The 42,628-nt window shown below is 67.5% G+C and carries 39 protein-coding genes and 3 pseudogenes; 26 read left to right on the forward strand and 16 right to left on the reverse strand.

All coding sequences use genetic code 11. From position 1 onward, the window contains the following. Window positions 1–99 precede the first annotated feature (99 nt). The gene (locus G3I40_RS14460) at window positions 100–1,791 is read right to left on the reverse strand and encodes a SulP family inorganic anion transporter (RefSeq protein WP_164302575.1); all 1,692 of its coding nucleotides are present in this window, start codon (window positions 1,789–1,791) and stop codon (window positions 100–102) included. Continuing rightward, window positions 1,788–2,465, reverse strand: a complete 678-nt coding sequence (locus G3I40_RS14465; RefSeq protein WP_164302576.1) for a GAP family protein — start codon at window positions 2,463–2,465, stop codon at window positions 1,788–1,790. Before G3I40_RS14465 ends, G3I40_RS14460 begins: the two co-directional genes overlap by 4 nt. Window positions 2,466–2,664: 199 nt before the next feature. Between G3I40_RS14465 and G3I40_RS14470 the strand changes: the two genes are divergently transcribed. Next, window positions 2,665–4,026, forward strand: a complete 1,362-nt coding sequence (locus tag G3I40_RS14470) for a DUF1254 domain-containing protein (protein WP_164302577.1) — start codon at window positions 2,665–2,667, stop codon at window positions 4,024–4,026. 107 nt (window positions 4,027–4,133) lie between these two features. On the opposite strand, the gene G3I40_RS14475 is transcribed toward G3I40_RS14470, so the two are convergent. Further along, on the reverse strand, window positions 4,134–5,513 hold the full coding sequence (locus G3I40_RS14475) for a DUF1254 domain-containing protein (RefSeq protein ID WP_203644062.1): 1,380 nt from the start codon (window positions 5,511–5,513) through the stop codon (window positions 4,134–4,136). A 1,070-nt stretch (window positions 5,514–6,583) separates the two neighbouring features. On the opposite strand from G3I40_RS14475, the gene G3I40_RS14480 reads away from it, so the two are divergent. Together G3I40_RS14480 and G3I40_RS14485 are read left to right on the forward strand one after the other, a co-directional pair. After that, entirely contained in the window at window positions 6,584–7,735 is a 1,152-nt protein-coding gene (locus G3I40_RS14480; RefSeq protein ID WP_164302579.1) for a hypothetical protein, read from the forward strand. A 32-nt stretch (window positions 7,736–7,767) separates the two neighbouring features. Next, the gene (locus G3I40_RS14485) at window positions 7,768–8,502 is read left to right on the forward strand and encodes a restriction endonuclease (protein WP_343244929.1); all 735 of its coding nucleotides are present in this window, start codon (window positions 7,768–7,770) and stop codon (window positions 8,500–8,502) included. Window positions 8,503–8,561: 59 nt separating this feature from the next. Here the strand turns inward: G3I40_RS14485 and G3I40_RS14490 are convergent, their stop codons facing one another. Beyond that, window positions 8,562–9,416 (reverse strand): tyrosine-type recombinase/integrase, encoded by an 855-nt coding sequence (locus tag G3I40_RS14490; RefSeq protein WP_164302581.1) that lies wholly within the window; start codon window positions 9,414–9,416, stop codon window positions 8,562–8,564. A gap of 17 nt (window positions 9,417–9,433) precedes the next feature. Between G3I40_RS14490 and G3I40_RS47135 the strand changes: the two are divergent. After that, a pseudogene (locus tag G3I40_RS47135) lies at window positions 9,434–9,643 on the forward strand (mobilization protein); the annotation flags it as partial. A gap of 145 nt (window positions 9,644–9,788) precedes the next feature. On the opposite strand, the gene G3I40_RS14500 reads toward G3I40_RS47135, so the two are convergent. From G3I40_RS14500 to G3I40_RS14515, 4 genes are all read right to left on the reverse strand, one after another. Continuing rightward, window positions 9,789–10,337, reverse strand: a complete 549-nt coding sequence (locus G3I40_RS14500; protein ID WP_164302582.1) for a hypothetical protein — start codon at window positions 10,335–10,337, stop codon at window positions 9,789–9,791. A gap of 29 nt (window positions 10,338–10,366) precedes the next feature. Further along, entirely contained in the window at window positions 10,367–11,065 is a 699-nt protein-coding gene (locus G3I40_RS14505) for a class I SAM-dependent methyltransferase (RefSeq protein WP_164302583.1), read from the reverse strand. Continuing rightward, window positions 11,066–11,986: a phosphotransferase gene (locus G3I40_RS14510; protein WP_164302584.1), complete on the reverse strand. Its 921-nt coding sequence runs from the start codon at window positions 11,984–11,986 to the stop codon at window positions 11,066–11,068. Window positions 11,987–12,080: 94 nt separating this feature from the next. Next, complete coding sequence (locus tag G3I40_RS14515; protein ID WP_164302585.1) at window positions 12,081–12,836, reverse strand: hypothetical protein; 756 nt, start codon at window positions 12,834–12,836, stop codon at window positions 12,081–12,083. Window positions 12,837–13,071: 235 nt separating this feature from the next. On the opposite strand from G3I40_RS14515, the gene G3I40_RS14520 reads away from it, so the two are divergent. The 6 genes and pseudogenes from G3I40_RS14520 to G3I40_RS14545 all read left to right on the forward strand — a co-directional run bounded on the left by G3I40_RS14520 (window position 13,072) and on the right by G3I40_RS14545 (window position 20,612). After that, window positions 13,072–14,433 carry a tetratricopeptide repeat protein gene (locus tag G3I40_RS14520; protein ID WP_164302586.1) on the forward strand — a complete coding sequence of 454 codons (1,362 nt, stop codon included), beginning with the start codon at window positions 13,072–13,074 and terminating at the stop codon, window positions 14,431–14,433. Between the two features lies 1 nt (window position 14,434). Next, a pseudogene (locus G3I40_RS14525) lies at window positions 14,435–14,968 on the forward strand (NUDIX domain-containing protein). 159 nt (window positions 14,969–15,127) lie between these two features. After that, window positions 15,128–16,354: a hypothetical protein gene (locus G3I40_RS14530; RefSeq protein WP_164302587.1), complete on the forward strand. Its 1,227-nt coding sequence runs from the start codon at window positions 15,128–15,130 to the stop codon at window positions 16,352–16,354. Between the two features lie 393 nt (window positions 16,355–16,747). Then, window positions 16,748–17,704 carry a reverse transcriptase family protein gene (locus G3I40_RS14535; RefSeq protein ID WP_343244930.1) on the forward strand — a complete coding sequence of 319 codons (957 nt, stop codon included), beginning with the start codon at window positions 16,748–16,750 and terminating at the stop codon, window positions 17,702–17,704. A gap of 557 nt (window positions 17,705–18,261) precedes the next feature. Continuing rightward, on the forward strand, window positions 18,262–18,639 hold the full coding sequence (locus G3I40_RS14540) for a hypothetical protein (protein WP_239091735.1): 378 nt from the start codon (window positions 18,262–18,264) through the stop codon (window positions 18,637–18,639). Continuing rightward, window positions 18,636–20,612, forward strand: coding sequence for a hypothetical protein (locus G3I40_RS14545; RefSeq protein ID WP_164302589.1), 1,977 nt, complete (start codon window positions 18,636–18,638; stop codon window positions 20,610–20,612). The genes G3I40_RS14540 and G3I40_RS14545 overlap by 4 nt, the downstream gene beginning before the upstream one ends. 448 nt (window positions 20,613–21,060) lie before the next feature. On the opposite strand, the gene G3I40_RS14550 is transcribed toward G3I40_RS14545, so the two are convergent. After that, window positions 21,061–22,416 carry a HEPN domain-containing protein gene (locus tag G3I40_RS14550; protein WP_164302590.1) on the reverse strand — a complete coding sequence of 452 codons (1,356 nt, stop codon included), beginning with the start codon at window positions 22,414–22,416 and terminating at the stop codon, window positions 21,061–21,063. Window positions 22,417–22,716: 300 nt separating this feature from the next. On the opposite strand from G3I40_RS14550, the gene G3I40_RS14555 reads away from it, so the two are divergent. Together G3I40_RS14555 and G3I40_RS14560 are read left to right on the forward strand one after the other, a co-directional pair. Continuing rightward, a complete protein-coding gene (locus tag G3I40_RS14555; RefSeq protein ID WP_164302591.1) occupies window positions 22,717–23,952 on the forward strand; it encodes a helix-turn-helix transcriptional regulator in 1,236 nt (411 codons plus the stop codon). A 17-nt stretch (window positions 23,953–23,969) separates the two neighbouring features. Beyond that, window positions 23,970–24,512, forward strand: a complete 543-nt coding sequence (locus G3I40_RS14560; protein WP_164302592.1) for a flavoprotein — start codon at window positions 23,970–23,972, stop codon at window positions 24,510–24,512. A 216-nt stretch (window positions 24,513–24,728) separates the two neighbouring features. Here the strand turns inward: G3I40_RS14560 and G3I40_RS14565 are convergent, their stop codons facing one another. Then, window positions 24,729–25,124 (reverse strand): winged helix-turn-helix domain-containing protein, encoded by a 396-nt coding sequence (locus G3I40_RS14565; protein ID WP_164302593.1) that lies wholly within the window; start codon window positions 25,122–25,124, stop codon window positions 24,729–24,731. Between the two features lie 478 nt (window positions 25,125–25,602). Here G3I40_RS14565 and G3I40_RS14570 point away from each other — a divergent pair, with 478 nt between their 5' ends. From G3I40_RS14570 to G3I40_RS14625, 12 genes are all read left to right on the forward strand, one after another. Beyond that, window positions 25,603–25,866 carry a DUF6284 family protein gene (locus G3I40_RS14570; RefSeq protein WP_164302594.1) on the forward strand — a complete coding sequence of 88 codons (264 nt, stop codon included), beginning with the start codon at window positions 25,603–25,605 and terminating at the stop codon, window positions 25,864–25,866. After that, complete coding sequence (locus G3I40_RS14575) at window positions 25,863–26,390, forward strand: hypothetical protein (protein ID WP_164302595.1); 528 nt, start codon at window positions 25,863–25,865, stop codon at window positions 26,388–26,390. Before G3I40_RS14570 ends, G3I40_RS14575 begins: the two co-directional genes overlap by 4 nt. Further along, entirely contained in the window at window positions 26,387–27,397 is a 1,011-nt protein-coding gene (locus G3I40_RS14580; RefSeq protein ID WP_164302596.1) for a DUF2637 domain-containing protein, read from the forward strand. Before G3I40_RS14575 ends, G3I40_RS14580 begins: the two co-directional genes overlap by 4 nt. Then, a complete protein-coding gene (locus G3I40_RS14585) occupies window positions 27,397–27,741 on the forward strand; it encodes an RRQRL motif-containing zinc-binding protein (protein WP_164302597.1) in 345 nt (114 codons plus the stop codon). Before G3I40_RS14580 ends, G3I40_RS14585 begins: the two co-directional genes overlap by 1 nt. Continuing rightward, window positions 27,741–28,103, forward strand: coding sequence for a DUF6251 family protein (locus G3I40_RS14590; protein WP_164302598.1), 363 nt, complete (start codon window positions 27,741–27,743; stop codon window positions 28,101–28,103). Before G3I40_RS14585 ends, G3I40_RS14590 begins: the two co-directional genes overlap by 1 nt. A 299-nt stretch (window positions 28,104–28,402) precedes the next feature. After that, window positions 28,403–30,250 carry an FtsK/SpoIIIE domain-containing protein gene (locus G3I40_RS14595; RefSeq protein ID WP_164302599.1) on the forward strand — a complete coding sequence of 616 codons (1,848 nt, stop codon included), beginning with the start codon at window positions 28,403–28,405 and terminating at the stop codon, window positions 30,248–30,250. A gap of 25 nt (window positions 30,251–30,275) precedes the next feature. After that, window positions 30,276–30,779, forward strand: a complete 504-nt coding sequence (locus G3I40_RS14600) for a hypothetical protein (RefSeq protein WP_164302600.1) — start codon at window positions 30,276–30,278, stop codon at window positions 30,777–30,779. 84 nt (window positions 30,780–30,863) lie between these two features. Next, entirely contained in the window at window positions 30,864–31,589 is a 726-nt protein-coding gene (locus G3I40_RS14605; RefSeq protein ID WP_164302601.1) for a DNA cytosine methyltransferase, read from the forward strand. Continuing rightward, window positions 31,586–32,419 carry a bifunctional DNA primase/polymerase gene (locus tag G3I40_RS14610; RefSeq protein WP_164302602.1) on the forward strand — a complete coding sequence of 278 codons (834 nt, stop codon included), beginning with the start codon at window positions 31,586–31,588 and terminating at the stop codon, window positions 32,417–32,419. The genes G3I40_RS14605 and G3I40_RS14610 overlap by 4 nt, the downstream gene beginning before the upstream one ends. Window positions 32,420–32,421: 2 nt before the next feature. Beyond that, on the forward strand, window positions 32,422–33,897 hold the full coding sequence (locus tag G3I40_RS14615; RefSeq protein WP_164302603.1) for an ATP-binding protein: 1,476 nt from the start codon (window positions 32,422–32,424) through the stop codon (window positions 33,895–33,897). A gap of 473 nt (window positions 33,898–34,370) precedes the next feature. Beyond that, on the forward strand, window positions 34,371–34,616 hold the full coding sequence (locus G3I40_RS14620; protein ID WP_164302604.1) for a helix-turn-helix domain-containing protein: 246 nt from the start codon (window positions 34,371–34,373) through the stop codon (window positions 34,614–34,616). 75 nt (window positions 34,617–34,691) lie between these two features. After that, the gene (locus G3I40_RS14625) at window positions 34,692–35,963 is read left to right on the forward strand and encodes a site-specific integrase (RefSeq protein WP_164302605.1); all 1,272 of its coding nucleotides are present in this window, start codon (window positions 34,692–34,694) and stop codon (window positions 35,961–35,963) included. 111 nt (window positions 35,964–36,074) lie between these two features. Here the strand turns inward: G3I40_RS14625 and glnA are convergent, their stop codons facing one another. Next, entirely contained in the window at window positions 36,075–37,484 is a 1,410-nt protein-coding gene (gene glnA / locus G3I40_RS14630) for a type I glutamate--ammonia ligase (protein ID WP_164302606.1), read from the reverse strand. 190 nt (window positions 37,485–37,674) lie between these two features. Between glnA and G3I40_RS14635 the strand changes: the two genes are divergently transcribed. Beyond that, window positions 37,675–38,142, forward strand: coding sequence for an RDD family protein (locus tag G3I40_RS14635; RefSeq protein ID WP_164302607.1), 468 nt, complete (start codon window positions 37,675–37,677; stop codon window positions 38,140–38,142). A 290-nt stretch (window positions 38,143–38,432) separates the two neighbouring features. Here the strand turns inward: G3I40_RS14635 and G3I40_RS14640 are convergent, their stop codons facing one another. From G3I40_RS14640 to G3I40_RS14660, 5 genes are all read right to left on the reverse strand, one after another. Further along, window positions 38,433–39,134 (reverse strand): DUF4191 domain-containing protein, encoded by a 702-nt coding sequence (locus G3I40_RS14640; RefSeq protein WP_164302608.1) that lies wholly within the window; start codon window positions 39,132–39,134, stop codon window positions 38,433–38,435. A gap of 60 nt (window positions 39,135–39,194) precedes the next feature. Next, the gene (locus tag G3I40_RS14645; RefSeq protein ID WP_164302609.1) at window positions 39,195–39,392 is read right to left on the reverse strand and encodes a hypothetical protein; all 198 of its coding nucleotides are present in this window, start codon (window positions 39,390–39,392) and stop codon (window positions 39,195–39,197) included. 258 nt (window positions 39,393–39,650) lie between these two features. After that, window positions 39,651–40,616, reverse strand: a complete 966-nt coding sequence (gene lipA / locus G3I40_RS14650; protein ID WP_164302610.1) for a lipoyl synthase — start codon at window positions 40,614–40,616, stop codon at window positions 39,651–39,653. Between the two features lie 114 nt (window positions 40,617–40,730). Next, window positions 40,731–41,534 (reverse strand): lipoyl(octanoyl) transferase LipB, encoded by an 804-nt coding sequence (lipB, locus tag G3I40_RS14655; protein ID WP_164302611.1) that lies wholly within the window; start codon window positions 41,532–41,534, stop codon window positions 40,731–40,733. Window positions 41,535–41,609: 75 nt separating this feature from the next. Further along, window positions 41,610–41,951, reverse strand: coding sequence for a 5-carboxymethyl-2-hydroxymuconate delta isomerase (locus G3I40_RS14660; protein ID WP_164302612.1), 342 nt, complete (start codon window positions 41,949–41,951; stop codon window positions 41,610–41,612). A 223-nt stretch (window positions 41,952–42,174) separates the two neighbouring features. On the opposite strand from G3I40_RS14660, the pseudogene G3I40_RS14665 reads away from it, so the two are divergent. Then, a pseudogene (locus G3I40_RS14665) lies at window positions 42,175–42,628 on the forward strand (regulator); the annotation flags it as partial.

A 42,628-nucleotide genomic window follows, 5' to 3' on the forward strand; every position in this document is an offset into this window, starting at 1 on the left:
CCGAGGCCGCTTCCGGGCCCGCCGCCACCGCGACCGCACGACGCACAAGCGGCCCCTCTGAAGGTGACGGGCAGACCCCACGACCGGCCCGCCCCGCCCTCATCCTCCTGCGGGCCGCTGCGAAGACCCGTCCCGGGTCCAGCGCCGGGCGCGGGCCACGGCCTCGCGCTGGGCGCCGAAGAGATCGGGGGTCGGCGGGAGGACGGCGTCCTCGCCCAGCTCCGCGGCCAGGCCGGTGCGGTGGAGGACGGCGAGGAAGCGGGGCTCGACGCCCGCGAGGTAGAGGCGGCCGCCGTGGGCGCGCAGGTCACGGGCATAGCGGCGGAGCAGTTTGAGGACGGCGGAGGACGGGACGTCGGGGACGCCGCGCAGCCCGAGGACCACGGCCGCGCCCCGTGCGTGTGTCGTGTCCGGCCACTGCTCGTCGATCCTCGGCGCCTCGGCGAACAGCGAGGAACCGCCGTAGTAGAGGACGGTGACGGTGCCGGGCGCGATCCGTGCGGGCACCTCGCCGACCTGCCAGCGCCCGTCGTCGGTCTCGGTGAGCGCGTGCAGGTCGCCCTGGCGTGCCGCCTGCACGCAGTACAGGAGCAGCGAGAGCACCGCTCCGATCACGATGGCCTGCTGGAGCGGGAGCTGGGTGGTGGCGACGAAGGTGACGACCATCGCGGCGGCGGACAGCGGGGACGTGCGCAGGACGAGCAGGACGTCCGGGACGCGGCCCACGACCAGCTCGCAGCCGATCACGATGATCAGGCCGCCGATCACCGGCATCGGGATGCGCTCCGCGAGCGAACCGAGGGTGAGCACCAGCAACGCCAGCCACAGCCCGGCGAAGATCCCGGTCCAGCGGGTGCGCGCCCCGGCGCCGACCGCGACGCCGGTCCGCGACATCGAGCCGCCGGTGGGCAGCGCGCCGAACAGGCCACCGCCGATGTTGCCGAGGCCCTGCGCCACGAAGTCGCCGTTCACCGAGGACTTGGAGCCGTCGGGGTTGGGCACGGTCGGCCCGATGGACGCGGCCTGCGCGAGACCGACCAGGGCGACGGCGAACGCGCCGGGCAGCAGCGCCCCCACCGACGACAGGTCCGGCGCGGTGAAGGAGGGCAGCGCCGCCGGGATCTGTCCGATGTCACGGGCCAGCTCCACGTCCGTGCCGCACACGGCGACGCCCACGCTCACCACGAGCAGCGCCACCAGGATCGCCACCGGTTCGAGGCGCTTGACCCGCCGCACCAGGAACCAGACGACGACCGTGACGAGCGCGGTGAGCGTGGCCGCGAGCCGCCAGTCCGTGACATGCCCGAGCCAGTCGCCGAGCTGGACGAGCTTGTTGTGCCCGTCCGGCTCGTAGCCGGTGGCGTCCTTCAGTGATCCGGTGATGATCTGCAGGGCGATCCCGGTGGAGAAACCGGTCATCACGGCGTTCGACACGAACGACATGACGACGCCGAGCCGCAGCACGCCGAGGACCAGCATCACGGCCCCGGCGAGGACGGCGAGCGCGGCGACGTTGCCCGCGTCGGTCGCGTCGAGGCCCGCTTCCTCGATGACGCTCTGCGAGGTCAGCGCGATCGCGGAGGTGAGGGTGGTGACCATCAGGACGGTGCGCGAGAAGACCGAGCCGAGCACGGTCGGCACGACGCCCGCGTAGATGCCGGCGACCGGGTTGAAGCCGCCGATCGCCGCGTACGCCATGCCCTCCGGGATGGAGAACAGGCCGGTGACCAGCCCGGACGAGACGTCGGACGGCGTGGGCTTGCCCAGCCGGGGCAGCCGCGGCCGTCTCATGCCGTCAGTCCGCTGATCGCGTCCCCCACGTACTTGGCCCCGAGCACCACCAGGACGACGGTCATGATGGCCGCGTTGTGCTCGGCCATCCAGGCCTTCCAACTCCCCAGCACCCGCTCGGACTTGCTGCCCCCGAAGACGTACACGAGGAGCGGCAGCAGCACGCACAGCGAGCCGATGACGACGAACAGGACGCCCGCGACGGCCTTGCCGCCCGCGCTCGCCGAACTGCTCGCGATGGAGGCCGCACCGCCGACGGCGAGCACCAGGTTCTTCGGATTGGCCCCGGACAGCAGCGCGGCGAGCCCGGCCGACTTGCCCGGCGTGAACGTGTCGATCGCCCGCATCCAGCCCGGCGGCCGGTGCTCCTCACCCTCCTTCGGGCGCCCCCGCCACTGCTTGACGCCCATCAGCAGGAACAGCACGCCGAGGGCCAGCTTGAGCCAGAACGTCCAGGTCGCGGGCGCCCCGCCGTCATCGGCACCGGCCCCGGAACCGGCGAGGACCACCACCGCGGTGATCAGCCCGAGCGTGAGCATCCAGCCGAGCGTGAACGCGGTGCCGTTCACCTTGCCGCGCGGGGTCGCCAGCATCAGCACGACCGCGATGAGGGGGAGCGGGCTGATGGCGATGCCGGCCGCCGATGCCAGCATCTGTCCGATGGCGTCGCCCATCGCTGCCTCCGTTCGGCCCGCGTGCCCGCCCCGGCGACGGTAGGCCCGAGCCTCTCCGGGCCGCCGGGGCGCCGCAACGGAGGTGCGGCCGTACGGGTGACGGTGCGCGGTTGCGACGCCCCGCGAAACCGCGGACCGTTGAGGGGTATTACGCACCTCATGTCACCGTACGAACGGTATTCACCGGATCGGATCCCGCATGGACGCACAGACGCTGAAGCAGCAGATCGCCGAGGCCCACCAGAAGTCCCAGGGCGACGAGGGCTACTGGCTCGGCATGACCGCCTTCCGCTACGGCTTCCCGCTCCTGGAGATGCACCGCAGCCTGTGGGAGTGGCACGTCGACACCTCCGCGCCGACCCACCTCGGCGCCATCAACGAGATCCACCACACCCCGCGCCGCGCGGAGCCGAAGGACACCTACTTCGTCACGCCGATCGTCGACGCCCCCTACTCGCGCACCTTCGTCGACCTGTCCGCCGGCGCCGTGATCCTCTCCGTGCCGCCGGTGACCGACCGCTACTTCACCGTCCAGCTCCTGGACATGTACACCAACAGCTTCGGCTACGTCGGCACGCGCCTGGGCGACACCGTCGGCGGCGACTACCTGCTCACCGGCCCCGGCTGGCGCGGCACCGTCCCCGAGGGCATCACCCGCGTCCTCACCGCGCCCACGCCGACACTCTGCCTCCTGGCCCGCGTCACGATCCTCGACGACGACGTCGCCGCGGCCGTCGCCCTGCAGAAGCAGATCGCGCTGCGCCCCGCCGACCCGGCGACCCCTAAGCCGGACCCGACGACGAACCCGCCCGCGCTCAACTGGCGCGAGAAGGACGGGGACCCGCTCGACTTCTACCGCGCACTCGCCGACTGCCTGAGCGCCAGCCCGCCCCCGGCGGCCGACGCCGGAGTCCTCGGCCTGCTGGCCCGCATCGGCGTCGCCCCCCACCGCCCCTTCGACCCCGAGGCCCTGCACCCGGCCGCGCTCGACGGCCTCAGGCGCGCCATCGCGGACGGCCTGCACGACCTGTACGCGGACATGCCGTTCGCCGGCCCGTCGCGCAACGGCTGGGTGATGGTCGACGTCGACACCATCGGAGACTGGGGAACCGACTACTTCTCCCGCCTGGAGATCGCCCAGATCGGCCTGCTCGCCAACAGTGCGAAGGAGGCGTACTACATCGGTGCCATCCTCGACGGCGACGGCAATCCGCTCTCCGGCGAGCACCGCTACGAGATCCGCTTCGGACCGGACGACTTCCCGCCTGTCGACGCCTTCTGGTCGGTCACCATGTACCTCAACCCGCAGGGCTTCCTCGTCGAGAACCCGATCGGCCGCTACCACCTCGGCAGCCTCACCAAGGACCTCGTGTACGGCGCCGACGGCTCCCTCACGCTCTACCTCCAGCGCGAGAACCCGGGCCCCGGCAAGGAGGCCAACTGGCTCCCGACGACGGAGGCCGGCGTCCTGTTCCGCCTGATCCTGCGCCAGTACCTGCCCACCGCCGACATCCTCACGGGCCGGTACGCGCCGCCCGCGGTGGTGCGGGTCGACGGCTGAGACGCCACGACGCAGGAAGACCTGAGACGCAACGACGCAAGAAGAGGGGCCCCGGCGATGCGCCGGGCGCCCCTCTTCCTGCGTCGGTGTCGGTACGTCTCGACGTCTCAGCCGTCGACCCGCTCGAAGTCACTCGGCTTCCACGACCCGTCGAAGGCCGCTTCCTGGGGCCCGTAGATCCGGAAGTACGCGAACCAGCCGCGTCCCGGCACGGTCTGGATCCAGCGCCCCTCGGCGCCCGCGGGCTCGCTCGGCCCGAAGTACAGGTCGACGCTGTCGCCGCCCCCGCTCTCCAGCCCCTCGAACAGCGACCGCAGCGCCGCCTGCCCCTGGTCGGCGACGACCTCCGAGCGGGTCTGCGCGTCGTACGCGGTCACCGACCAGAACAGCCCGGCCGGAACCGGCAGCGGCACGGTGAGCTTGTACGTACGACCGCCGTCGAGGTAGTCGCCCCGCGCGTCCCGAAGCCCGAGCCAGTACAGCGACCCCTGCCCCACGACCCGCCGGAACATCGCGGGGGAGGCGACGATCGCCTGCGCGAACCAGCGGTCCTTGGCCTCGACGTCCAGCGACCCCTCCCGCTCGAACGTGCCGTTCTCCGGGCGCAGGCCCGCCCACTCCCAGGTCCGGTCCGGCCACACCGTCCGGTCCGGCCGGTCCGAGGCGAACGCGGACACCAGCATCTCGTCCCGCCCGGTGCGCGCGGCCTCGGCCAGCACCCCGGCCAGCCGCTCGTCGGGGTCGAAGGGGCGCCCCGCCTCGATCCCCAGCTCGGCCAACAGCCCCAGCATGGGCCGCAGTTCCTCGATCGCGGGCTCGGAGTCGATGACGGAGTGCAGCACCCGCCAGTACTCCAGGTTGTCCTCCCACGCCAGGCACGTGCAGTCGATGGCGTGGTCGCTGTAGTCGGTGAAGGTGTACGCGGGCGGGTCGTCGCTCTTCGCCCACGGATAGAAGCGCACCGACGACAAGAGCGCGTTCGCCTTCTCCACGTCACCGCCGAGCGGCAGCACGCGCAGCGCGCAGAACGCGGTCCAGGTGTCGCTGCGCGCCACGACGTACCCGCTCCCGGGCACCTCGCCGTCGTACCCGGGCGGCAGCAGCAGGTGCTTGCCGCCCTTCTCCGCGTACGCGCCCGGCAGCCCCACGTCCACGATCCACCGGTGGTGATGGTCGTCCACGAGCCCGATCAGCGGGCCCGGCGGCAGCTCGATCACCATCGGCCCGCTCTTGCGCAGGTCGAGGATGCCGCCCGAGTACGGGGTGTCGGAGTTGAGGGTGAAGCCCAGGTGGTGCGGTCGCGCGATGAACAGCAGCGCCGTCTCGTTGTCGACGGCGCCCGCGTCCCGGGTGCCCTTGAAGATGCCCTCCAGGGACACCGTCGGATAGAAGAAGCGGTACGCCTCCACGGCCCGCCGCAGATCCCGCGCGTCGCGCGCCCGCGCGGCGCCCTCAGCCTCCGGGTACCCGTCCACGAACTCCACCACGATGACCCCTCTCCCGGCCGCCGGGGGCCCGACGCCTTCCCACCGAGATCGGACCCGCACACTCGTGGCCACCCTTCCGGGCCGGGCTCCCACCGGCCATCGCGGGGGACCGGACGGGTGACGTCCCGACCCACCCGTATCGCCGGGTTGAGCAACAGTTCCTCGTCGGCGACTGAGGCAGCTGAGAGGGCGGAGGGCGCCGCGCCTGCATCCGACGGTGGCACTGCATTGCGGCCTGATCCAACGACCGCGGGCCGTGCCCTTCCCATCGAGGAGGAGGACACGGCCCACGGCTGAGCGCGACGGCCCGGAGCGCTGGAGAGAGGCTCTGGCTTTGATGTCGAAGTAGAGGTAGAGAAACGCTCTGACCTGCGTAGATCGGCTTGCGATGGCGTGTGGGGGCACACCGGGTGCACGCTGCTGATCGGCGGCGTGTTCAGGGCGGGCGATCGTCCCCGTCCCGGCGCAGGGCTAATTGCCGAGTACGTGTCGCACGGTCAACCCTTGATGCCGGCCTCGCGCTTCAGACGATTCACCACATACACGCCGAAAAGGCCGCTACAGATGGCGTCGTTCTGGCCCGTAGCGCTGGGTCGGCCGGGTACCGGCGGAGTGGCTGTCGGAGGTCCGGTTTGACCGGGCGGATCCGCAGGAGGCCACAGCTGTGGTCGTCCGGCACGCCGGCGGGGCGGTCACTGCGTTCATGTCGCCTCGTGGGAGGGGCCGGCAGTTGCGCGAAGGGTTCACTGCGGGGTTATCCGGCAGCAGTGGCGACAGGGTGTGACGCATTCGATCTGGATCAGCTATTGATCGGTCAGTTCAGGTTTCCTGATTGAGAGGCGGATATCGCCTGTCAGCGGTGCGAAGTAACGTGCGCGCATGGCAGGAGCCTCTGCCGAATCCCCCGACAGCGCTATGAACAGAACGGCCACACCAGGATGACTCCGGACCTCTTCAGCGCGACCAGCCAACCGGCCACCGCCTCGAGCGTGCCCACTCTCGAGGCGCAGCGGAGCAGGTGGAGGCAGCAGGCGTCATCCGTACCGAACCTCCAGTGCGGGAAGGATGAGATGTTCCCGCTCACCCTTGAGCTCGTTCGCCGGATCGGCGCTGGCGAGGCCACGGATCTCGACGCGCGGCCGCAGCTGTCGAGTGTCGAGTCGTCGAGGTCCTGGCGGCAGTACTCGTACGCGCTGCGTCCGATGGGGTTGGTCCAGAATCGAAAAGGGGTTCTACAACTGGCCCCCGAGGGCTCTGAACTGCTCGCGGACGAGTCGCGCTCACGTCTCGCCTCGTCCATGGCCGAGCGGATCCGGCTATTCGCCGAGGTGCTCGAGCTCCTCGTGCGCGAGCCGCTGACGGTCGAAGAGGTCAATGCCGAGTTGATTGAGTCGTACAACCTCGACTGGGCGAGCGTCAACAACACGCGTCTCCGCATGACCTGGCTCGAAGTCCTGGGGCTGACCGAATGGCTGGGAGAGCGGAAGCAGAGCGCGACCGCTGATGGACGGTCGCTCTACGCCACCTGGGAAGTCGTGACGCCTCCGGCCCTGGCCGTGCACGACTCGGATGAAGCGGTCGACATTCCCGAAGCGCCGGAGGAGATTGCCGCACTCCTCGCGCACCTGGCCGCGAACGAGGGCGCCCAGGAGACCAGGAACACCTACAACATCTGGGTTCCGAGCCCGAAAGAGGACCCCAACAAGATCGAGAACTTGCGGACGTGCATCGCGGCCGCAGAGGACCAGATGGAGAAGGGCGCACTGCTGGGCTTCATTGCCGACCGGTTCGGCCTGAAGCGCAGCAGCGTCGACAGCATGCTGCCGTTCATTCGCGCCGCAGGGCTGCTTCTGGAGGTCCGCCGCGGGGTGTTCACGGCAACGCCGGCTGCCAAGGCGTGGCTGCGGTCGGGATCGGACATCGACTTCATCCGGATCCTTCACGCGAACATGAAGTTCGTCGGCGAGCTGATCCGTGCGGCGAAGGACAATGTTCCGAGGAACGACGTGTACGGGCAAGGCATCACGTACGGCTTGAACAAGGACAAGGTGCGGTGGCTCACGGCCTTCATGGTGGAATCTGGCCTGCTCATCGAGACGTCTTGGTCGTCGGTCCAGGCTACGGCGACCGGGCTGGGTCTCATCGAGACCCGGGCCTGGCGCAAAGCACGTCGTGTGCGCCGGGCGAACCGGACAAGCTCTCGCTCATCGCGGAATCACTGACGCGCAGCTCTGTCGACCCGGGCGCCGATGGCTTGGCACCCGGTGCGGCGTTCGAGGTGTACATCGAGAGCGCGTTCAGGCACATGGGCTTCCGTGCCCAGCGCATCAGTGGTTCCGGTGACACCGACATCCTCGTGCAGTGGTATGACGGCAACGGGTCGTTGCGGACCGCGATCGTGGACGGAAAGTCGACGGCATCCGGTCGGGTCACGCACAACAATGTGAGCGACGTGGCAATCGACACGCACAAGGAGAAGCGTTCTGCGGAGTACGTCGCCATTATCGGCCCAGCCTTCGGCGGCGACACGATCAAGAACATGGCCAAGCGGAAGCAATGGGCGCTCATCACCGCCGACGAGTTGGGCCAGGTCGTCAGCTCCGTCGAGGCCCTCGGCCTGCGGCCGGCGGATGTCGGGATGTTGTTCGAGGCGCCGGACGGGCTGTCCAGGCTTGCCGGGCTCATCGACACGCGGCAGCGTGAGCTCGACATCCTGTCCCTCGTCATCTCCCGACTCAAGACCGAGTCGGAGACGGAGGAGGCCGTTTCGGCACGCGATGTCTCGCTGATCGAGCGCGGGTCGCCGTTGGCGCCGAACATCGACGAACTGCTCGACACGTTCAGGCTGTTTGACCGCCTCGACCTGGACATCGTACGGAGCATCGAGGACGTGCAGGATCCGCGCTATGCGACCTACCGGATCGGTGACGCGCGATCGGCGGCGAAGCGCCTTCGCGCCATCGCGACTTCGATCGAGAGGGGCCTCTAGCCTCGAACTTTCGTGACGGCCCACCAGTTGACCTGATGAGCCGTCCCGAAAGGCCGACCTTAAGCGGCAGGCTGGTAGCGTCGGCCGATCGCATTGCGGGCCTTCTCGACGGCCCCGGTCACACGATGGACGTACCGGCGGAGCGTGAACGCAGGATCCTCATGGCCGAGGAGATCGGCGAGGGTGTAGACGTCGACGCCTTCGTTGATTGCTTCGGAGGCGAAGAGATGCCGCAGGGCGTGCATCATCTTGTCGCGGCACCCCTCCCACTTGCGGCCCTTGCCAACGGGCTTGTCGTTGAGGGCCGTTATCGCGCCCATCGCCTCCAGGGCGCCCTTCCAGAGGTAGTTGAAGTAGTTCTTGTTCAGCGGCTTGCGCTCGCGCGTGGTGAAGACCAGGCGTACGGTCACCGGCTCACCGTCCTTGGTCATCCATGGCGGGGTGACCTCGACCGGCGGGTGCTTGCGCATGTGCTCGCTGAGCAGCAAGGCCAGCGGATCGCCGAACGGTACGAAGCGGTCCTTGGGGTCGTCGTCTGTGCCGCCCTTCGGCGGGGCGAAGACCAGGGTTCCGCGGTCGTGAGTGATCTGGCGGCGGATATGGACGACCTTGTCCTTCTGCAGCCAGTTGACGTCCTCGGGGCTGAAGCCGAAGATCTCGCCCTGCCGCATGCCCAGCCCCCGGCCGCAGCCGACCGTGGCCTGATAGCGCTCGGGCAGGTGCGGCCGCAGAGCATCTGTCTGCTCCCACGACAGGGGCACGTCCTTCGCTGCCTTCTTTGATCGCCGAGGCTTCACGCGCCTTACCGACCCCGTCTCGCAGGGGTTTTTGGCGATCAGGTCGTCGTCCACGGCCATGGCCAGGATGGACGACAGGTGCGTGAAGACCAACCCGACCGTCGTCTCGTCCAGCACCTGCAGCCGTCGCTTGATCCAGGCGCATCCTGACCGACTCCGCCTGGCCGGCCTTGGCCACTACCCTCGCCCGCGCGGAATCCGCCGGTCACAACACCCAGCGCCTCCTTGCCGAGGTGGCCGCCAGTCGCGAGCTCGACTCCGCCGAGCGCCCTGCCGAGGTCCTCAACTGGCGTATCACTGCGGAGCCGAACAGGCGCGCGCAGGCGGCACGCAGGCTGAACACGATGCACCTCGCATCTGCAGCGCAGCAGGAGCAGATCCCAGCGGTGAGGCGTGGGACCGTCGCAGAACAGGGCCGCCGACGCTGACGACGGAAATGTCGACTCTGGACATCGGCGGACTCCACCGCCCTATTTGGGCTGGTGGGCCCTAAGCGGCCCGTTTCGCCAAATGCGGGTCCGCTGCCCAGCCCCGCACTGCCGCCAGATGCTCGGGCAGCAGGCCGACGTACGGGTCGGGCTGAACCAGCAGGATGGGGAACCCGCGAGCGGCGCGAGCGGCCGCCCAGGCGTGGTCGAGATCGGTGAAGTCGTCGTCGATCCAGGCAGCCGGTGCGTCGCCGAGCCACGCGTCCACGTAGTCACGCTTCCAGAGGTAGCCGTTGGGGTGGCTGGTGGTGATGTTCGGTCGGGGCAGATCGACGTAAGGGAAGGTGGGCAGCCCGAGCAGAGGACCGATCAGCGTGATGGCGTCGTGGCGCCAGCTGGTGCACCACATCGGGGCGAACAGCCTCGTGCGGATGAGGTCGGTGAGCATCGGCCCGTGCGCCGGGTTCAGCCACACCGGAACGGGAGTGTCTGGCGGGCGACCGGAAGGTACGACGTCGTAGCGGATGTGATGGGGCGGAGTGGCTCCGTCCGAGTGCGGAAACGGTATGAGGACACCGTCGATGTCGATCAAGAGGTAGGGCGGGCGCATCGGTTCCTCCGGCTCAGGCGAGGGGCGGGTCAGAGCTTGCGCGCGGTGATCAAGAGGGTGGTCGGCCACGGGCCGTGGCGAGGATCGTGGAAGTCCTGTGCTGAGGTGAGCCAGAGGCCGGCGCGGGCGAGGTGCTGTTCCCATCGCTGAGCATCGAACTCCCACCGCACCATGGGGAGCCGGGTGCGGTCGGGGAGAGTGACGTGGTCGCGGCGAGGCCGATCGTCAATGGCGGGGCGTCGACCGCCGCGCTGGGGATGAGGGACGGTGAAGGCGAGGGTGCGGCCCGGTTTGAGGCGGTCGGCGACGGCAGGCAGGAGGAGGTTCGGTGGGACGAGGCCGACTGCGCCGAAGACCGAATAGATCGCGTCGAAGTGCTCGTTGGTCGCCTGGAGGTAATGAAGGGCGTGACCGGCGGCGAAGGTGAGGCCAGAGAGGCGGCCGTAGTGGGTGCGGGCTCGGCGGATCTGGATGCCGACGAGGTCGACGCCGGTGACGCGGGCGCCGCGGCGGGTGGCGAGGTGGGCGGCGTTGTGGCCGGGGCCGCAGCCGAGTTCGAGGATGCGACGGTGGCCGAGGTCGGTGCCGAGGATCTCCGCGCCGGGGCCGAGACCCGGGCGGGTGGTCCACTCCATCCGGGCGGGGACGGGGAGAGGTTCGGCGGGCGCGGTTGCGGTGCGTTGCAGGGCGTGGGCGTGCCAGGGAGAGGGCGCTGGTGCCGTGGGCATCTATACCTCCAGCAGGCGGAGGACGTCAGTGAGATGGCGGCGTACGACCTTGATGTACGCCGGGTCGGCGGCGGGGTCGTTGATCCAACGGATCGACTGCTCCATGAACCACTCCACGCTCCAGATGCGTTGCCACCCCAACGCCCATTGCTCAGCAGGGAGTTCACCGCGTCGAGCGAGAGCGTCGGGCGAGCCACCCGCAGCCACGTACTGCTCGATGAAGACACCCAATCGGACGGGATCGGGGTTCTCGACGGTGCCGTGCCAACTGGCCAGGTCGAGCAGGCCGGGCCCGGTGAAGGCGCGGGCGAAGTCGAGCAGGCGCCAGGTGTTCCCGTTGCCGATGTGGAGGCTGGTGGGGTGAAACTCGGAGTGCACCCAGCCGAACGGGGCGAGAGTGGCGCCGGTCGCGCGGTGCGGTGCGGCTCGGGCGAGGAGGTCGAGGGCCTGCTCGATGTCATCGGTGTCCTCGGCTGCCCATCGGTCGGCTTTCCGCAGGGCGTGGAGCTGGTCGAGGGCGCGGGCCGGAAGGGTACGGAGCCGCTCTTCGTCGATGAGAGAGAGCGCCGGTGCGGTGCGGGCGCCGTGCACGACGACCGCTGCCGCGGCACCGTCGAGGTCGTCGGCCTCGCGAGTCACGGGGCCGAGGTCTTCGAGGAGCATGCCGAGCCGGCCGTCGCGTACGGCGGAGGCGTACACCTTGGGCACGGGGATGCCGAGGGTGTGGGCGAGGCGCAGGGCCTGGTCCTCGCTGTCGAACGGGCGCTTGGCGTACTTGAAGATCGCGGTGGTGCGGTCGGGGAAGGTGACGCGTTCGACGCCGGACATAGACCACACCCGCACTGCTTCGCGAGTGGGGAGAGGCCGTCCTGTGGCGGTGCACAGGTTGTGGAGGAGTTCGGCGGTGAGGGACTCGTCCATGGGGAGTGCTCCTGGATTTCCTGTACGGGGATGAAGGCGTCCGGGGCGGGAGGAGTGCTGCGGTGGCATCCCGCCCCGGAGCCTCGTCGAAGGGCTACGCGGCCGGGTTACCGGTCACGCGGTGGGAGTAGACCTGCTCGATCCACCCAGCCTTGAACTGGGCAAGGTCGTCAAGGAAGTTGGCCATCGACGCACCGTAGGGCGCGACGACGCCGCCGGTTTGGTCCGGCACGGACTGGCAGCCGTGGACCAGGCGCCCGCCGAGCGCGGCGTGGGCCTTGATGGACTCGATGCGGCGGTGCTCGTTGAACCAGCCGCCGTGGTAGACCTCGTCGAGCAGACCGCCCATCTCGACGTCCAGGTCGAAGACGACGGAGGTGGCGGCGGGGAAGAACCAGCACGGGCCGACGTTGGAGATGTGTCCGTCCAGCTCGACCTTGTTCAGGGCCATGAGCGTGGCTGCCTCGCGCAGCATCCGCAAGTGCTCGGCGGTGATCTGCGGCAGACCGAGCGAGGCAAGGTGCTCCTCACGGAACAGGTAGGCGTACACCTCGTACGCCGTGGCCAGGACGTGTGCGGCGTCCGAGGTTGAGCGCGCGTGCTCCTTGATGAAGTCGAGCGCGAGCTGCTCGACCGCACTCTCGGTCGTTTCGTCCACGCCCAGCAGCTGCTCTTTGACCAGCTCCCAGTCGGCGACGAGCCAGGTGTTGGACTCGAAGCGGAAGAAGTACTCGGCCGGGTCGATGGTGATGCGCCAGCCGTCGACCTGGACGCCGGGCAGGCGGCTCCAGCGCTCGTCGAACGCCTCGGGCAGCACGACCGTGATGGCCGCGGTATCTATGGTGGTCACGGTGTCTCCGTCTCTCATCGGTTGGGTTCGGGCACAGGAATGCCCGAACCCGAAGCGGTCGTACGGAACTTGAGGCCGCCCGGACCAGGAAGGGGGAGCCTGGATCACGGTCGATCGGAACTTGGAACCGTTCCGGGCGGCTGATGATTAGTGAACCGGTCGTCACGCACAGTGGGTACGGTGTGAGGCGGCGGAAGCGGTATACGCGGTTTACAGCTCCTGATCGGGGGAGGTCGTGCCAACGCCCAACCAGCCCAACTCACGTCTACGCGACGTGATCTCGGCAAGCGGCTGCACCTTCGACGCTCTTGCGAAGGACGTACGCCGCATCGCCGCTGAGAACGGCGAGATCCTCCAGACCAACAAGTCCGCGATCTCCCACTGGGTCAACGGTGCCCGTGAGCCGAGCGGCCGCATGGGCCAGTACCTGGCCGAAGCCCTGTCCCGTCGTCTGGCGCGCACAGTCACACCCACGGAGATCGGCCTGCGCGGCCAGACGGAGACGTCGACCGCCACCGCGAACCCTGATCCAGTTGTCGCCGCAACGGAGCTAGGCCGCGCCGACGTCGACCGACGGCGCTTCCTGGCGATCGCCGCCTTCACCACCGCCGGGGTCGCGATGCCACTCGCATACGACCACGAGGCGACCTCTCGCATGCTGCGCGCCCGCGCCGGGGGAGTCCTGGTTGGCGCTGAAGACGTCGACGTCGTACGCCAGATCACCACCGCGTTCAGCTCCGCCGACGAACGCCTCGGCGGCGGCCACGGCCTGACCACCGTCACCGCCTACCTCGCCGACACCGCAGCCCCCATGCTCCGAGCTCGCTACCCGAACGAAGCCTTACGCCAAGCAGCCTTCGGCGCGGTCGCCGAACTCGCCTACCTGGCAGGCTGGAAGCACCACGACCTCGGCCAGGAAGGCGCTGCCCAGCGCTACTACCAGGTCGGTTACCAACTCGCCTGCGAAGCCGACCCGAACGGCCACGCCGCCTGGATGATGCGTGCCCTCGCCCACCAGGCCCTCAGCCTCAAGCAGCCCCACCACTGCGTCGACCTCGTCGAAGGCGCGCTCACCCGCGGCCTCGGTCGTGTAGACGGCCAGACCGAAGCCCTCCTCCACATCACCCACGCCCGCGCATACGCCGCAGTCGGCGAGAAACCCTCCGCCGCCCGCGCCCTCCTCGCCGCCGAGGACGCACTTCTCCGCGAGGACGGCCCGCAGCCCAGCTACTCCCGCGTCAGCGGCCCGGCCGCCGGCACCGTGGCCAGCCACACAGCCCGCACCCTCACCGACCTCGCCGACCACCCTGGCACGGAGGTCCAGCACCGAGCCGCACTCACCCGCTGGGACCCGGTCCAATACAAGCGCGTCCACGCCCTCACCTACGCAGACCTGGGCGACACCCTCGCGGCCCAGGCACGCGCCGACGAGGCGATCGCCGCGTGGTCCCAGTCCCTGACCTTGATGGAGGGGATGACGTCCGACCGCACCCGCAAGGCCATCTCGTCCCTGCGCTCGCCCCTGGCGATCTACCAGCGCCGCAAGGTGCCCGGCGTGGCCGAGCTTGCCCGTCGAGCCCGCGAGGCTCTCGCCTAACATGCCCAACAACCAGGCCGACGAAGGGAACCCCGTGGCTGAGCCGACGACCGACGCCCGCCCTCAAGCCCTCAAGCCCGCTCTCGAATCCATGACCCTGCTGGTCGCGGCCGTCATCGTCCACGACAAGGCCACTAACCGAGTCGTGCTGCTACAGCGCAGCGAGAACGCGAAGTTTGCCCAGGGCATGTGGGACCTCCCGGTCGGCAAGAGCGAACCGGGGGAGCCGATCACACAGACCGCGGTGCGCGAGCTGTACGAGGAAACCGGCCTGGTCGTGAAGCCAGAGGCCCTGAAGGTCGCCCACATCATCCACGGGGCGTGGGGAGTCGAGGCCCCGAACGGTTTCCTCACCGTCGTCTTTGTCGCGCCGTAATGGTCTGGCGAGCCCGAGAACCGTGAGCCCCGGAAGCACGCTCAGGTGAGGTGGGTCGATGCCGATGCCATCCCGGAGGAGTTCGTCGACACGACCGCCAGCGCGCTTCACCGCTACCTCAAAGGTGGTCCTGAGGTGTCGCTCGACGGCTGGAAGTGAAGGGGGTGCGCAGGGACGGCATGTCCTCGGTTGTATGGCATGCGGAGAGTGCCTAGAAGGCGGTCATGTGATCCAGCAACTATCTGTTCATGAGCGGCACAGTCCTGGCATCGTGCACCTGGCACACGGGTGACCGATGCCTGCAGCGACCGGAGGAAGATGAACAACAGCGATGGCGGACCAGCGATTCGCCTGCCGAGTACCACTCCTGAGGGGCTGGCATGGCTCCAAAACTTCGCACCTGAAGATCGAGAATCAGCCGAACTCCTCGTGAACAGCCTGCGTATCTTTTCGGCAGATGATTGCAGGTCGCGCTCGCTGCAGTTGATCCTCGATCGCCTGGCCTCAATAAAGGGACCTGTGGGTGTCTATCCTGTAAAGAACACGCGCAAGAATCAGCATGAGCCTTCACCGATCCATGTCGATCGAAAACTTCCCGGTAGCTACGTTATCGTTGCCAATATAATCCGAGATGCTGTCGAGAGCCCGCCCGATGGCGTCGTAGTGGGCGGGAATCCGCCCCTGGAAGAGCTACGAGAAAGAAGCTTCAGAAGCATACTATTGATCGATGACTATTCCGGCTCTGGAGGGCTTGCGATAAGGCACGGGAAAGGGTGGATGCGCAATACGTCTATCCGTAGCTGGCGCTCTTACGGGTGGCTTGAAGTTCATTACGCATCCTTCTGTATGTCCGATCTCGCAGCTCGGAACCTGAAGAAGGAAGGGCTATTCGACTCTGTCTTCTCGTTGGAGCGCGGTGTCGATTTTATAAGTGCTCGTTGGACTGCCAGGGAGCGCGAATTGATAGAGAATCTTTGTCAATCCTACGCTTGGAAGAGCGATTACGCCTACGGTCGCGATCGCAGTCGCGGACTCTGCGTTATGCCCCACACGGTGCCGAATAACCTTCCGGCTGTCTTGTGGCAGAAAAAGGGGCCCAATGGAGGTCCATGGGACCCACTGTTTGTTAATCGACGAATGAACCCACGCCAACAGTCAGATCTGGCTGGCTATGGTCGATGGGTTGATATAGCTAAAATCTCGGAAGAGATTGGTCAGCGGCGCTTGGCTCGTCAACTTGGCGGGCGACTAAAAGGTGAGAGCTCAGACTTGAAAAATCTTCTCGTATTGCTAGGAGCTCTTGCCGCGAGAAAACGCAGAGATCACACCCTCAGCATGCACTTCGGTGTTCCTGTTGGGGTAGTCAATCAGATGCTCAACATGGGCGAGGCTCTAGGTTTGATCGACGGCCAGAGGCGACTGACGGAGGCCGGCTGGGCGGAACTGCGATCGGCGCGTCGAACCACAGCGCAACAGTTGCCAGCGAAGGCGTTGACCGGCAGCAACGAGCCCTACTACCCTACGGCGCTGAGGGGGAGTCAGTAGCGTCTAGTAGCCGCCAGATCCGTCGGGTCTGGCCCAGTTGGAGCTTGTTCTCCGACACACGCGGCGTAGACCGTTCGGTCTGCGCTTTGGGCAAGCGTCCGCCACGCCTGGTGTGTGGCGAGGCGCCTTAACCCTGCGAAGCCTTGGCGGGCCTCGCCACACAGGAGGCGTTGCACTTGCTTAGCAGCTCAGAGGTAGATGACTACTGACTCCCCGCACAAATATCGCAGCGATGGGTTACGGCGGAATGTACCCGAATCCATAATTACTAACGCGCTTTCGCAGTCCCGAGCGGTAGAAGCTGCTGGGCTCTCTTCTGTACTGACTCTGGGGCACTTGGCCAGTAGAACCGGCGTTTCGCATCGATATCTGCGTAGCGTGGTTGCGCGTGACATGGACCCCTACCTCAGTTTCCAGATTAGGAAGAAATCTGGTGCTCGAGCTCGAGTGATATCCGCTCCCGGACCCTCGCTAATGCACGTTCAGAGGTGGATACTTCGAGATATTCTTAACGAGGTTCAGCCGCACCCCAACAGTTATGCCTATTTCCAAGGGCGATCTGTCCTAGACTGCGCGCGCAAACATCTTGGAGCGAAGTGGATACTCAAGCTAGATTTCCACAACTTCTTCGAGAGCGTGACGGAAGTTCAGGTATTTAAAGTATTTAAAGGGCTTGGATATCAGCCGCTTCCGGCGTTTGAACTTTCCCGCGTCTGCACCCGTTATGCGGGATTTGTTAATCATTTAGATCTTGAAAAGTATACCGCCGACGGCGGCAAGTATAGGGTTATTCATGCATACAGGAAGCCCTACCTGGGATTTCTTCCGCAAGGGTCGCCCACGAGCGGAGCGCTAGCCAACCTTGTGTCCCGAAGGCTTGATGAGCGACTGTCAAGTATTGCGATGGATGCAGGTCTGGTCTACACAAGATACGCTGATGACCTGGCCCTTTCGGCAGGGGAACACTTCTCGCGCGCTGCGGCCCGAAGTGTAATCGGGCAAATTTCTCGCGAAATCACTAAGTCTGGTTTTGTAGTTCATGGCCAGAAAACCCGAATAATTCCGCCAGGTGGGAGGAAGTTGATCCTCGGACTTCTTGTGGATGGGGATGAAGTTCGGCTTTCGCGAGAGTTCCGCACGAGGGTGGAGAATCACATCAGGGGTGTGGAAAAGTTCGGCCTCCAAAAGCATTGCAGTCATCGAGGGTTCAGCTCGCTATTTGGTCTCGTTAATCATGTTTCTGGTTTGATTTCCCACGCTGAAAGCGTTTCTCGGGACTGGGCTCAAAGGATGCGTGAACGATGGGATTCCGCCCTAGTTGCGTCTGGCTGGGACTTTCCATCCTGCTGACTAGTCACAGATCTAATAAGCTCTTCCGTTTGGATGGACTGCTGCACCAAGAAGATTGAGATCACGGAGTGCGACCGCTATGAGTCCATGGGATGCTCCCTGCTTGCCGGATTTTGCAGCCCGCGTGGTGAGCAAAATCGCCCGGCAGGCTCGCAGTCTGTCGTCGCGTCACGACAGCTGAACAGGCGGCAGGAGGGCGTCTCCTACCCTGCACCCGGAGGCATGATGGCGAAACGCCATGAGGCTCGGCTGCTTCACTTATTGCCTTGCTTCTACTGATGGGCATCGAGAGAGTGTCTACTCTCTGAAGGCTTCATGTGTTATGGGGAGGTGGAATTACGTCTTCCTCTGCTCGATCGATTTCACGAAACTTCCACGTCTTGCGAGTTGTTGCTGTTCACTGAAGCCAGTCGAGTGCAACCGCGAGGGGACAGTGGATCCAAGGAGCGCCGCCGCTGCGGGCAAGGCATTTCCTTATACGTCAGGGACTGTCTGTTACATCGAAGTGCACGGGGACGGGACCATCACTCATGGGAACGGGCCGGGTGTGTACGAACGTGCGGTGGCCCAGCGCATCCCGGCTGTTCGTTGTCTGGCCCGGTCAGTGGTCGAGCGATCTCTTCGCCATCGATGACCTAGAGGAGTACGCCAAGGCCCACGGCATCAAGCACGACGATGAGCGCACAGGTCTTAAGGACCATACCCCCGACGTGCGTTGGACCACATCACCTCACGGGCAGAATGCGCGCAGCCCCTACGTCGCAGTCGACCTCACGCTGGTCTGTGGCTGCCGGATCAAGGACTTGGCTGCCTTCGCCAAGCGGATGAGTGAGCAGCAGGGCTGGGAGGTGGCAACAAGCGGCGGCTGGGGTAGCAGCGGCCTGGAGGAAGTCACGTACTCCCTGTGTGTGCGCCGCAGGAGTCTCTCAGCATGAGAGAGCAGAATCAGTTCCGGTTCACGTTGTCCTTCTCCTTGATCGACTGCGCTCGATGCGGCATCTCGCGCATCCGCGGCGTCAGCTGCGCCGACTGCAATGCGTCTCCGGCACAGTGGGAGTTGGACGGTCAAACCGCGCGACGGCGCACAGCAGTTCAAGCAGCCAAGGAGGCGTTGGAGATCGTTCCTTCGCCGCTGCCAGCAGCGGCGTCCCTGGCGCTGAATGACATCCAAGAACTGATCCAGCGTCTTCAAGCCTGGATGCCCCAATTCTTCGCCGCGCTGCACGCTTTGAGCCGAGGCGACGAGAACGCAGTTGACGACGCGCGCTCAGCCGCAGAAGCCATCGCTGCCGAGCACTATCTCCTCAAAGAGACGCCGCGCCACCGTCCGTGGATCTCGATTGTCGCGCGGTCCGAGGGCTGTGTGGCGTGCATGGTGCAGATGGTTCACGGCTACCTGTGCGCCATGGAGGCGACGACATCGCTGGAAGCGCAGAGACAGGCAGACACTGCCCAACAGCAATTGGATTCGGCGGCGGAGCGACTGGCCGCGTTCAGCGACGAACTCAACTTCATGGAACTGCTGCTCAGTACCGATCCTCTCGAGGGCCAGTTGGCGCATCTGCTGCGCCAGGCGATGCAGCAGTACAGCTGCGACAGCGTTCTTGATCTGAATGCCGCAGCTGAAAGAACTTTGAAGGAGCTCGTCGGCCGGGCACCAGCTCCCGGTCATAGCCTCGGGCTCCAGTTCTCGCTGCAGAACCTGGCGATGGAGGTCTACAGCGACGGCCCACGATTCAGAAGTCTTGTGGCCGACAGTTTCACGCTGTTCAGCCAAGATCCGGAGCGACTCTCGGCGTTGGCCTCAGACCCCGCCTTCCTCCCTGACGTGCAAGCTGCTGTGCTGGAACTGTTTGACGCGTCCGTGCAGGCAAAGAATGCTGCTCGGACACCAGCATTCATGAGGCAAGCAGGTCGCGCCCTGGTGGACCTCAACGCGAGCTTGGTCGAAGGACCAGGGCAGATCACAGCCATCGCTTTGCTCCTGGCAGGGGGACACAAGTCACGTCCCTACAGGAAGCTCCGTCAGGAGGATGCCACGGCTGTGCTGAAGTCTGCCCGGTCGCACACAACGCTGAGGCTGCTCCTGCACGGGTTCGACCTGGACCTGCGCAACGCGCAAGCGCACCGGATGACGCGATACGTCGAAACAGGCGTCACCTTCGAAACACGAACTGCCAGCAGTCATGTCAGCCGGGCGGATCTGGTCGATTGTGCCCTCGCTGCCTGTGAGAGCTCCCTCGGATGCCTGCTTGGCATGCTGCTGGCCCTTGCTCAGGAGGGCGTCGGCTTCGACGCGGGCGGCTATCAGGCACTCGGTGTCAGCGCCGACGCCATGGCAGCAGCCATGCTCACGGTCCAGGGTTGCGTGGACGTCGTTGTCCACGAGGATTCGGACGCGTGGCACGTTGTTCTCACCGCGCCCCCGTCTCAGCAACTCATGACACTCGTGGCGGGAGTGGGGACCTTGCTTCCGGACTTCATCAAAACCATGACGCTGGAAGCCCAGGGAGCGGATAGGATCCGCCTCTTGACCGGCCCGACAGCGCTACTACATGCCTTCTCTCGTGGAGACGTCGACGGTGACAATTTCGGCATTGCCACCATCCGCATGTATCGGACCTGGACGATTGACGGCACACCTTGCATCGACCAGGCGACGGTACGACGTTGGACCGCCCACCAAGTCGGTGCGGTGTCACCGTTCGGCACAGAGCACAATCCCGTACTGCGACTTCGGTCGCTACGCGCACTTGCTCGGGAACTCGATGACACAGCCCTGGTTGAGGCGCTGACGGGCGAGATCCGGTTCGCGCGACTTGGCAACGACGCCGGGCCCTCGGCTATCCGTTCGAAACAGCAGATGGCAGTGTGGGCAGCAGCCCCGGTTGAGTGGAACCAGGTCTAGCTTGCGCCAGCGGACCGCCCCCGAGCCTGGTCGCCCAACGGGGCATGTCCGTTACCAGGATCTGCGCGATGAGACAGCGAGGGCCGCTTCCCACGATCCAGGGGAAGCGGCCCTCGCTGCTGTTCTGACGTCAAGTCAGGGGAGTGGTCTACTGGTGCACCCCCGGTGCACAAGAGCCTGGGAACCCAGCGGTACCAATGAGAAACACTGGAAGGTGTTTCCGCAGGTCACATCACGTTTCCGGGGCTCCGGCCAAGGTCACCCGACCCCGCGCTTTAGATGTCGAAGAACTGATGTCGCGGATTGATGACCTGCGCGGCGAGAGTCTGCCCCCGCTGTGACCAGCAAGGGAGCGGTTGTCGCTGGTCGTTGTTGGTCGCCTTGGGCTTACGTTCGACGGCCCAGTGACGGCCCGGTGGTCGGAGCCCCGGCGAGAGTGGCTCGCTGCTCAGCGCTTGGGCGGCCGCAGCCCTGCGGGTGGGTTGGCTACGAGTTCGCGAGTTCGATCGCGCAGGCGGTAGCTGACCCTGTGCTGGAAGAGGCGGTTCAAGGCGCTTTTGGACATGCCGCACCTGTGGAGTAGGTATGCGGTCAAGAGTAGGTTCCCGGAGGTGGCAAGTATTGATAGATCGCGGGGGTCCGGTTCGTAGTCCGCTTGATGCTTTCCCCCGTTGTAGGCGCCCCAAAAAAGATCTGCCCATTCCTTGGGGTCTCCCACGAAATCGGTGAACGGTTGGCCAACGCGGTTGGCCAAGGCATAGCTCTGAGGTTTAGCGTTTGCCCACTTTGGGCGCCCCTGCCGCTTCGCCCCGGCAATCAAGCGCTCGATTCCCACAGCAGTCTCTCTAAGGTAGCTGTGCGCCGTCATCCTGCCGGAGCGATACGGCATTGCGACAGCATCGAAAGCGCTCGGGAACTGCTCATATAGCCGAACCCATCGACTAACCCCCTCGGCGCCGTGTAGATCGGACAGCGTGAAGAGCGGGATCCCGGAAGTGTTCTTCCTTGTGCCTCGATTTGGCGGCGGCAGCATGAGGGCGTCATTCCAGAACTGCGGAAACCTGTCTGGGGTCGGCTCTGCGCCGATGATGGCTGAGCCTCCGTCTACTTGGACGAAAGTGTCATAGGCTACGTTCACAAGATCCTGGATGCGCACCAGGTACTTCATCAAGTCGGAGATGTCTCTCGCTTGCTTCGCCCTCACGCCGATGGCCACGGGTGAATAGATTGATGCCCGATCCTCGTTATTGTGAGCTTCCCAGTGTCCACCGATAGTAAGTGTCAGCGATCCAAGTGTGGCTGTTACTTCATCCGGAGACTGAAGTCGAAGTGTTGCGGATTTGGCGTGACCGTCCGGCTTGCGCTCTTCCTCAAAGCTGACAACCTTCAGCCCTGCCCAAGCGGAAATTCCGGGAAAGTGGGCCGTTAGCCTTTTAACTCTGATGTCGATTTTTCCCTTATCGAGATGCTCGACTGGGAATCCGGAGATTGCTGTTCTGGCGGAGTAAGTGTAGGCGGATGCGCGCCTCCCTCCGATGTTTGCTGTGCCACCGTGGTTAGTGATGTCGAGAATGATGGCACTACCCTCCGGGGAGAGGCAGACGAGCGCCCTAGGTCTCTGTCGATTCGAGGTGGCGAAGAGTGCGCTATCTGGATTTTCGTTCAGCGTGCGAACGTCTAGGCGTCCGGATTCTGACCGGCTAATAAATCCCCGCTCCGGTTCTTCATCGAATGTACCTGTAGGTGAAATCGGCCAGAAGAACCCCACGGTTCCAGTCAGTAGTGTCTCAAGCTCTTTCCTCATGGGGTCCTCCGCTCGCCTTGCGTTAGGGGCATTGTGAACCCTGCGTCCGAGCGTCGCAGGGGAATGGTGAACCGATGCGGCTGACGCCCAAGTTGCGCACGGCAGTACGGCGCGCTGCGTCGTCTTCTCTGACTCGGTTCGAGTCGTCGTCTCGTGGACCCGGACAGTCTGTCCGGGTCCACGAGCTTGTGGTCATACACGCTGGTCGTGCTTGAGCCTCATGAGGAGGTCATCTATCCGCCCTGACGGCGGCTTTGTACCGTGAAACCGGCCCTCACCACCAGTAGGAGGCAAGACGCAATGCGTGGTCTTGGAGATCACCTCAGCATCGGCGAGCGGATCGCGTTCTACCGCCGGCGTCGCGGCCACACACAGGAGGTCCTGGCCGGGCTCGTCGGCCGAAGCACCGACTGGCTGGCGAAAATCGAACGAGGGAGCCGGAATCCTCCCCGCGTCGACATGCTCGCCGAGCTGGCGCGCATCCTGCGCGTTCCGCTCGGGGATCTGCTCGGGCAGACCGTGCTCATGGAGGACGAGCGGCAACAGGACGACGTACCTGCGGTGCGTGACGCCCTCATGAGCCCGCGCCGGCTGTCCCGTCTACTCTTCGGCCCCGAGGCCGAGACGCAGCTCCCGACGCCCGCGCCCGTGGCCGTGCGCGTAGAACAGTCGTGGAACGACTACCAGGGCGGGCGGCTCGGCAGCGTCATCGCAGCCCTTCCGGGGCTGCTCCAGACTGCACAGGAACTGGAGGAGCGAGCGACGCGGCGCGGAGAGGATCGCGGAGACTGCTGGGCGGTGTCCGCCCGCACTCACCACCTCGCCGCAACGACGCTGGCAAAGATCGGCGAGTCTGACATCTCGTGGCTGGCCGCAGAACGTGCGATGCGGGCCGCTGACGAGTCGGACAACCCGCTCGTGCTCGCGTCGGCCGCGCGTTCCGGCACGCACGCCCTACTCGCTAACGGCCGGTATGACGACGCGCTGGAGCTGGGCAACACTGCCGCTGCATGGTTGTCGTCTCAGGTCACCGAGCACGACCCGGAAGCGCTGAGTTTGCTCGGCATGATTCACCTGCGTGCCGCCGTGGCGGCTGCTCGACATCAAGACCGCTCCATCGCGAACGGGTTGCTGGATCGTGCCGAGGAACTCGCGGACGACCTCGGATCCGATGAGAACTACTGGCAGACAGGGTTCGGGCCCACGAACGTCGTGCTGCACCGCCTGTCCATCGAGCTGGACCTGGACAACATCGCGTACGTGGTCGAGAACGGCCGGATCAACGTCGACCACATGCCGCAAGAGCGCAGCGTCTCGCACCGCATCGACTACGCGCGTGCACTGTCCCTGGCTGGGCAGAGTGACGAGTCCTTCGCCGAGCTGCGGACGGCCGAGCGCACGTCGCCACAGCTTGTACGCAACAATCCCAGGGTGCGCGAGACTCTGCGGGACCTGATCAAGCAGGCGCCCGTTTCTAGCGGCTCGCGTTCGTCCGAGGTGTTCGTGATGGCTCAACGATGCAAGGCGGTGCAGTGAGTTCAAGTAAGCGTGGGGTGCTCGGAGTCGTCGGATCGGCGGCCGGAGGCGTTGAGACGCTGCGTACCGGACTCGTGGAGCCTGCGATCGAGCGCGGGTGGCGGGTGGCGGTGACGCTCACACCGACCGCCGGCCAGTGGCTTCGGCTCGCTGGCGAGGTGGAGCGCCTGGAGAAGGCGACGGGCTTTCCCGTCCGGGACGAACCGCGGCTCCCAGGCGAGGCCCGCCCGCACCCACAGGTGGACTGCTACGTCGTCGCCCCTGCGTCAGCCAACACGGTGGCCAAGCTCGCAATGGGGCTGATGGACAACCAGGCGCTGACGCAGGTGGGCGAGGCCATCGGCACGCTCTCGCTGCCGGTCGTCGTCTTCCCACGAGTGAACGCGGCGCACGCTCGCCATCCGGCGTGGAAGCACCACATCGCGGCCCTTCGGTCCGGTGACGTGCGCGTTGTCGACGACCCGGACGTGTGGCCGCTGTACGAGCCGAGGGAAGCGCCGGCGGGGCGTGACCTCCCGTGGGGTGCGGTGTTGGACGCCGTGAATGCAAGCCCCCAATGACAGGTCGTCAACCCGCCTGACCTGCAAGGAAAGAGGACCCGGACACTCTGTCCGGGTCCTCTGCCGTTCTGGACTACATGCTCATTGGCATGTCAGGCATCAACGAGCAGCGCGGCGAACTGCAAGACATGTCACCTGTCGAACTCGCCTTGATCAAGGCGAGTTTGCGGGAGGCGCGCGCCACCGTGGAACGACTGGTGGAGCGCACCGACAAACTCACGGTGCGGGTGGAGTCTCAGTACCGACGATCTGCTCAAGGCGGTCCAGTCGCTCACCGAGTACACGCAGGGCGTCATGGATCGCACTGAGTTCAGTCGCCAAGGCGGTGAACGCGGGGCTACTCCCCGGTTCGGTGCCGAGGGGGACGGACGGATCCCGGACGAACGTGCCGCGCCCTTGCTGGGTGAGTACAAGCCCTTCATCCCGAAGCTGGCTGTACGCGCTCTGCACGGTCATGAGCTGAACGCGCAGTTCCTTGGCAAGCCCACGGGCGGCGGGGAGTCGATGGCCGGGCTTGTACTCGCTGTCAGGGTCCGTGATCTTCGCACGGTACTCGGCTGCGATCTCCTTGGCCGTCGGCGGCTGCTTGGGCGCTTCGGGGCTCTCATCCATACCCCCGAGCGTAGCTGGACCTAGGTCAATCTCCGATCCCTTCAGCGAGACCGCTTGACACTCAGATTGACATGGGTCAATCTGAAATCGCGATGGAACGAGACCCCGGAAACGGGCCTCACTGATCCGATTGCAGTTGCTTGACCTGCATAAACGGGCGTCGAGTCTTCGGATTCGGCGTCAAGGGGCCCGGGGCAGATCGGGCCGAGGTTCCCGGTTCCCTGGTCAACCGGAGGGCTTAGACCGAAAGGTCACGTCTCCATACGCCTGACACGGGAGCTCGTGTTCCCGAAGGAGACCGCGCACTACCCCACCTCGCCGCAGCTCATCGGCTGCGGCCGGTTGCCTCCGCCGCTCGTCTCGTACGAGCGGCGCCGAGGGGAGCCGGATCTACCGACTTCAACGGCGCGCGGCCCCGGTGCTCGAACACCGGGGCCGCTGTTCGGGCCGTTGCCCACCGCTAGGGAGACCACGACCCATGGAACACATCGTCACTGTTCAGGACGCTGTTACCGCTTTCGCTCCGTTCATGGAGCCGACGAACGCCGAGCTGGACGCCATCGAGCGCGAGATGCCCGTCATCCGCGCCGAGGTAGACCTGCTGGACGCGCAGATCATCACCATCGACCGCACCCCGACCGAGCTGGACGAACGGCGCATCCGCCGGGCCCGCCGGCGCGTGCTCGCCGCCCACCGCGATCAGCTCAACGGCACGGCCGTGCAGACGGGCGGTGTCGCATGATCCGCATCGTCACCCGCAAGCGGCTCGCGCGGCTCGAAGCCGACACGCACGCCGCGTTCGAGCGGGCCCGCGAGACGAGTGAGGCCGCGCACGAGGCGGCGGCCCGGCACGTGGTCGAGCTGGCCACCGTCACCGGCCGCGCGAAGCGTGCCGAGGAGAGCAAGAACGAAGTCGGTGAGATGTTCACCGGCGCGGTGGCCGAGCTGGCCGCCGCGCAGCAAGAGCTTCTGCTGAAGGGCAACGAGCTGCGGCGCCTGCGCGAGGAGCTGGCCGAGGCGTGCAAGGCGGCCCGGCAGGTGTTCGTGCTCCTGCACTACGGCACGCCGGTGATGGTCTACGGCAGCCGTGAGGACGCGTACGCCGACACCGCCACCCACCACGCTCCGGCCGACAAGTGGGGACCCACACGGCGGTTTTGGGCGGATGCGGAATGGCTGCTCGCGGCGTTCATCTACGACGCCGCGTCGCAGGGCTTCCGGGGTTCGCTGGAGCCGGTGGCTGAACCGGTCGGGGGTGCGGCGTGAACAGTGTTCAGACGCGTTCAGCCGAGCGCGCGCTGTCGGGCGGCACGTGGTTGATCGTGTGCGGCGCGATGCTCTACTCGATCCTCACCGTCACCCCGCTCATGGCCAAGCACACCGCCGACGAGTGGGCGTGGACGGCGCCGATCCTGCCGCTCGTCGTGGACGCCGCTGTCGTCATCGTGGTCAAGCTCGATGACGTCCTGGCCCGTCTCGGTGGGCATGGCGGCAAGTGGCCTGTTGCCCTGCGCTGGATGACCGGCCTCATGACGTGGGCGCTGAACATCGCGGACTCCGCGCTGAAGAAGGACCTGGTGGGAGTGGCTGTGCACTCCGTGGCGCCGCTGCTGCTCATCGTCACGGCGGAGACCAGCCTCGCCTACCGGCGCGCCCTGGCCGCCGCCCAAGCGGCCCTTAAGGCCGAGCAGAGGGCCGAGCGTGAGCAGCGCGAGCAGGCGGCCCGCGAGCGCGAGCAGCGGGCCCGTGCCGAGGCCCGCGAGGAGCGCGAGCACGCCGCGCAGTTGGCGCGTGAACAGCGCGAGCACGAAGCCCACCTGCTCCGTGAACAGACGGACCGGGAGGAGCGGCAGCGGCGCGAGGAGCGGGAAGCTCGCGAGCGGGCCGAGGCTGCCGAGCGTGAGGCCCGTGAACGCCGTGAACGCGAGCGTGAACAGCGTGAACACGAGCGGCTGCGCCGTGAACAGCAGGCCCGCGAGCGGGCCCAAGCGGAACAGTGCGAGCGCGCTACGGCGGCCGAGCGTGAACGCCGTGAACGCGACGAGCAGGCGGCCCGTGAACGCGCCGAACTGCTGAATCGCGGCCCGGCTTCGAGCAAGCTGCCCGAGGACGAGGCGCGCCGGATCGTGGCCGCCGCGAGCAGTGCCGGACTCTCGGTGCGGCAGGCGGCCGAGCTGTGCGGCTGGTCGGTCGGGTGGGTCTCCTCCCGCTACGCCGAGCAGCGCGAGCCCGACGCCGGCCGCCGCGTTGAACTCGCCATCGCGAGCAACTGATGGCCACCCTGCCCACCTACCCGTGGCGCCTCGCCCCGGACGGTTACGCCACCTACCGCCAGCTGCGCGCCCTCGGGCTGCGGCCCGGCGGTCAGGAGGTGGCCGCGCAGGTGGAACGGCCCCGCCGACGGCGGGGCCCGCTGGTCGCCTACCTCTACCGCATCGACGCCGCGAAGCCGGTCCGTCCGATGACGGCGGCCCGGCGGGCGGCCCTGGCCAAGGCCAACGCTGCCCGCCGCACCTGCCCCGAGTGCCGGCGCGATGCCGGATACGTCATCCCGCCGACGCTCGGCATGTGCTCCACCTGCGCCTTTCCCGACGACACCGGCCTGGAGGCTGCGTGATGGAAAACCTCCCCGCACAGCGTCAGTTGACCGTCGTCCAGCTCCCCGACGGCACCCACACCTACGCCGACCCCGCCTCCCTGCCCGCACAGCAGGCCGGGCCGCAGGTGGTCCACATCCACCAGGCGCCCCCGGACCGCACGGTGCAGCGCCTCGCGCTCGGCTCCGGTATCGGCGCCGGGACGGTCGCGGCCGGCGTCTACTTCGGCCCGCTGCTCGTCGGCGTGCTGACCGCGATTGCCGCGAACCTCGCGATGCTCGCGTTCATCACGCTCCTGCTCGGGTGGGCCGTGGTCACCGTGGTCCGCGCCGTGTCCGACGGCGGCAAGACCACCGGCAGGAAGAGCCGCCGGGGTCGCTGAGCAACTCGCGCCCCTAGACGGCTCGCAGAGCGCTCGAACCCCCTCGCGCGGGGTGGAAGACCCCCGGCCCCGCGAACGGCCTTTCAGGGGCCCGCGAGGGGGTTGCGCGGCCGTCTTTTCGACGGCCCTACGCGCGCGGGCGCGTAGGGCCCCACCCCTCCCCTTCGCTCAACTCTGCAACGTCGCAGGTCAGGTGCGGTTGCGGGGGTTCAACCGGTGCCGTCGGCGCAACCGACGGCACCGCTGCCTGCAACTCGCTCGGGCCGACGGCCCTCATCCACTTGTCTTGGAGGACTCTCGTGGACTGGAAGCAAGCATGGTCGACCACCACCAACACCACCACCACGGCCCTCGATTCGATCTCCCCGGTGTTCGTGCCGTTCGCGGCGCGCTGGGACCTGGAGGCCGACCGCCGCAACAAGCTGCGCACCCCTGAGCACCTGAAAACGCTCATGGCGGCGCAGAAGGAGCACAACGCCGCGCGCTCCACGCTGTCCACGGCCAAATCGCAGAAGCTCACCGCTCGGGCCGCGACGCACAACTGGTTCGCCGCGCCCCGCCGCGCCGCCCGGGTCGCGGCCAAGGCCGCCACGGCACACGAGCGCGACACCCGCGCCAAGCTCAAGGAAGCGCGAGTGAACTACCCGACCACGCTCAAGGCCCGCGCGATCCAATCGCACTCGGTGCACGCCGTGCCCGGCGCGATCGCGTCCGCACTCATGTCCACGCAGCACCTCACCCTCTGGCCCGCCACCACATCGGCGTTGCTGATCGGGGCGAACGTGGCCGGTCTCGCGCTCGGTCGGCGCACGCTGCGGGTGTCGGTGGATGAGTCGCTGTCGCTCGAAGAACGCCAGCTCATGGAGCGTCTCGACCCCGCGTACTGGGTCGAGCACGCTGCGGACCGGGGCCTGTCCGGCACCGTCACCACACCCCCGGCCATCGAGCCGGGCGGCATCCGCTGCGAGGTCCGCCTGGACGGCACGTGGACGGTCAAGACGCTCGCGGACAAGGCCGACTCGGTGCGTGCGCTGCTCGGGGCCCGCACCGCGCTGCGTATCCGGATCACGTCCGCCTCGCGCGGCGGGTGGGCCGTGCTCTCTCTGGCGACGCGTTCGGCAGCCGCGGGCGTCTCCTCGCTGTGGACCCCGGACCGCATCCCCGACGACCCGATGGTGATGAGCCTGGGTCTGGACACCGAGACCGGCGATGAGGTCCTGGTTCCGTTCGACGAGCGGCTGTTGGTCTCCGGCGCGTCCGGCACCGGCAAGTCGTGGTCGTTCCGGCCCCTCATGGCCACCGCCCACCTGCGCGGTGACCTGCTGCTCATCGACGGCAAGGGGGAAGAGGCCAACATCTGGGAGTCGGTCTGCCGGGTCGCCGTGGAAGTCGACGAGATCGCGGCCGCGATCGACGACGCGCACGCGGAGATGACCCGCCGCAAGCGCGACATGAAGAAGCGTGGGATCAGCGTGTGGGATGGCCGACAGCTCACCGTGCCCATCGACGAAGGGCAGGTCGTTCTCGCGGCGATCGCGCGGGACCGGGACCGGCTTCAGCGGCTGATCGAGCTGTCCTCGCTCGGCCGCTCGCGCGGCGTCGTGTTGTGGTGGGCCACGCAGTACCCGCTCACCGACGGGTCCGCTCCCGGCGTGCACAAGCTGATCGCGCCCAACCTGCTCACCCGGTTCTCGCTGCGGGTGGCCGGCACGACGCAAGCGCAGGTCGCGCTCGACGACTGCGCGCACTACGCGCCCCACCAGATCCCCGACGGCCGCGAGTACCGGGGCCACGGCTACCTCAAGGGCTATGGGCCGCGCATGCTGCGGACCTGGACCCTCGACGACACGGGTGTCCGCGCGCTGCCCAAGTCGGTGTGGAGCCCCGAGCAGGCCACCAGCGATTCGGCGTCGCGCACGCCGCTGCGCCTGGTCAAGGACACCGCCGCCGCATCGACCGGGGCGGCGACCAACCGGGACAAGGTGCTGTCCGCCGTGCAGGCGGGCGCCCGCACCGCCAAGGACGTGGCCGACGCGACCGGCCTCAACAAGGGGACCGTCTCCCGCGAAATCAAGGCCCTCACCGCCGGCGGATCCCTGCACCGCACCGCCGACGGCCGCATCCTGCCCGGCCAGCAAGCCGCCTGACCGCCTACCCGAGAGGAACCCCACGATGACGACGCCTCCGACCCCGGCCGAGCTGGCCGACCAGGCCGCCGAAGCGGTCCGCGCCCTCAACTACGCCACCCTCCCGTGGGCCAGCGGACTGGCCTTCCCCGGCGACGCATACAGCACCGTCGGCAACCTCTCCATGCTGGCCATGCGGCTTCCCCAGGCGCTGCGCCAGATCACGGGATTCATCGACCGCCAGCACGAGCAGGGCGCCCTGTACAGCGACCAGGGCACCGACTCCCTGGAAACCCGCATCGCCCTGCTGCGCAGCGCCACGGACGCGGCGGTCATCGCTGCGGACGGGCTGTATGCCGCCCTCGAACAGGCCCATGGCGCGCTGAGCCCCATCGGCGCGCAGGGCTACGGCCTCGACGACGAGCCGTACGAGGAGGCCGACGACTGCCCCACCTGCGAGGCCGAGCAGGACAGCGGCGAGATCTACCCGCACTGCTGCGGATGCGGCGCCGACGGCTCCAGCGAACGCCCCGACTGCACCTGCGGCTAGCTACGCCAAGGGCGGCCCCCTCTCGCCAAAGACCGGGCCGCCCTTGTCCACCTGCCCTCAACAGACCTGTGGAGGTCTCCCAGCATGACTCAACCCACCGACATCCGGCGAGACGGCCACCGGCCGTTACTGCTGGATCTGTTCTCGTGTTCCGGCGGCGCCGGCATGGGCTACGCCCGCGCCGGATTCTGCGTGCACGGATGCGACATCGCCGACCGGCCCAACTACCCGTTCGCGTACCACCGGGGCGACGCGCTCGAATACCTCGCCCGCCTGATCACCACGGGCGAGATCGAGCGGTATGCGGCCGTGCACGCGTCCCCGCCGTGCCAGGCCGGATGCGCGCTGACCGTGGGCACGAACCAGTCCCAGGGCTGGGGCGGCACCCACGTCGATCTGGTGGCGCCCACCCGTGAACTGCTCGACCGGACGGGTCTTCCGTACGTGATCGAGCAGCCCAACGGCCGTGCGGAGATCCGCAAAGACCTCACCCTGTGCGGCGAGATGTTCGGACTCGGGGTGATCCGGCACCGCAACTTCGAGCTGGGCGGCTGGTCCATCGAGCAGCCGGCGCACGTCCCGCACCGGGGTCGGGTGCGCGGCTACCGGCACGGCAAGTTCTACGACGGCCCATACGTGGCCGCGTACGGCAACGGCGGCGGCAAGCCCACCATCCCGGAGCTTCAGGCCGCGCTCGGCATCGCGTGGACGAACGTGCGCGAGGAGCTGACCGAGGCCATCCCGCCCGCCTACAGCGAGCACATCGGCCGCGCCTTCCTCACCACGGCTGCACTGGGGGTGGCGGCATGAACGAGCTGCACACGGCCGCCCTCGACCTCGCCGAAACCGGGGTCCCTGTACTACCGCTGCGGGTGGGCAAGGTCCCGTTCGGCAACTGCCGGACCTGCGCCAAGAACGCCTGTGGTGGCCGGCCGAACATGAAGACCGCCGGGCCCTGCCACTGCCCTGCGCCGTGCCACGCATGGGCCGCCGCCACGACCGACCCGGACGTCATCAACTCGCGCCTGTGGCGGCGCGCGTGGGGGCAGGCGGCTGCGGTCGCCTACCACCCCGGCGGGGCCGGGCTCACCGTCGTCGACCTCGACGACGCCGACGCCGTGGCCTGGGCCCGCGAGACCCTGCCGCCGACCCGGACCGTGGCCACGACGCGCGGTGAGCACTGGATCTACCAGGGCGCCATGCGCTCCGTGAACGCGGTCCGTAACGGCGTCGACCTCAAGTCCACGATGTCCTACGCCCGCTGGCTCGGCACAGGCACCGGCGCCCCCACGCCCCTGCCCGACATCGTGCGCGCCCTGGCCGACAAGGCACCCGCCACGCCCCGGCCCGAGGTACAGCCCGTCGCCGTACCCGCACGGGGCGGGGAGTGCCGTCACCGCACGCCCGTCTTCCTGGAGCGCGGCATCGCCATGGCCGAGCAGCGCATCCACGAGGCGCGCAGCGCGGTGCACAGCACGGTGTACGCCACGTTCTTGGCGGTGCTGTCCACGCACGGCCGGTGCGGCTGCCTCACCGAGGACCACATCGCGCGGCTGTTCACGGCCGCGCAGACCAAGGGCGAGACGGCCCGCCACTGCACCGAAGCGTGGACCAACGCCCGTACGAAGTTGGGACTGTGACCATGACCGACGAGGACAAGACCCCGGCCCGCGAGGTCATCGCCGACTACGCGCAGGCCCACTTCCGCTACTTCCGCACCGCCGACGGCACCGTCTACGCGCAGAAGAACGGCCACCCCGTCGCCCGCCCCATCCGCTCCCAGGGAACCTCGGGCAGCCACCGCCAAGAACTCATGGTCGGGCTGTTCGACGACGGGCGCGGCGTCTTCAACGGCACGTCCCTCAAGGAGGCGTTGGACTTGATCGAAGCACTCGCGATGAAGCAGGAAGTCCAGCAAGTACACATCCGCGTCGCCCCCGGATTCGACGGCGCGACCTGGCTCGACCTCGGCCGCAACGACGGCCAGTCCATCCGCATCCACCCCGCCGGATGGGACATCCGCACCCCCGACCCGGCCGAGGTGTGCTGGCGACGCACCCAGCTCACCGGCGAACTCCCCCTGCCCGCGAAGGACACCGACGGCAAGGGCATCGATCTGCTGCTGCGGCTGTGCAACTTCGCCAACGCGGAGACCGAGGCCCTGGCCATCGCGTGGCTGATCGGCTGCCTCGGGCCGTCTGTTCCCGTGCCCGCTCCGTTCCTCACCGGGCCGCAGGGCGCGGGAAAGTCGACCGGCGGGCGGATGCTCGTGCGGATCATCGAGGGGATGAGCGGCGACCTGCGCAGGGCGCCGAAGGACGAGGAGAACCTGACGGCGGCCGTGGCCGCCGGGTGGGTCACCGCGCTCGACAACCTCTCCTACCTGTCCCCGGACCTCTCGGACGCGATGTGCTGCATCGTCACTGGGGCTGAGACCGTCAAGCGCGCGCTCTACACCGACGGGGACGTGGTGCGGGCCCGCTACCGGCGCCCGCTGCTCATGACCGGCATCGACGTGGGCGTCATCCGCCCGGACCTCGCCGAACGGCTTCTGCCGCTGCGTCTGGAGCGGCCCAAGGTGCGCAGGACCGAGGCTGAGTTGTGGGCGGAGTACGCGGAGGCCCTGCCCGTCGTGCTCGGCTCGCTGCTCGACCTCACGGTCAAGGTGCGCGCCGCGCAGGCCGAGATCCCCACGGACCTGCGCATGGCGGACTTCGCGCACCTGTGCGCGCAGCTCGATGCGGCCACCGGGTTCGGGGCGCTGAGCGCATACCGGCGCAGCCTGGATGACCTCAACGACGACGTGATCGAGGGCGACCTGCTCGCGCAGACCGTCCTTCAGCACGCCGCCACCATCGAGCCGGGCCGCGATCAGCGGATGCCGTCGGCTGACTGGCTGTCTGCCCTCACGCGGCTCTACAGCGGCGAGGACTGCCGTCCCATGCCCAAGGGCTGGCCGACCACCGGCAAGGTGCTCTCCGACCGCCTCAAGCGGCTTCAGCCGACGCTGGCCGCTCGCGGCGTGTTCGTCGACTGGGGCCGCACCAGCTCGGCCCGCTACATCGAGATGAGCCGCCGGCCGGCGCCGCCCGAGCCCGAGCAGGCGCAGGTGTTCTGACCTGCGGCGACAGATCCTCCCTTGAACAAGCAAGAAGAGCACCCGGCGCCGCGCAGAGTGCTCTTCTTGCTGTTCGGCGGCTTGCCGCCGCCCGAAGGACGTGCCGCGAAGCGGCTCCTTCTACGCCCGTCGCTTTTCGCTCGTGAGAGCCGCGCACTACCAACAGACACCCCCTCTCTTTGTCCTAAGGAAAGAGACCCTGCGTCACTCACGTCACCACGGCCGAAAGATGGCCCCTGACCTGCTGTTTCAAGGTGACGCAGACGGCAAATCGCTGCGTCATCGTGCGTCACCTGCGTCATCCCGTGACAGGTCCCCTGTGTCACCGATGACGCGCCTCCGCACCCTTGCGTCACGCCAAAACCGCAGGTCAGTGGCCATGCGTGACGGACATGACGAGATGACGCAGAAATCCCAACCTCGGACACACGCGCCGCCAATCCATGCACCGCGACTCAACTCCCGAGGACGCCATGAGCCGATCCCGTTCTGCTCAAACCGACCCCCGCGCCACCCTGCGCGGCGGCCTGCCTGACCGGTACCTCACCGCCGACGACATCGCGGAAATCTTCGAGGTGCCCAAGGAAACCGTCTACCAGTGGCGCAAGAAGCGCGTCGGCCCGCCCGGCTTCCGAATCGGCAAGCACATCCGCTACGACCCCGCCGACGTGCGGGCCTACGTCACGCAGCGCAAGGACATCGACCGCGCAGCGGCCTAACGCAACATCACCACTCCGCCAGGGGCGACCGCACTGCGGTCGCCCCTGCTTCACGCTGAGAAGGGGGCTCGCCAGATGGCCGGCCACATCCAAGACCGCTGGTACAAGACCGAGTTGAACGCTGCCGGGAAGACCGTCCGCGTGAAGACCAAGCGCTACGGCACCGGCATGCGGTACCGCGCCCGCTACGTCGCTCCGGACGGCACCGAGCGAAGCCGCTCGTTCCCTGACAAGCAGAAGCGACTTGCCGAGGCGTGGCTGACGCAGATCGCGGCGGACATGAACCGCGGGCAGTACGTCGACCCCGCCGCAGGCAAGGTCACGTTCCAACAGTTCGCCACACAGTGGCTCGCGTCGCAGACAACGGACCCGTCGACCATTACCGCGATGGAGCTGCGGTTTCGCCTGCATGCCTTCCCGCACATCGGATCGCGTTCCCTGAGTGCCTTCCAGCCGGGCCATATCCGTACGTGGGCCCGTGCGTTGAAGGACTCGGGCATCGCGGCGTCGTATCAGCGCGTCATCTTCGCCAACGTCTCCGCAGTGTTCACGGCGGCGGTCGATGACGGCATCATCGCCCGGAACCCCTGCCGTGCGGGTTCGGTCAAGGCGCCCAAGCTGGATGCCAGAAAGCTCAAGCCCTGGACGCATGAACGCGTGCTCGCGGTCCGCGCCGAGCTTCCGCCGCAGTACGGCACCACCGTTGACGTGGGCGCCGGATGCGGCCTGCGGCAGGGCGAGATCTTCGGGCTCGCTGTCGACGAGGTGGATTTCCTCGGGGGCGTCGTCCACGTCGTACGACAGGTGAAGCTGGTCGGTCCCCACCTCGTGTTCGCCCCGCCCAAGGGCGGCAAGCTGCGGGACGTACCGTTGCCGGACTCTGTGTCGTATGCGCTCGCAGAGCACATCACCCGCCGGCCACCGATCGAGGTCACGCTGCCCTGGAAGACCCCGGACGGTCCGCCCGTGACGGCAACGCTCATGTTCTACTCGCGCGAGCGGAAGGCGCTGAACCGCAACTACTTCAACATGTACCTGTGGAAGCCCGCGCTTGTCGGGGCCGGCGTCATCCCGGAGCGTGAGCCGGGGGAGCGGTTCGCGAAGTCGCGCGAGCACGGCATGCATGCGCTGCGGCACTACTACGCGTCGGTGCTCCTGGACGCCGGAGAGAACATCAAGGCCCTCGCTGAGTACCTCGGGCACTCGGACCCCGGCTTCACGCTCCGCACGTACACGCACTTGATGCCGAATAGCCAGGACCGTGCCCGGAAGGCCATCGACGTCGCGTTCGGCACGGCCCCGGAAGACGACGACGGGGACGAGGGTGGGGCCCCGGTCGCAGCCTGAGCGGCGCCCACAGAAACGGCCGTCGGCCGTGCCTTCCGAGAGCGGAAGAACACGGCCGACGGCCCAGAGACGGCCCAGGAGAGCAGAAACCTGCTCTGACCTGCGTCGTTCTTAAATGTCGAAGTACAGCTCGAACTCGTGCGGGTGCGGGCGCAGCTGGATCGGGGCGATCTCGTTCGTGCGCTTGTAGTCGATCCACGTCTCGATCAGGTCGGACGTGAAGACGCCGCCGGCCTGCAGGTACTCGTTGTCCGCCTCCAGGGCGTCGAGGACCGCGGGGAGCGAGGTCGGGACCTGCTGGACGTTGGCGTGCTCCTCGGGAGCCAGCTCGTAGAGGTCCTTGTCGATCGGCTCGGCCGGCTCGATCTTGTTCTTGACGCCGTCGAGGCCCGCCATGAGCAGCGCCGAGAAGGCGAGGTACGGGTTCGAGGACGGGTCGGGCGCGCGGAACTCGACGCGCTTGGCCTTCGGGTTCGAGCCCGTGATCGGGATGCGCATGGCCGCGGAGCGGTTGCGCTGCGAGTAGACCATGTTGACCGGGGCCTCGAAGCCGGGGACCAGGCGGTGGTACGAGTTCACCGTCGGGTTCGTGAAGGCGAGGAGGGAGGGGGCGTGCTTGAGGATGCCGCCGATGTAGTAGCGCGCCATGTCCGAGAGGCCCGCGTAGCCCTGCTCGTCGTAGAACAGCGGGTCGCCGCCGGCCCACAGGGACTGGTGGACGTGCATGCCCGAGCCGTTGTCGCCGAAGATCGGCTTCGGCATGAAGGTCGCGGTCTTGTTATTGCGCCAGGCGACGTTCTTCACGATGTACTTGAAGAGCATCAGGTCGTCGGCCGCGGCGAGCAGCGTGTTGAACTTGTAGTTGATCTCCGCCTGGCCGGCGGTGCCGACCTCGTGGTGCTGGCGCTCGACCTGCAGGCCGTTCTTGTCCAGCTCCAGGGAGATCTCGGCGCGCAGGTCGGCGAAGTGGTCGACCGGCGGGGCCGGGAAGTAGCCGCCCTTGTAACGGACCTTGTAGCCGCGGTTGTTCTCGACCGCACCGGTGTTCCAGGCGCCGGCCTCGGAGTCGATCTCGTACAGCGAGCGGTTGGCGGAGGTCTCGAAGCGGACCGAGTCGAAGACGTAGAACTCGGCCTCGGGACCGAAGTACGCGGTGTCGGCGATGCCGGTGGAGGCGAGGTAGGCCTCGGCCTTCTTCGCCACGTTGCGCGGGTCACGGGAGTACTGCTCGCCCGTGATCGGGTCGTGGATGAAGAAGTTGATGTTGACCGTCTTGTCGCGGCGGAAGGGGTCGACGCGCGCGGTGGACAGGTCCGCGCGGAGCGCCATGTCGGACTCGTGGATGGCCTGGAAGCCGCGGATCGAGGAGCCGTCGAAGGCGAGCTCCTCGGACGGGTCGAACGCCGCAGCCGGCACCGTGAAGTGCTGCATCACGCCCGGCAGGTCGCAGAACCGGACGTCGACGAACTTGACGTCCTCGTCCGCCAGGAACTTCTTGGCGTCATCGGCGTTCTGGAACATCCAACTCCTCCTACTCCCACCCGGGGGAGGGGCGGGGTTGCAGCTCGGTGGTGCGGCCAGTGCGGTGGCACACGCTGGGACCCGACCTTAGGCAGACGGGATTTCTCCAGCATGACCCATTTGTTTCGCCCAAGTTAACCGGGCCGGGGGCCAGGGGAGCGTACGAAACGGCACGCAGTACCGTGGATGCGTGGACAACAGGGAAGCAATGGGATCGTGGCTGTCCGGGCCCCGCGAGGCCTTGGAACGGGCGGGCGTGGACTTCGGATACCGCGGCGAATCGCTCGGTCTGCCCGAGCACGGCCCAGGTTCCATCGCCCGCCCCGGCCGGCGCATCGGAGCCCTCGTCGTCGACTGGGCACTGTGCCTGCTGATCGCATACGGCCTGGTCACGCACGGCTACAACCAGGCGACGGGGAACTGGGCACTGCTCATCTTCTTCGTCCTCGGCGTCCTCACGGTCGGCACCGTCGGCTGCACCCCCGGCAAGCGGCTGCTCGGCCTGCGGGTCGTCTCGGAGGCGGGCGGCCGCCTCGGCATCGGCCGGGTCGTCCTGCGCACGTTGCTCCTGAGCGTGGCCATTCCCGCACTGATCTGGGACCGCGACGGCCGCGGCCTGCACGACCGGCTGGCCAAGTCCGTAGAGGTGCGCATCTAGGGCGGATCTACGGCGCGGATCGGGTCTGTCCGGCCCAGGGTCCGTCTCTCCAGCCCGTCTGGTCCAGGCCGTCTGGTCCAGGCCGTCTGGTCCGGGACCAGTCTGGTCCGGGACCAGACCGGTCCAGGACCAGTCCCGTCCAGCACCGGGCAAGCGAACCTCGTCGCGGACGCCGCGCGGTCCCGGCACGCTGCTATGCGTTAGTCGACACGTACATACACAGCAGACGAAAGGGCGCCCGGAGCCGCTCGGCTCCGGGCGCCCTGGTGAGTTCAGGCGGCGACGGCAGGTCACCGCATCTTGCCGCCGCCCTTCGGCATCCGCATGCCCTTGGGCATCGGACCCTTCGGCAGCGGCATGTTCGACATCAGGTCACCCATGGCACGCAGCCGGTCGTTGGTCGCCGTGACCTGCGGACCGGTGAGCACGCGGGGCATCTTCAGCATCGTGGTGCGCAGCTTCTTCAGCGGCACCTGGTCCTCGCCGTTGCCGACGAGCAGGTCGTGCACCGGTACGTCGGAGACGACGCGGGCCATCTTCCGCTTCTCGGCCGCCAGCAGGGACTTCACCCGGTTCGGGTTGCCCTCGGCGACGAGCACGATGCCGGCCTTGCCGACCGCGCGGTGCACGACGTCCTGGCTGCGGTTCATCGCGACCGCGGGGGTCGTCGTCCACCCGCGCCCGATGTTGTCGAGCACCGCGGCCGCCGCGCCGGGCTGACCTTCCATCTGCCCGAAGGCCGCTCGCTCGGCACGGCGCCCGAAGATGATCGCCATCGCGAGGAAGGCGAGCAGGAGGCCGAGAATTCCGAGATAGATGGGGTGACCGATCAAGAAACCGATCGCGAGGAAGACACCGAAGGTGACGATTCCCACAGCCGCGAGTACAAGACCGATCTTCGAATCGGCCTTGCGGGTCATCTTGTAGGTCAGAGCGATCTGCTTGAGTCGCCCTTGGTTAGCAGCGTCCGCTGCAGGTTCCTTCCTCGCCATGCTGGAAGTCTACGTGGCCGGTGGCCGCCGATGAACAGCAGCACCGGCCCCGGGCCCCGCTCAGCCCCGGGAGGAGACGGCCTCGAGTACCCGCTGGGCCTCGACCCGGTCCTTCGCGCGACGGCGGTCCTCCAGGACGGAGGTCCAGGCGTTGCGGCGGGCGGTGCGCTGGCCACCGCTCATGAGCACGGACTCGACGGCGCGCAGCGCGTCGGTGAACGTCGGGATCGCGGTGGCGCGTACGGGCGCGGCCTGCATGGTGGAGGTCCCCCCTCGGGAGCGGATCACGGCTTTGGCGAAAGGTGCACGAGGCGTGATTTCAGGGTCACTGATTGGTGTTACCAGCGCGTGACCGGCCGGTCAAACGCCAATGAAGCCTTGATGCGCGGCCCCCGAACGCTGACGCGGCCCTGACGGTCGTCCTCAACTGCGAGGACTGTCAGGACCGCGTCCACTCGGTCACTACTGAAAGGTAGTCACTTGTGCGTGAATTCACACACTCGGCTCACCCGACGGTCAGACCGCCTGGGAGGCGACGTACGCGCCACGCTTCTCGATCGCCATCTGGTAGAGGCGGCCGGCGCGGTACGAGGAGCGGACCAGCGGGCCCGACATGACGCCGGAGAAGCCGATCTGCTCGGCCTCGTCCTTCAGCTCCACGAACTCGTGCGGCTTGACCCAGCGCTCCACGGGGTGGTGCCGCACCGACGGCCGCAGGTACTGCGTGATGGTGATCAACTCGCAGCCGGCGTCGTGCAGTTGGCGCAGCGCCTCGGAGACCTCCTCGCGGGTCTCGCCCATGCCGAGGATCAGGTTCGACTTGGTCACCAGGCCGTACTCGCGGGCCTCGGTGATGACCTTGAGGGAGCGGTCGTAGCGGAAGCCGGGGCGGATCCGCTTGAAGATCCGCGGGACCGTCTCGACGTTGTGCGCGAAGACCTCGGGGCGCGAGGAGAAGACCTCGGCCAGCTGCTCCGGCTCCGCGTTGAAGTCCGGGGCGAGCAGCTCGACCTTCGTGCGGCCCTCGGCGCGCTCGGCGGTCTGCGCGTGGATCTGGCGGACCGTCTCCGCGTACAGCCAGGCGCCGCCGTCCTCCAGGTCGTCGCGGGCGACGCCGGTGATCGTGGCGTAGTTCAGGTCCATCGTGACGACGGACTCGCCGACGCGGCGCGGCTCGTCGCGGTCGAGGGCCTCCGGCTTGCCGGTGTCGATCTGGCAGAAGTCACAGCGCCGCGTGCACTGGTCACCGCCGATGAGGAACGTGGCCTCGCGGTCCTCCCAGCACTCGTAGATGTTGGGGCAGCCCGCCTCCTGGCAGACCGTGTGCAGGCCCTCGGACTTCACGAGGTTCTGCATCTTCGTGTATTCGGGGCCCATTTTCGCCCGGGTCTTGATCCACTCGGGCTTGCGCTCGATGGGGGTCTGGCTGTTGCGGACCTCCAGGCGCAGCATCTTGCGTCCGTCGGGTGCGACTGCGGACACGACCGGCTCCCTAAAGCTTTGATTCCTCGGCGTACATCAGGGTACGCCCGTGATGTTCATGGCCCTCACGGATGGCCAACCTCTGGCCATCGGGGTCCATTCCCCGTTCGGGGGTCAGGCGGACGCCTTCTCGATCTCGCGCGGCTTGAGGGCCGCGTTGCCCAGGACGTCCTGCAGGTGCTTCTCGGCCACCGGCAGCACCTCGTCCATCGTGACCTGCCGGCCGAGCTCGTACGAGAGCGAGGTCACCCCGGCGTCGCGGATGCCGCACGGGATGATCTTGTCGAAGTTCGAGGTGTCCGGGTTCACGTTCAGTGCGAAGCCGTGCATCGTGACGCCCTTGGCGACGCGGATGCCCATGGCGCAGATCTTGCGGTCCTCGTGGCGCTGGCCCGCGTTCGACGGCGCGTACTCGGGGCCGACCAGGCGGTGGTCGAACTCCTCGTCCTCGCTGCTGCGCCGCGGGTCGAAGTCCAGGGACAGGCCGCCCAGGTTCGTGCGCTGCTCGATCGGGTCGCCGAGGACCCAGACGCCCGCGCGGCCCTCGACCCGGGCCGCCTCGATGCCGAACTCGGCGCACACCGCGATCATCGCGTCCTCCAGGCGGCGCAGGTGCGCGACCACGTCCACAGGGCGGGGCAGCTTCTGGATCGGGTAGCCGACGAGCTGGCCCGGGCCGTGCCAGGTGATCTTGCCGCCGCGGTCCACGTCGATGACCGGGGTGCCGTCGAGCGGCCGCTCCTGCGGCGCGGTGCGCCGGCCCGCGGTGTAGACCGCCGGGTGCTCCAGCAGCAGGCAGGTGTCGGGTACCTCGTCGGCGAAACGGGCGGCGTGCACACGGCGCTGCTCGTCCCAGGCGACCTGGTACTCGACCATGTCCGCACCGAACCCCATGCGGACGAACCGGAACTCACTCACGGCAAGCGCCTCCCTCGAAAACCTTCACCGTGCATATGTCGCGCCCCGAACCACTGTACGGCGCCCTCGTCGTGCTCAATGCGTGGGGAAGAGCCGGTACGAGGCGTCCAGATCGCGCACCTCGACCGAGCAGGTCACGCCGGGTACGGCGGACGTGTGCTTGTCCAGGAGCGTCAGCACGTCCTCGGCGAGCGCGGACTTCACCTCCTGCGGGCGGCCGGCGAGGATGCCGACCTCCACGTGCACGAACGGGGCCGCGGCCCCGTCCACGTACGTCGCCGAGGGGCGGACGAAGGTCTTGCCGACGCCCACCGAGCGGACCCGGTCGACGACGAGCGGATGGAGTTCCGCCACCAGGGCGGGTACGTCGACGGTGCCGGCGAGGGTGTCGGTGTGGTCGATGACGATGTGCGGCACGTGAGGAACCTTCCGGGTGTAGCGCACAAGCATCGTATGACCGGCCGGAGGCAGCCTCCGGACCGCCCCGTCCGGAGGGCTTCCCGTCCACTCCTCGCGGAGTTCGTCACACGATCGGATGAAGGCGGCCGGAAGGTGGCTTGCCGGTCTGCTATCGCCGCTACATTCGCGCCGTTCCATGAGGGCTGCACCCCGGCCCGGAAGGCAGGAGACCGCACAGCTGATGACGGAACGACCTCCGCAGCGCACACCGAACCGCCAGCTCGCCGCGCTCATCGCGGAGGCCGGATTCTCCAACGCCGGCCTCGCGCGCCGGGTGGACCAGCTCGGGCTCGAGCACGGTCTCGACCTGCGTTACGACAAGACGTCGGTGACCAGATGGCTGCGCGGGCAGCAGCCGCGCGGCACGACCCCCGCGCTGATCGCCGAGGTGTTCACCCGCCGCCTCGGCCGCCGCATGTCCGCGCAGGACCTCGGGCTCGACGCGTGCGCGCCCGTGTACGCGGGCCTGGAGTTCGCCGGGTCGCCCGAGGAGGCCGTCGACATCGTCGGCGGCCTGTGGCGCAAGGACTCCGGAAGCCACGCCGAACTGCGCAAGATCGCGTTCACCCCGGCCGGGCTCGTCGTGCCCAGCCGCGACTGGCTGATCGGCCGCGCCGACGACCGCGTCGCCCGCG

Source organism: Streptomyces sp. SID14478 (assembly GCF_010548525.1).
In the GTDB taxonomy this organism is placed as follows: Bacteria; Actinomycetota; Actinomycetes; order Streptomycetales; family Streptomycetaceae; genus Streptomyces.

What these genes read in the sequence shown, in the direction of transcription:
- G3I40_RS14460 (WP_164302575.1), bottom strand. Translation starts at nt 1,791, where the DNA reads ATGAGACGGCCGCGGCTGCCCCGGCTGGGCAAGCCCACGCCGTCCGAC.
- G3I40_RS14465 (WP_164302576.1), bottom strand. Translation starts at nt 2,465, where the DNA reads ATGGGCGACGCCATCGGACAGATGCTGGCATCGGCGGCCGGCATCGCC.
- G3I40_RS14470 (WP_164302577.1), top strand. Translation starts at nt 2,665, where the DNA reads ATGGACGCACAGACGCTGAAGCAGCAGATCGCCGAGGCCCACCAGAAG.
- G3I40_RS14480 (WP_164302579.1), top strand. Translation starts at nt 6,584, where the DNA reads ATGTTCCCGCTCACCCTTGAGCTCGTTCGCCGGATCGGCGCTGGCGAG.
- G3I40_RS14500 (WP_164302582.1), bottom strand. Translation starts at nt 10,337, where the DNA reads ATGCGCCCGCCCTACCTCTTGATCGACATCGACGGTGTCCTCATACCG.
- G3I40_RS14505 (WP_164302583.1), bottom strand. Translation starts at nt 11,065, where the DNA reads ATGCCCACGGCACCAGCGCCCTCTCCCTGGCACGCCCACGCCCTGCAA.
- G3I40_RS14510 (WP_164302584.1), bottom strand. Translation starts at nt 11,986, where the DNA reads ATGGACGAGTCCCTCACCGCCGAACTCCTCCACAACCTGTGCACCGCC.
- G3I40_RS14530 (WP_164302587.1), top strand. Translation starts at nt 15,128, where the DNA reads ATGAACAACAGCGATGGCGGACCAGCGATTCGCCTGCCGAGTACCACT.
- G3I40_RS14535 (WP_343244930.1), top strand. Translation starts at nt 16,748, where the DNA reads ATGGACCCCTACCTCAGTTTCCAGATTAGGAAGAAATCTGGTGCTCGA.
- G3I40_RS14545 (WP_164302589.1), top strand. Translation starts at nt 18,636, where the DNA reads ATGAGAGAGCAGAATCAGTTCCGGTTCACGTTGTCCTTCTCCTTGATC.
- G3I40_RS14550 (WP_164302590.1), bottom strand. Translation starts at nt 22,416, where the DNA reads ATGAGGAAAGAGCTTGAGACACTACTGACTGGAACCGTGGGGTTCTTC.
- G3I40_RS14555 (WP_164302591.1), top strand. Translation starts at nt 22,717, where the DNA reads ATGCGTGGTCTTGGAGATCACCTCAGCATCGGCGAGCGGATCGCGTTC.
- G3I40_RS14565 (WP_164302593.1), bottom strand. Translation starts at nt 25,124, where the DNA reads ATGGATGAGAGCCCCGAAGCGCCCAAGCAGCCGCCGACGGCCAAGGAG.
- G3I40_RS14570 (WP_164302594.1), top strand. Translation starts at nt 25,603, where the DNA reads ATGGAACACATCGTCACTGTTCAGGACGCTGTTACCGCTTTCGCTCCG.
- G3I40_RS14575 (WP_164302595.1), top strand. Translation starts at nt 25,863, where the DNA reads ATGATCCGCATCGTCACCCGCAAGCGGCTCGCGCGGCTCGAAGCCGAC.
- G3I40_RS14585 (WP_164302597.1), top strand. Translation starts at nt 27,397, where the DNA reads ATGGCCACCCTGCCCACCTACCCGTGGCGCCTCGCCCCGGACGGTTAC.
- G3I40_RS14590 (WP_164302598.1), top strand. Translation starts at nt 27,741, where the DNA reads ATGGAAAACCTCCCCGCACAGCGTCAGTTGACCGTCGTCCAGCTCCCC.
- G3I40_RS14600 (WP_164302600.1), top strand. Translation starts at nt 30,276, where the DNA reads ATGACGACGCCTCCGACCCCGGCCGAGCTGGCCGACCAGGCCGCCGAA.
- G3I40_RS14605 (WP_164302601.1), top strand. Translation starts at nt 30,864, where the DNA reads ATGACTCAACCCACCGACATCCGGCGAGACGGCCACCGGCCGTTACTG.
- G3I40_RS14610 (WP_164302602.1), top strand. Translation starts at nt 31,586, where the DNA reads ATGAACGAGCTGCACACGGCCGCCCTCGACCTCGCCGAAACCGGGGTC.
- G3I40_RS14615 (WP_164302603.1), top strand. Translation starts at nt 32,422, where the DNA reads ATGACCGACGAGGACAAGACCCCGGCCCGCGAGGTCATCGCCGACTAC.
- G3I40_RS14620 (WP_164302604.1), top strand. Translation starts at nt 34,371, where the DNA reads ATGAGCCGATCCCGTTCTGCTCAAACCGACCCCCGCGCCACCCTGCGC.
- G3I40_RS14625 (WP_164302605.1), top strand. Translation starts at nt 34,692, where the DNA reads ATGGCCGGCCACATCCAAGACCGCTGGTACAAGACCGAGTTGAACGCT.
- glnA (WP_164302606.1), bottom strand. Translation starts at nt 37,484, where the DNA reads ATGTTCCAGAACGCCGATGACGCCAAGAAGTTCCTGGCGGACGAGGAC.
- G3I40_RS14640 (WP_164302608.1), bottom strand. Translation starts at nt 39,134, where the DNA reads ATGGCGAGGAAGGAACCTGCAGCGGACGCTGCTAACCAAGGGCGACTC.
- G3I40_RS14645 (WP_164302609.1), bottom strand. Translation starts at nt 39,392, where the DNA reads ATGCAGGCCGCGCCCGTACGCGCCACCGCGATCCCGACGTTCACCGAC.